The organism is Rubellimicrobium arenae (genome assembly GCF_017916275.1).
Taxonomy (GTDB): domain Bacteria; phylum Pseudomonadota; class Alphaproteobacteria; order Rhodobacterales; family Rhodobacteraceae; genus Rubellimicrobium; species Rubellimicrobium arenae.
Map to the genome: position 1 here is coordinate 168,420 of NZ_JAFMST010000001.1, position 52,515 is coordinate 220,934.

The window sequence follows — 52,515 nt, forward strand, 5'->3', positions numbered from 1 at the left end:
TGCTCGGGCCGTAGGTCGCGCATCAGGCCGTCGCTGCCCTGCTCCTTGATCCTCTCGACGTGCCGCCGAATGACAGGCCGGTAATTCTCGCTGAGATCCTTGAACGACTGGCTGCCAAGGAACGCCTCGCACCCCTCGGCTATGGTGCCGATCGCTGCCTTGGACTTGCTGGCCTTGGGCGGGGTGCGCTGCTCCTGCTTCAGCCAGGCCTCGATGAAGCGGGGATCGCTTTCGGGCAGATCGGGGAGGAGCGCCCGGGTCCGCCTGTGGTAGCTGTAGACCTTGCCCCCGGCCGTGACCCGATGGACGCGCGGCAGCTTCACCGCCGTGCCCCGAACTTCCCGTCGCATGTGTTGCCCCCCATCGACTCCCCCTCGACCGACAGAGCGTCGGCGTAGGCGTCCAGGTCAAGGCGGTCGTAGAGCCGCTTGCCGTCCAGAACCTTGCGGGGGATCGCCATGGTGCGCAGCTTGCTTTCGCTCACCCCAAGGTAGGCTGCCACCTGCGGGCTCGGCAGCAGGCGCGGCGCGAAGCTGATGGACGCCCGTCCGGTCACGCGTTCCCTCCCTCATGGCGGTGGGAGGGAGCGCACACCTCTACATGATGAACGCCGACAGGATCGCCCGAATGAGGAACACCCAGGCCACAAGGCAGCCCGTGAGCACGGACCCGAGCAGCAGGGCCGGCATCAGGCTCATCGTGCATCCAGCCAAGAAGGCTTGGTCCGCGTCGGCCGTCGGTGTCGTCGTCGTTGCAGAGGCCGTCTCGATCGTCTGCGGGCCTTCGGCCAAGAAGTACCGGAGGTCGAAGGCGACGTTGTCTTTCAGGAGAATGGCTGAGTGGCCCATGGCTGCCTTCGTGATCGGGGGTCCCCGACTGCCGATCTCGGAAGAGCATAGCAATCGCGCTAAACCGGTAGGCGATCAGCATGTTGGTTTTATGACGCCCGGGTGTCCTTTCTGGCTCGGGGCAAGCGACCAGAGCGAGAGTCATTCCATGTCCTCCGGGCCAAGGGGCCGATAGCTGGGGGGTTGTGAGGCGTCCTCCTCCAGCGCCTGCATCACCCGGCGCAGCTGCTGGACCTCGCGCTCGAGCGTCACCTGGCGCTGGATCAGCTCGGCCGGGTGCGCCTGACCGCGCCGGACCTGCCAGCGCCAGAACCACCCCATCCAAGGCCAGCGCTGGGCCAAGCGCTCATCGTAAGACACCTCGCGGAACGCCTTGGCGATCTCGTCCTGGGTGATCCGCAGCGCTGCCTCAGTCCGGCGTAGATCCACCTTGAGCTGCTGGGTGATCATGAGAGCCCCGCGTGGTTCAGCAGAAGGGCCGACCGGTTTACATTTCCCAGATCAGAGCAATCAGGCCGACCAGCATGAGAAGGCCGACCACGAACATGATCCCGAATGTTCGAGCCAGCTGACGGTCGTCCTCGAGCCTGGGCCTGCGACGCCAAGGGGAGCGTCCGGGCGTTGGCTCGTCGGAAGGAGGGGCGTCGTCGTCCGTGTCGCGGCTCATCAGCACACCACCCTTCTGTGCCGTAGCGGACTGTCTGCAAGGTTACCTCAGAACGCCGCGACGAACAATCGTGGGCTGGCTCCGCGGCTCGTGACCGCTCGCCCGCAAGGTCGGTCGTCCTGATCAGGCCACCCCCAACCCCTGTATCCGACGGAAGCCGCGTCATCCCGTCACCGTCATTACTGGCGCACGATTGTCCTCGCCCTTCGGGATCAGGACGCAGGTCGTGGTGGCGGTCAGCGCGATGAGGGCCAGGACGAGCAGGATGCGGTGGGCCGCGCGCCGGTCCTCGGCATCCTCATCGGGCGTGATATCGTGCTCGATCGTGTCTGGGCAATCGCGGGGGTCCATGTCAGGCCTCGGACGGGTGAGGGCGGCGGGACGTGGTGAACAGGTCCGGCTCGCGTTGCTCGGGGTAGTCCTCGAGGATCGCCTCCAGGACGGCGATCTCGTGATGCATCTCGCTGGACTTCATGCGGCCGGCCTCGACCCAGCGCGGGTAGACCCGGCGGCGCATACCCAGCTCGCGCACGAGGGCGGCGCGCTTCTGCGCGGGGGTGAAGCGGTCAGCCATGGGCAGCCTCCCCGTCGATGTTCCGGTGTTCGACAGTGAAGGTCAGGGCAACAATCCAGGGGTTCGCATCCCAGGCCGACGCGCCGTGCAGGCTGGTCCAGAGGTCGCGGAAGCCGGTCACGGCTGTGAGGGTCTTCCCGCCGCGCTCGTCCTCGCCAAGCTCATCCGCTAGCCATTGCGGGGGCACGCCCTCGGCCCGGGCGTCTTCCTCGCTGATCTCCTGCAGGCGCTGAACCCGGACCGCCGAGACAGTGAGCGTCAGGCGCGAGGCCCAGCGGGGCATGTGGATGGACGGGTGCCAGCGGTCTACGCGGATGGCTTGATCGCCGGAGGCAAGGTCCCAAGCATAAACGCCAGCACTCTGTCCGTGATCGGCTCGATACTCATTGCCGCGGGTCGTGCCAAGGTTGGGGGCCCAGGACTCCCGGACCCAGAGCCGATCGCCAGCCAGGTAGCGGACGTGCGGCGTCGCAGCTTCCGCGAAGTCCGCATCATTTGACCAGCACGAGAGCGGACCCCAGTCCCAGCCGGCTGAAAACCCGCTCCCGCCCTCGAGCCATTGAGGCTGCGGCCTGAGCATCCGGCGCGTCTGGGTCTTCGTCCCGGCCAGCAGAGCGCGGACCATCGGGCCGGAGAAGATGATCGGGCGATCGGTCATGCCTGTCTCCTGGCCTGCTCCGAGGCTGCCAGGCGGCGCGTGGCGTCGCCCAAAGCGGCTTCGTCCATCCGCGGCATCGCCGGAGGTGCTTCGCGCTCCGCCTTCTTCCGGGCCCACTCCTCGCGCCAGCGGGCCATGCGCTCCGCATCTTCGGCCTGCTTGGCGCGCCGCGCCTTTGTTGCGAGCCGGGGGGCATCGGGCACCCGGAGGAGGGCGCGGTAGACATTGTTCCGGCAGATGCCGACCTCCGCCGCGATCTCCGCGGCGGTGTGTCCGGCCTTGGCCAGCTCGGCGATCCGATCGAGTCGGCGGGTGGCCTCCAGGACGAAGCGGAAGCGGTTGCGCGAGGCGGCCATGCGGGCGGTGCTGGCCGAGCAACCCGCGATCGCGGCAGCCTCGGCCGCGGTGTGGCCAGATGCGGCGAGCTGGCTCAGCTGCCGAGTGAGGTCCGACCTCATCACGCCACCCCCGCCGCTTGGCGATCGCGCGCGATCTGCTCAATGGCCTCGCGTTCCGCCCGCTCGCGCTCTTCGGCCGACGGGCCGATGTCCTCGTCCTGTGTGGCCGCCCCGAACACGGCGAACGGGTCGCTATCATCCGAGCGGGCCTGGGCATCGGCGCGCGCCGCCAGCTCCTGACAGTCGGCCAAGATCGCCCGCACCACCTCACGCGAGGCGGCCGGCAGGCCCTTCCAGTAGGCGGTGAACGCGTCCTTACCGCGCCGCGCTTCCTCCCGCGCCCGATCGAGCAGGATCTTCTGCGCCGCCGTGTCGCTCTCGCCCCGCGCCCATTCGACCATCTTGCGCCCGAGGTCCACGCCCATGGGGCGGCGGGGATCGAACATGGCCTTGAACTGGTCGGCCACCTTGATCTGGTGGACAGGGCAGCCCGGGGCCTTGGGGTCCAGGATGACCATGGCCGTCATCTCGAACATGAGGTCGCCATCGGCTGCGGGATCCCAGGGGACGTCCGCGCGCCGCGTCTTCGTGGGCCGGGCGTTCCCGCCCTTCTTGATATCCTGCATTACCGGCTTGGCCCGGGTGCAGATGATGATGTTCGTGGTCGCCCGCACGATCCGGTCGACCAGCCGGCGGTACCGCGGCTTCACCTCCGCCCAGGCGAGCTGGGAGCGGGCATCCTTCTTGCTGTCGTCGCCCCGCGTGAGCCGGTCGAGAGTCTGGGCGTGCAGGTCGAGAACGCCGCCCACGCCCTCCCAGGCATGGCTGAAGCTGTCGATCACCAGGACGGGCAGCTTCGCCGCCTCGGCCGCGTCGATCACCTCGATCCAGCGCTCGGGTCCGAACCCAATCATCTGGCCCTTGTCGTCCACGGCGCGCATGTCGAAGTGCGCCATCTCGGGGAAGGCCTGCTTGTAGTGCAGGGCCCGGCGGTTCTCGGTGTCGACGTAGCCGATTGGCGCGCCGGCCTTGCCGGTGACGGCCTCGGCCATGCCGCGGGCCATCAGCAGAGCCGAGTAGGTCTTGCCGGTACCGCTGGCGCCGGAAAGGCCAAGGGTCACGGTCAAGGGGTCGGTGATCTGTCCGACCGGGACAAAGCGGATCATGGGGTCACTCCCTGAGGGGCTTGCCACCGGATCGACGCCGCAAGGACGTCCTGGCTGGTGCGCTGCTTGAAGTCCTGCTCGCGGCTTTCGCGCTCGAGCCATTTGCTTTCGTGCCAGGCGGGCGGGTCGACGACCGCGATCTCGGCCGACCAGGCGGGCCAGCTGTTCGTGGCCAGGCAGTGCCGCCAGATCTCGCGGGCCCGCTCGATCTTCTTCTGTGCCATGAAGAGCGCGCCCTCGCTCAACTCGAGGACGCTGAGGCAGTGCGGCGCTTCCTTCTCGATGGGGACGAAGCGGTAGCGCCAGTGCCCACCCAGGACGCGCGAAAGCCCGTCCAGGTAGTGGGCCGCCCGAACGTCGACGCTGTGGCTCATGGCCGTTCGAACCCAGCCTTCCGGCTCCGCGTAGCCCGCGCAGGTCTTCAGGTCGTAGGCCACGCGGTTCTCCCGATCGAGGCAGTCGATCATGAGCCGGTTCATCACGCCGTCCTGCTCCCAGATCAGCGTGACCTCGTTCTCGCCACCCTCGAACGGATCGCCGATCCCGTGCTGCCGCATCTGCCAGCGGGCGGCCGTAACCATGCGCCGGACCTCGACGTCCTGCTTGGTCAAGAGAGGGACCTTGCCGATCGCCCGCGCCTCGTCCCGGCGTTCCTGGGCGGCCTTGGACTTGTAGTCCTTGAACGGGATTACCTCGATGCCGCGGCCCTTGCCGGTCATCAGCTCGTGGAAGGCCGAGCCGACGTCGAAGTGCGCCTTCTCCTCGGGTTCATAGTCCGGGTTCAGGCGGCCCGAGGCCCACCAGGCATGGCGGGGCGTGGCGGAGAGCAGCAGATGCGCCAGCGAGGCCGACAGCGAGGGGCGCTCACAGGGATCCCCGTGGTACCGCTCGGCCGAGATGTCGTGCAGGCCCGGGCCCAGGTATTTGGTCATCACGGCCCCCAGAAGAACAGGGCGCCGTGCAGGAGGGAGGCCCCGGCCAGCCAGCCGAAGCTGATCGCGGCCGCAAGGACACCCAGCTCGAACCAGGACAGGCGATCATCCGGCCCAGGGCGGGCCGCGGGCTCATCCACGATCACCACGACCTGGCCGTCGAGCAGCTGGGCGATGGTGGCCTGGTCGACGTCGGACGGATGGATGCGCTGGTTCATGGTCAGACCTCCCGCAGGTAAGCGATGGACTGGAGCAGCTCGGCCGCGACGGCGCGCCCGTGGCACTCCATCTCCGCTGCGGCTTCCTCGGCCTCGGCGATCCGGCTCTCGGTCAGCGCACGGAAGCCGCTGAGGTCGGCCCGGTCGTAGCAGGCCAGGAACTCGCGAAGGGGGCTGCTCGCGGTGACGCGCATCAGGACGGCGCGAGCGTCGGCCTCAGTGTGGGGGGTGTAGCCGCCATCAGCCATGGGCCACCTCCCGGCCGATCGCCGCGATGCGGGTCAGGGCCGCGATGTGCGCCTGGCGGTTGCCGTCGGTCGCGACCTCAAGGCCGGGGAAGTGCTCGGCGAAGAGATTGTCGGACTTGTCGAAGGGGTTGTCGGCTCCGTACGGCATGCCCGCCCGGAAGCCGGCGCGGATCATGCGGGCGAGGTCCTCGGTCGTGAGGGTGTGGGTGACCATCAGCGGGGCTTCCGATCGGCAGGCACCGCGGGCGCGCCACTCGCCCCAGGCTCGCTGGTCCAGGGCGGTGCAACCACCCAGGTCTTCAGGATGACCCGGGCCTCGGCGGCGCGGTTGAAGCTGTGCCAGATCACGGCCCGGCGCAGGCGAGGGTCAGTCGGGGCAGATGGCGAGTTCATGGGGGCTCCTGTGGGGGGATGACGCATGGTGCTGGCCCACACGGGGCCAGGGCGATGCGTCAGCGCCTGGTCGTGCCGATCCAGGCAGGCGCCGGGTTGGCCACCTTGGTGGTCAATGGCACCAGGGCCAGCGTGGCCAGGTCGATCATGAAGTCGGGCAGGGCGAAGCGCAGGAGGTAGAGGATGAGGGCCACCGCCGTCATCCACGCCAGCGCCCGCTCGCGGAGCGCGGCCACCATCAGGCCGCCAGCGCCGCTTGCAGCGACGTGCCCCAGGACCGCGCGATCCGGTCGAGCACCGGACGCTCCTTGTCCTCGATCTGGCCGTCGGAACGGGCCACGTCGACCACGATCGCGAGCGCCAGCTCGAGGTCCTCGCCCGACGACTTGGCCTTCGCCTCCTCGACCTCGTTCCAGAGCTTCGTGCGGCCGAAGGAGCCGCCGCTGGCGCGCTTGAACATGGTCTCCGCGACCTGCTCGATCTTCGATGGCGGGAAGGCCTTGCCCAGCACATCATGGGACGCCAGCGCGTCAGCCGTGGCCGCCAGCTCGGCCTTCTCGACCTCGCCGTCCGCAGCAGCGACCAGGGCGCAGGCTGCGCAGATCGCCTCGAGCAGATCACTCTTGCCCGACAGCTTGCCGGCGGCGCCGGTGAGCTTCTCAGTCAGCTTTCCGAAAAGTCCCATCTTGGGTTCCTTGTTGAGGATGCGCCGTGCCCCGGCGCGGGGATGGCAGGTCACACGCGGACGCTGCGGATGCCGCGCGTGGCGTGGTGGCTGACCTCGCGGGTCCCACACTTCTCGACACGCAGGATGCGGCCGCCCGTCTGGCCTTTTCTGATCCGCCGAGGGCGGGTGCCGCCCTTGGTGGCGCGGTGCTTTTTCTCAACGTGCAGGCGGTAAGCCATCAGGCGGCCTCGCTCGCCTCAGCGCCCGGGGCGCGCTCCTGGAACGCGCCGCTCACCTGAGCCCAGACCGTGAAGGTCTCACCCGAAAACTGGCTGGCCAGCTTGGCGGCCTCGACCTCGGCGTCGGGCAGGTTGTCGAACTCGTATGGAAAGGCGGAGGCGCGGACTCGGCCGGTGCTGTCACCGCGGCGAGCGACGATGTAGCCGCCGCCGATGACCTCACCCACGCGGGGCTTCTTCCAGTCATGGCGCAGGCCGGTCGGCTTGGGTCTGCGGCCCTGACCTTGCGTCGGGTTGGGGGATTGCATCAGGTGCTCCTCTGAGGGGTCGCTGATATGCGGCCGTCGAGGAAATCGTCGCACATTGCGAACAAGCTGGCAAGAACTTTGTTCGCTATGTGCGTCTATCGTCGCAGCGGCGCGAAACCGCTACCTAGGTCAGGCATTCATGTTAGAAGAACAGACAGAGAACAAAGGAAGGTCATGCCGGAGCCCGACGAATCAGACGAAGCGCAGCTGGTGGCCGCGCTCCTTCGCCTAGACGATGCTAAATTGAGGTCCTGGTTAGCTTTTAGCCGCCAGCTTCATGAGACGGCTCGTCCGGCCCATCATCCAAAGCTATCGCATGGCGGATCACTGCCCGACGATCAGCTTCACTGAGTCTTCTCAAGCGACGGATGTGGTCCAAGATATCCGAACTGACGCTCTCATCGTCGATCAGGTCGATTGGTGAGACACCGAAGGCCTTGGCGAACGCACCCAACCTTACGTTGTTTACATTCTTCTTTCCGTTTTCGATCTCGCTCACGTAGCTGCGAGACATGTTCACCTTCGCGGCCAGGACCTCGACGGTCCAGCCCCGCTCCTCACGCATCTGCTTGATCCGGTGCTTCATACGGCACTGATACACCAAGCCAAGCTGCGACACTTGACGCAAGACGCGAACGTCACAGTTGCCAAGTCGTTCGCTATGTGCGACAGATGGCATCATGAGCACCCTTGAACAGTATCTCGCCGAGAACGGCATCAAGCAGGCTGCTTTCGCGGCCAGTATCTCCATCTCGCGCGGCGCTCTGGCGGACCTGCTGACGGGCCGTCGCACGCCAAGCTTGGCTCTCGCCAAGCGGATCAGTGATGCGACGTCTGGTGGGGTACCGATGGAGATTTGGCTGAGGGATCAACATACCTCGGCACATGCGAATGCCGCATGCTGCGAACAAGATCACCTGCCCGAAAAGACAGTGGGTGCAGCGTGAACGGTCTTCGGTGGTTCCGCCGCGCTGTTAGCGTGAGGCGCTTAGCTCGGCTGAGTGTCCGGACCTTCCACCACCCTCAGCCCGCTCATGAGAACATCCTGGATGTCCACACGGACGTCGGAGGTGGCGCAGAGCTGAAAGCCACCTCCAGGCGGGACCGTGAACTGAACCCAACCGCAGCCCGGAAAGCTCACCCGGTACACAAGGGTGTGCTGGCTGTGGCTCACAACCTCGAAGGGCTCGCCGTCCCGCACGGTGATCTGTTCGCCGTCCTGCATCGCTCCTCCTCCCACAGCCACCCTCACCAGGGCGCTCTTGCGCAGAGGCGTGCGGCAGCGCTGTGGCCGCTCCGAGGTTCTCGTGCGGCAACGCACGGCGGGGCGCGGGAGCCCGATGGGCTCGGGGGTACCAGGGTGGTGGTGTCAGCTCGAAAGAAGCTTGTCGGCCCGCCGCGTCAGCTCCCGGCTCATCTCCAGCTTGCGCCGGACGACCTGAGCGATCTCGACATCCGTGGGGGTTCTGTCCTCGAGCAGGTTGATGATCTCGATCAGGTTCCGCTGAGAGCGAAGCAGGAACCACACGGCCTCGTGGAGCGCCGCTTCACGCGGTCCGGCAACCACATCATCACTCATCCGAACAAGCCTCCTCGTAGCCCAAGCGAGGGCAAGGCGTACACAGGGCCGCTGTGGTCGAACGCGCGGCAGGCTCTTCAGCTTAGTGTGCGCTTGGGTCGGCTCAATGGCCCGGCTTTGCGGCCTCGCCTCCCCGTCGCGCCGCGCCGCCGCCCCGAGCGCAGGCGCTCCGGACCAGCAAGGAGCGAAAGCTCCATCGGGCCCGGCTTCGAGTGCCATGGCCTCGCACCCCCGACCCTCCGGGCCTGGCTCCGCCGAACGCCAGCCTGCGGCCCGCACGACAGGGCGCGGCTGCCAGATGGACTAATCGAGGCCTATGGCGTGTTCGGTCGCCCCGGGGCTCTGCAAGCTGCGGCGCGCGAGGCCTATCACGGCCTCTATCCCACTCAGCGGGCTCAGACTGCATTGAGCCATCAGGCTGTAGGTCCAGAGAAGAGCTTCCTCGTCTTCGCTCAAGGGCTCTTCGTCGTCGATCATACTTGTCTGCCTCTTGTTGGCCCCTGCTCGGGCAAGGAAGTCGCCAGCCGTACGGATCGAGGGCACGGCCGGAAAATCAGCCTAACACGCCGTACTGACGCCTCAACCCCAAGGTGTCGCTCTCATCCTAAAATCGCGCCGTCCCGACCGCCCCGGCGCGGGCTCCCTGGGCTGGCGGGGAGCGCATGCCTCGCCAGCCACTTTTCCGAACGTCGCGGCAAAGGGTCCTCAACCCTCCGAGACCGCCAAGGGCCAGCGGCGGCGCCGCGGTGGGCTGGCCACACTCCTCCCTGTTGAACCTGGCCCGGCGCTTCGGCGTCGGGCCCCCTTTCCCAGGTGACCCATGATCAGCTCGGACTTTTCCGGCGTCCTCGCGACTGAGATCGAACTCCGCGAGGCCGAACAAGACATGCTCACGGCCGAGATCGCTCGCCTCCAGGCGGAGCAGCAAGGCATCGCCCGGGTCCTGGCCGGCCTTTACGTCACCCGGGCCGCGTATGGCGAAGCGCAGACCCATGAGGCCCCACTCTCGATCGAGGACGACGCCGACGGCGCGTCGGCCTCCGTTGAGACCCAGAGCTTCCCCGAGGCTGTCCAGGAGCTCGTGGACGTGGCGATCGAGCACGGGCCCATCGCGGAGCTGATTGCCGCGCCAAGCCTGCCGCCGCTCGATCTGCCGGCGTCACCGGTGCGCGCCGCCCATGTCGCGGCTGTGGCCCAGATGGAGGCGAAGCGCGCAGCGGACCTTCCTTCCCATGCTTCTCGCAGCATGCTGGGTGCGTCCTGGACGGCCGAGGACGATGGTCGACTGATCGCCCTGAAGCGCCAAGGCGAGGGACTGGACCAGATCGCTCATGCCCTTGGGCGGACAGTAGGCTCGGTGAGGCAACGCGTCAGCAAGCTGCGCGGCCGCATGAACGCGCTCGCGGCCACCCCGGAGGCCGTACCCGACCTGGTCGAAGAGCCGGTCGCACTTCCTGCCGAACCCGAGAGGTCGTCCGTTCAGGAACCCCAGCCTGTGGTCAACCTCCCGGCGCGCCGGTCCGTCGAGCCAGCGGCCGAGCCCGCTCGGGCCGTGGCCCTGTTCAAGGCGGCTCTGGCCGAGGAGCGCGTGAAGGACCGCCCGGTCCTGAGCGAGCCCCAGCATCGTGAGGGCGCGAGCCGGCAAGGTTCAGCGGCTGGTTCAGCCTTCACCCAGCGCAGCATCGCGGCTCACCTAGACGGACTGCCCTACAACAACACCTGGACCGCGGCCGAGGATCTTCAGCTCGTCGAAGGGCTCTTCTCGATCGGACTCAGCGCGACGGCCGAGGCCATGGGCCTCGACGAGCGCCATGCCCTGGCCCGCTGGGAGCAGCTCCGCGCGCCCATCTGGCACCCGAAGACCAAGTGCGACGTCGACGGCCAGCAGCTGCTCGTGGCCGAGCTGCGCCGCCGCGCCGGCGCCTTGCTGCAGGCCGCCAGCTGATGGCCCGCAATTCCCCCATGGCCGCCGAAGCTGCCCTCTCGGCCGAGCCTGCGCCCGTCCTGGTCCTGCGGCCGGGTGGGCGCCCCGACACCCACGCCCTGAGCTACCGCGACGAGGAGATCGTCCTCCGGTGCCGCCAGGGCGAGCGGGCCCATGAGACCGGCCGCGCCCTTGGGCACCCCTTGCCACTCGTCCTGGGAGCGCTCTGCCGCGCCCGGACCCTCGGCATCCCCACCGACCCCGCACCGATCCAGCCAGGAGCCCCTGATGCCGCTTGACGTGAACGACCTGCGCGAACCCGACGACCTCCCGGAACTCGAGATCGACGTCGATCCGACACCCTCGCCGGCGACGTCCGCGATGCCATGCTGAAGCGCATCAAGGACATGCGCCGGGTCTGGAAGGACATGAACCAGACCGAGCAGAACATGCTGGCCGAAGGGCTGGCCTATGACGCCCGCCGCTTGGTCGAGGAGGCCATCGCCGCGATCACCGCCTTCGGCTTCCCACGTGCGGTCGGGCTCATGGCCAAGATGGTCGTGATCCCCGGCGACAAGGCTCGGATCGAGACGCCCATCCACTTCGCCAACATTCCCGAGAACCTCGCCGTCCTGGGCGGCAGCGTCGGCAAGGAAGTGGCCATCGTCATGGTCGACTCCTCCGTCTTCAAGGGGGAGCGGGAGCCGGTGAAGACGGATCCCGACCAGCCGCCGCTGCCGATGGGCGAGGGTGGGGCGACGGACACGGGCGACAACCTGGACGCTAAGGCCCCGGCCGAAGGGGACACAGGCGACGACGATCCGGATCCGGATCCGACGCCCGAGCTGCTGGCTCTGCCGGCACCTGACCGGGAGGAGCAGGATTCGGAGGACGGAACCAACCGCAAGGCCGAGATCGACCAGGACGCGGCCGAGTTCGAGGCCTCGGCTGAGGAGCTCGAGCAGCAGGCGCCACGCCAGCGCCGCCGCAAGCTGGGCAGCGAGGCTGCCTGAGCCATGCCCAACGTCATGGCATGGGATCTGGCGGGCCGGTGCGGCATCGCCTTCGGACGCGCGGGGGAGATCCCGCGCGCCACCACGGTTGACCTGGGCCGAGCGCTCTCCGAGGCGGAGCGCTTCGCCAAGATCATCCGGGCCACGCAGCACATGCTGGATCGCTTCCGGCCAGACGTCCTGGTCTATGAGGCGCCTGTGGGTGGACCACGCACCTCCCACTTCCTTGTGGGCGTGGCCAGCTGCTTCGTGGGGCAGGCGACCATCCTGGGGTACCAGCCTCGGTCCGTCGCCATCGCCACGGTGCGCAAGCACTTTCTGGGCCAGCATCTCACCGCCACGTCGCTGGGCACCACCAAGGCCAAGGCGCGCGAGCAGATCAAGGCGCGTCTGATCGCCCGCTGCGGAGCCCTCAACTGGCCCGTCCGGAACGACGACGAGGCCGACGCCTTCGCGATCTGGGATTACGCCTGTGTCACCTACGCCGGCGCTCAGTCCGCCCCTCTGGGCGGCCTCTTCGATCGGGGGGCCGCATGAACGCCCTGGTGCCATACGCCCCGCAGGTCGAGGACGATGACGACCCCTCCGTCCGGTACGCCGGCGCGGACGACGAGCGGCTGGACCTGATGCGCCGCCTCTACGCCCAGGAGGCGCAGGCCTCGGCCGAGCGGGCCCGAGCTGCTCGCCGGCGTGAGCACAACCTGCGGCTTCTGATGCTGACGTCTCTCCCCGGGCCGGAACACGACCTAGTGGCCTCGCTGGCGAAGCTGAGGGCCGGATCATGACCGAGCTCGAGGCCGCAACTGCCGCGCTGGAGCAGACCGCTCGTCGGCTCTCTGCGGCCACCACCGGCAACCAGGAGCGGGGCGACCTGCCCAAGGACGTGCGCGAGCTGCTGGCCCGTCTGGACGGCTCCCTGGCGCGCCTGGACAGCGCGCGACGTCGGGAGGGGACCGCATGAAGCGCCCGCCCGTCACCGTCTCCCCGCGCTGCGATTACTGCGGCAGCCTGGTCGCGCCTCACGTGCGGTCGGAGCCGGGGCCGTACTCCCAGCGCAAGCACAAGGGCAATCGCCGCGCCTGTGACGAGCATGAGGCCGACCTTCAGGCCGAGTTCGAGGCGGCGTTTGGCTCGCGCTTGGCCGCGGTCGCGCGCGTCGTGCCCGTCCCCGTCGATGTGCCGACCCCGGCGCCCGCTTCGATGCCGAAGAAGGCCAAGGCCAGCGCCCCCGATCCGTCGCAGGGGAGCCTCTTCTGATGACCGTCGGGCACGATCTCCTGTCCCTCCGCCCGGCCGGCGGCTTCGGCATGGTCATGGCGGATCCGCCCTGGGCGTTCCTGACGCGCGCCCCGGCCCAGGACACGCGCGGCCCGGATCGCCATTACGAGTGCCTGACCCTCGACGCCATCAAGGCCATGCCGATTCCGCACGTCGTGGCGCGCTCGTGCTGGCTCTGGCTCTGGGCCACCAACCCGATGCTCCCCGAGGCGCTGGCCGTCATGGCGGCCTGGGGCTTCACCTTCAAGACGGCCGGTCACTGGGCCAAGCTCGGGCCCAGCGGCAAGCTGGCCTTCGGGACCGGGTATGTCCTTCGCAACTCGGGCGAGCCTTACCTGATCGGCTCGCGCGGCAAGCCCCGCGTCTGCTCCCGCGCCGTCCGGTCGGTCATCCTCGCCCCCCGCCGCGAGCACTCCCGCAAGCCCGACGAGGCCTACCGCGACGCCGAGTTGCTCGGCGGCGAGGTGCCGCGCCTCGACCTCTTCTCCCGCCAGGCCCGGCCCGGATGGACCGCCTGGGGCAACGAAACCCACAAGTTCACCCCCGCGCCGGAGACCCCGGCCGCCGCGGCATAGGAGCCCCGCCATGGGCAGGATCAGGACCATCAAGCCCGAGTTCTTCAAGCACGAGGAGCTGTTCGACGCGGAGGAGGAAACCGGCCTCCCGCTGCGGCTGGCCTTCGCCGGATTGTGGACCGTCGCCGATCGCGAGGGCCGGTTCGAGTGGAAGGTCCGGTCGCTGAAATCGGACGTCCTGCCCTACGACAAGGTCGACTTTTCACGCGTGCTCGACGCGTTGGCCACGCGTGGCTTTCTCGTCAGGTATCGCGTGGACGGGCGCGAATACGGGGCGATTCCGGGCTTCAAGAAGCACCAAGTGGTCAATAATCGGGAGTCGGCGAGCCAAATCCCGCCCCCGCCAGAAAACTCTGATCCGCCAAAGGGTTCGACGCGTACCTCACGCGTGGACGACGCGTGCCCCACGCGACACGATCTTGCACAGGGGGAAGGGAAGGGAAGGGAAGGGAAAGGAAGGGAAGAGGAAAGTAGTAGTCCCCCCCTTGCGCGTGCGCGCGGCGGGGCCGAGGGGGAGGGCGCTTCGCTCGGGTTTGATCCCGATGAGATCCTGGACGAGGTTCGGGAGGCCCTCGGGATCCGAGCGCCGTTCCCGACCTACTGGCAGGCCGTCCATGCCATCCCCCACCTGATCCGCTGGGTGCAGGACTTCGGCCTGCGACCCGAGCAGATCGTTCCGGCCGTCCGCCGCAGCCAGGAAAACTACGACAGCCCACCCGACGGCCCCAAGGCGCTGGACGGCGTCATGCAGCGGCTCGGGCGTGACCTGGCCCAGCCCAGCCGCGAGGAGCGTCCGCCCCGCCGTCTGGCCCTGGTGAAGCCGCCTCGGGACGACGCCCCGACCTTCGACCTGGCGGCCGAGATGGACGCCGCCTTCGCCAAGGTGATGGGAGAGGGCCAGTGACCAACGATCTCGAAACCCGGGAGTCGTTCCTGAAGCGCAACCTGCTCGACTTCCTCGCCCGTCGCACCCCGCCCGAGCGGTTCAAGGCCGACGACGGGCTGCGGGCCAAGGAGCTGGCCGCCCTCCTCGGGACCGTGCTGCGCCACGCGCCAGCCCACGAGTGGGCGGACTGGTGGGTCGACGTCGAGGCCCGGGTCGCCGAATCCGGCAAGGGTCATCTGTGGCCCACGCAGGGCCAGATCGCCGACGCGGCCAAGTCCCACCAGGAGGCGAAGATGGGCCGCAGCCGTCCGGCGACCGCGCGCGATGGCAGCCGCTTGCCCGCCGGCCAGATGAAGACCTCGGCCCAGATCGACGCCGAGCGGATCCAGCGCGGCGATGCGGTGAGCGAATACCGGCTGTGGGGCCGCGGGGCCGACGAGCTGCTGGCCACGGGCCTGGTCACGCTCGAGGACCTGGAGCCCTACCGCAAGTACATGCGCCATGCCTGGCGGAGCACCTATGGTGAGGAGGAGGCCCAGCGGCTCGACGCCGAGCGCGTCACCGGCCGGTACCAGTCGCCGGGGGTGTCGGGGACCAAGCCCCACGCGGGAGGCTTCCAGCGCATGCCGGGCATGGACCCGAGCCCGACCTATCGGCCGAGCCGGGAGGATGTCGTCGGGGATGAGAACGCCCCGCACTTCCAGGAGCCCGACCCGGCCAGCGAGGAGGGCCGGCAGCTGCGGGCCAGCCGGAACGCCACCCGGGCCAGCATGGGCCTGCCGCCGCTGCCTGAGCCCGCGCCCCCGGACTACGACCTGGTGCCTGACGACACGCCGGACCTGCGTGAGGGGATGGCGTGACCGACACGAGCGTCGCCATCCTCCTCAGGCCTGACGAGGTCTGCGCCGCGCTGCTCACTGCTCGAGGCCAGAGCTTACACGTTCGAAACGACGCGCGACTGCCCCCAACCTGGCGGCCATCGACCGTCCGATCAAGAGACCAGACAGCAGGACCAAACATCATCGAGCAGTGCTTCCTTCGCGGGCTTGAGCACAACGGCCAGATGCTCGCGGTCCTGTCCTCGATAACACGGAACTACGATGCCGATGGAGATGGGCTCATCGTTGAGGGGCAGGAGACGGCATGAACCAGAAGCACCAGTTCCCGCCGGCGACCATCCGGCTCCCGGCCTCCAACAGCCGGACCAGGCTCGGCGAAATGTCCGTCCTGCAGGCCTTGGACTGGGCCTTCCGGCGCGAGCATGCGCAGCTCGAGCTGCCCGAGCGTCGTGAGGTCTGGGAGCGCGGGCGGGGCTTCGGGATGGAGTACGTCCTGATCCAGCGCGCCCGGCTCGGGGTGTCGGTGGACGAGTTCGGCCCGGGCAATTGGGGCGGATCCACGCCGCACGAGGATGCCGAGGTCATCGCGGCTATCGTCTCGAAGATGCCGGATGACCTGGGTGGGCGGCACATGGCGGTGCGCGTGGCCGAGCACGCCCGGGCCGGGCTGGTGCCGGATGCCATGGTGGGTGCCCTGCCTCGGTTCGAGCCGGTCGAGTGGTGCATCCCAAACCGGCACGGCCGCAAGGCCAAGTCGGAAGTCATCGGCACGGGCGCCTTCGTCCACCGTGGGCGTCAGGTGAACTACGAGTCGCGCTGGTGCCAAGTGACCCTGCGCCCCGATCCCCAGCAGATCGCCTCGGCGCGGGCAGGCTACACCGAGTGGTGGTTCGCGGTCAGCCATGTGCGCCGGACCCTGCGGGACTGCGGCATGCTGCGGGAGATCGGCATCACGGACGAGATGCCGGCACTCGTTCCATGGGAGAAAGGCAGTTGACAATCTAGACCCCTTGACTATCGTAAGGAGGACCGAACTGCGCCCGGAGGGAATCACCCTGCCGGGCGCTTCGCATTTCTGGGGTGAGCGGATGACTGCCGCTGGACCAAGGCAGCAGGAACCTCGCCGTAGTGTGGTTGTTTGGCTTGGTCCATCCGCCACCTTCGTAACCGGTCCAGCCCCGCACCGGTTAGAGCCGCTCCAGCGTTTACGTCAACAGCGCGGCGGGTGGGTAAGTCAACTAGCGCTGATGGACGGCGCGGGGCACCTGATCGCAGTCAATTAGAAAGCACCATGGCTAGGCTGACGAACCTCAAGCCACGTCTGGGGCAGGCAGGTCAGCGGCTGCGGCCCGCCGATCAGAGCCGGGACGCCCGGCGCTCGGCCGAGATCCCTTGGCGGGCCTGGTACAAGACCAAGCGCTGGCAGCGCCTACGATGGGAGTGCCTGGTCCGGGACGGCTTCACCTGCCGCCTGTGCGGACACCTGGAGAGCAACACTTCGCAGCTGGTTGCCGACCATAAGGTGCCGCATCGGGGCGATCCGGACCTGTTCTGGAGCTTCAGCAACCTGCAGTGCCTATGCAGGGCGTGCCACGACAGCTCCAAGCAACGTGAGGAGCGCAAGCCAGTCGGGATTCGGACCGGCTAACCTAAGGCTTGCGCTCTTACGTGTGTCTCAGTGCAGCAGCACGGGCCAGAAGCTGAGGACAGCTAAAGCAACCCACGGCGCCGCCCCAATGCTCAAGGCCAAGACAACCCAGGTTCCTGTCGTAAACTGCGGCAAGCGAACTAGACGGCGAGGCCGTATAGAATTGTTGGACATGGCTGTGTCCTGCGCTTTGCTGGCGGGAGCACGGTCGTGTCTCTCAGTCGTCGACCGCCAAAAACGTCACGACGATGAGCTTAGGTTAACAGCCCAAGGCTCAAGGGTCCAACGAGGTCGTGTGCCAAGCCGGTGAGTCGGTCATTTCGTGCCGTACCAGACTAGCAGGGCACAAAGACATGCGATGCTCAGGATGAGCAGGAGTGGCCGTCCAGACAGCTGGGCCAGCAGATCAGAGACCAGCATCGGGATCTCGTCGGCAGCAGTGCGGTAAAGGGATAACACGTCGGGCTTGACGTCAGTTTCTGGCGCCTCGGTCCCGGGGGGGAGGGTCAAAGCCCAAGACCACTGGGGGCGGGAGACCCGCGGGGGCATCATTCGGAGATTTTTTTCGTGTCGGACGAGATTTCGGGCCCCAAGGCCAAGCGGGGCCGTGGCCAGCCGCCGTTCGAGCCGACCGAGGCCGATTTTGACAAGGTGCACATGCTCTTGGCCCTGGACTGGACCAACGAGCAGATTGCCAACGCGCTGGGCATCTCGCAGCCCACGCTGCGCAAATACTTTTCAGCCCAGATCCGGGAGCGCGACCGCATGCGGGACCGGGTCGAGGGCGAGCGCTTGGCCAGCCTTTACGCCTCGGCCAAGGCCGGCCGCATCACCGCGATCCGCGAGCTGGGCCGCGTGCTGGGCTCGGACGAGGCGGCCCATGAGGCGGCGCTGAACCGCGCGGCCTCGAGGCCAGCGGCCGACAAAGCCGCGAAGCTCGGCAAGAAGGAAGCCAACCGGGTGGCTGCGCTCGATGCGGAGGAAGAGCTGGCGCGCCTGTACAGCGGCACGATGAACTGATGCCCTTCGACTTCTCGGTCCCGGACTGGGAGGACAAGCTCCGGTCGGGACAAACGCCGATCCCGCAGCTGCCGATCAACGCCGAACGCGCGGCCAAGGCGGTCCGGATCTTCAACGAGCTGCGCTTGCCCGACGTGCCCGGGCAGCCGAAGCTTGAGGACGCGGCGGGCGAGTGGTTCCGCGACCTGGTCCGAATGGCCTTCGCGGCCGAGGATCCGGAGACGCTGGAGCCGCTAATCAACGAGGTGTTCTGCCTCGTGCCCAAGAAGAACTCGAAGACCACCTACAGCGCGGCGCTGGGGCTGACCGCCCTGCAGCTCTGGGATCTGCCCAACGCCCAGATGCTGATCCTAGGCCCGACCCAGAACGTCGCGAACCGGTGCTTCGATCAGGCCGCCGGGATGATCAAGGCCAACCCCAAGCTGGCGGCGATCTTCCATGTGGCCGAGCACCTGAAGACGATCACCCGGATCAAGACCGGGGCCACGCTGCAGGTGAAGACTTTCGACCTGAACGTGGTGACCGGCGAGATCCCGGCGCTGACGATCATCGACGAGCTGCACGTCGTGGCGGCCAAGGCTTACGCCGAGCGGGTCATCGCGCAGATCACCGGGGGCATGATCACCAACCCGGCGGCCCTCCTGGTCTACATCACGACCCAGAGCGACACCGAACCGCAGGGGGCCTTCAAGACCAAGCTCGATTACGCCCGCAAGGTCAGGGATGGCGAGGTGAGGGAGGGCGTCCGGCTCCTCCCGATCCTTTATGAGTTCCCGCCCGACCTTCAGGCGGACGAAAGCAAGCCGTGGCACAACCCGGACCTCTGGCCGATGGTCCTGCCGAACCTCGGCCTCTCGGTCCGGCCAAAGCTGCTCTACGACCTTTTTCTCAAGGCCAAGGAGGAGGGACCCGACGCCGAGATCGTCTGGGCGTCTCAGCACCTGAACATCCAGATCGGGCAGGGGATCAAGGGCGAGTCCTGGCCGGGTGTGGTGCACTGGGCCAAGAACGCGCTGGACGGGCTCGACCTCCAGACGCTGCTGGATCGCTCCGAGGTGTGCACGATCGGTGTGGACTGGGGCGGGGCGGACGACCTGGCCAGCCTGGTCGTGCTGGGCCGGGCGCGGGGCACGAAGGAATGGCTGGCTTGGTCCCGCTCCTGGGCCCGGCCGACCGTTTTCGAGCAGCGCAAGAAGATCGCCGCGCGGTTGCGGGACTTCGAGGCTGACGGGGATCTCCGGATCGTCGAGACGCCCGACCAGCAGGCCCGCGAGGCCGCCGAGATCTGCCGCCTCGTCGCCGATGCCGGGCTCCTGCCTGCCGAGAGCGGCATCGGTCTCGACAGCGCCGGTGTGGCGCTCCTGGTCGACGAGCTCGAGGCGCAGGGCCTGGTTCAGCCGCAGGTCGTGGCCGTGGCTCAGGGCTGGAAGCTGCAGACGGCGGTGTCGACGCTGCCGCTCAAGCTCGAGGCCGGACGGCTGCGCCACGCCGGCCAGCGGATCATGGGCTGGGCCGTGGGCAACGCCAAGCAGGAGCTGCGGGGCAGCAACTACGTGGTGACCAAGCAGGCCGCCGGCGCGGCCAAGATCGACCCGGTCATGGCCCTCTTCGACGCGGCCATGCTGATGTTCCAGAACCCGCAGGCGGCGCCTGTGGCCGACGTGATGGGCATGATCGCCTGAAAGGATCCTCCGATGACCATCGTCCGCAAGACCGAGACCGCGGAGGTCTCGGACGACCTGACCTTTGTGTTGAGCGACGGCACCGTGGACCGCTACGGCGATGTGATCGAGCCCGAAGGCTGGGACCTGCGCTGGTTCAAGCGCAACCCCATCGCCCTTTTCGGCCACGACAACGCCTTCCCGATCGGGAACTGGGCCAATGTCCGGATCGAAAGCGGGAAGCTCCTGGGCCAACTGAAGCTGGCCGACGAAGGTACGTCCGACCGTATCGACGAGCTGATCCGCCTGGTTCGCCAGAAGATCCTCAAGGCCGTGTCGGTGGGCTTCAAACCCATCGAGTACGAGCCCTTGGCCAACGGCAAGGGCGGCCTCCGGTATTTGAAGCAGGAGCTCCTGGAGACCTCGCTTGTGACCATCCCCGCGAACCCGGCGGCCTTGGCTGTCGCCCGGGCGCTGCACATCTCCGACGACACCATGCGTCTAGCCTTCGGCGAGCAAGCCATTCGGGGCGTGGGGCAGGGTCGCGGCACCAACGGCGTGAATGCCGCCACCTCTCCCTCTCAAGGAACCCAGACCATGACTTTGGCTGAACGCATCAAGGCGCTTCAGGACGGCATCGTGCAGAAGCGCGACCAGCTCCTGCAGCTGAACCAGGCGCAGGACCTCGACCTCGACGCCATCGACGAACTTAACGACCAGATCGAGACCGACGAGAAGGCCCTGGCTGGTCTGAAGCGATCCGAGCAGAACCTGGCCGCCCGAGCCGCCGCTGTGCCCAACTCCGGCACCGGGGCCGTGGCGCCGTCCGTTCCGGCCCAGGCGCGCCGCCCACTGGGCCTGCACATCGGCGAGCGCAAGCCGGTCGATCTGTTCTTCCGCGCGGCCGCCTGCCAGATCCATGCCGCCATGACGGGCAAGGACGCCGACGAGGTCCGCCGACTCCGCTACGGCGACGACGAAGGGACCGCCATGCTGGTCCGTGCCGCGGTCGCCGGAGCGACCACTGGAGCGGCCGGCTGGGCGGCCGAACTGGTCAACACCGTCATGACCGACTTCCTGGAAACCCTGCGGCCTGCGTCGATCTACCCCGAACTCGCGGCGGCGGGAGGCGGGCGGCTGAACTTCGGCCCGAACCAGGGCGCGGTAAAGGTCCCGGCACGCACCGCGACCCCGTCGATCGGCGGATCCTTCGTGGGCGAAGGCTCGCCCATCCCGGTCCGTCGTCTGGGGCTGACCTCGCAGACCCTGGGGCCTAAGAAGATGGGCGTCATCTCGGTGTTCTCGCGGGAGATCGCCAAGTACAGCAACCCCGCCATTGAGGCGCTGCTGCGCCGCGAGATCACGGCCGACACCGCCATCACGCTCGACAGCGTGCTGCTCGACGCCAACCCGGCTACGGCGGTGCGGCCGGCGGGGCTCCTGAATGGTGTGACCCCTCTGACGGCCACTGCGGGCGGTGGGGCGGCGGCGGTGCTGGGCGACATCCGCAAGCTGCGGGCGCCGTTCGACGCCGTGGGCGCGGGGCAGGGGCTGCGCCTCCTGATGTCGGAAGGCCAGCTCGAGTCCCTGCAACTGACCCCTGGGCCCGACGGCACGCTGGGCTGGGCGCAGGGCATCATCGACCGCTACGATCCGATCACCTCCTCGGCGATCGCGTCGGGAACGCTGGTCATGGTGCGCGCCGCCGATTTCGTGACCGTCACGGGGGATGCGCCGGAGTTCGACCTGTCCGAGGAGACGGTGCTCCACATGGAAGACACGAGCCCGGCGCAGATCGGCGCGACTGGGACGCCCAACGTCGTGGCGGCCCCGGTGCAGTCGATGTTCCAGACGGCGCAAACGGCCATCCGCATGCTGATGGACGTGAACTGGGCCATGGTCCGGACCGGCATGGTCCAGACGATCACCGGCGCGACCTGGTAAGGGCCGCGGCCCTTCGATGGCGGCGGCTTCGGCCGCCGCATCTCCCTTCAACTCGTGAGGAGGCATCATGGCGACCAAGCAGACTGACACCGCTGCCGCGGACACGAACGCTCCCAAGGATCAGACCGTCGACCAAGCGGTCGACCAGGCGATCACGGACGGCGCGGCGGCCACCGAGGAGGCCCGCAAGCGCGACGAGGAAACCCTCCGCCAGCAGGAGGACTCCCAGCCGTATCCGTCGCAGGAGCAGGCAGACGCCCTCAAGTCGGCCGTGGCCGGCGGGGGCCTTCCCTACGCCACGCGCGATGCCAAGGCCAAGTAAGCTGTGGGCTGGCTCTCTGCCCTCTTCCGTCCCTCGGCCGCGAAAGCCGCCGAGGGCGAGTTCCGTGAAGGACCTTACGTCTTGTCGAGCGGCTGGCTGCCCCGCGGAACGCCGTGGAACTTCTGGCAGATGGGCCAAAACCCTAGGGCGCTGACCACAACGGGAGCAATGGTCGAGGCCTGCGTGTCGGCTTATGCCGAAACGGCGGCCATGTGCCAGGGCGACCACTGGCGCAAGCTCGAGAACGGCGGGCGCGAGCGAGTCACCACCTCGGCACTCGCGCGGATCCTGCTTCAGCCAAACGACTATCAAAGCTGGTCTGATCTGGTCCTGAACCTGGTCTGGCAGCTGTATGGCGAGGGCGAGGCGTTCGCGTTGGCGCTCCGCAACAACCGCGCGGAGATCTCCGAGCTCCACCTGATGCGGACGGCCGAGTGCCGCGCTCTGGTCGCAGAGGACGGATCGATCTTCTACGACCTCTGCGGCAACGAGATCATCGAGCGGCGCCTGATGGCTGCGGGGCTCGACGGGGCCCTCGTCGTGCCGGCCCGAGACGTCCTGCACGTTCGACTGAAGACGCCGCGTCACCCGCTCAAGGGCGAGTCGCCCATCATGGCGGCGGCGCTGGACGTCGCAGCGCACAACGTCGCGCTGCAGCAGCAGATCGCCTTCTTCACCAACCGGTCCCGGCCGTCGTTCGTCCTGACCACCGACGAGAAGCTGAATCCCGAGCAGACCCGCGACCTGCGCGCCCGCTGGGAGGAGCAGTCCCAAGGGCTGAACGAGGGCGGCACGCCGGTCCTGGCCTGGGGTGTGAAGCCGCATCCGATTGGCAGCAGCGCGGCCGACGCACAGTTGTCCGAGACCATGAAGATGAGCGAGGAGAACATCGCGCTGGCCTTCCGTGTGCCGCTCCAGCTCTTCGGCAAGGGGGCAGGGCAGGTCGGCTCGACCGAGACGCTCATGAATATGTGGCTGTCCAGCGGGCTCGGCTTCTGCCTCAATCACATCGAGCAGGCGTTCGACCGGCTGTTCGGTCTCAAAGGTGCCCCCTACGAGTATCTGGAGCTCAACACCTCCATCCTGCTTCGATCCAACTTCCGCGAGCGCATCGAAGGGCTTTCCCGCGGCGTCATCTCCGGGATCTATGCCCCGGACGAGGCGCGCGACTCCGAGGACCTGCCGGCGGTGAAGGGCGGCCACGGCGTCATGCCGCGCGTGCAGCAGCAGGTCGTGCCGCTGGACTGGCACGACAAGCAACCCGCGCCGACGCCGACCCCTACGCCACAACTTCCGGCCCCCGGGGCCGAGCCCGACGAGGAGCCGGACGAGGATGCCGAGCGCAACAGCCCCGATGCCATTTTCCGGCGCCTCCATGACCCTGACACGCTCGTACACTGAGGCGCTCGAACGTGCGCTGGCCCGCATCGTCGCGGATGGGCAGCGGCAGATTGAAACCCAGCGGCTCCAGTCCGACGCGGTGCTGGCCCAGCTGCAGGCGCGGGTGGCCGAGGCAGAGGCGCGCAGCTCGGCGCTCGAAGCCGAGCTGACCCGTCGCACGGACGAGCGGCTAGGGCAGGCGCTGGCCGGCTTTGGCCAGAACATTGACGCGCGGATCGAGGCGGCTGGGGAACGGGTGAGTGAGGCGCTGGCCGACCTTCCGTCCACGCCGGACCTGTCGGGCTTCGTTCGAGAGGAGGAGCTCGCTGCGCTGGCTGAGCAGGTCGACGCCGTCGCACGGTCGGTCGACCAGATGCCGCCCCCCGATCTCGCTGGGCTGGCTCGTGTCGAGGACCTCGAGGCGGTTCGCGCGGCGATCCCGGCGATGCCCCCCGCGCCGGATCTGTCGGGCTTCGTGGAAGGAAGCGCCCTTGCAGCGCTGGAGGAGCGCCTGTCCCGCCTCGAGGGCACGCCGCAGCCCAAGGACTGGTCCGAGGACCTCCTCGCTCTCAGGGCCGATCTGGCGGCCCGAACAGAGGCGATTTGGGCTGCCATCCCGGAGGTGGCGTCGGCACCCGATCTGTCAGGTTATGTGCAAGAGTCCGCCCTTCAAACCCTCAAGGATCGCGTGGTCCATCTCGAGGAAGCTCCAGAGCCCCGGGACTGGACAAAGGACCTTCACGCTCTCCGCGACGGTCTGACGGCCGAGGTTGATGCTATTCGAGCAGCAATCCCGTCGACGCCGGATCTGTCCGGCTTCGTGCGAGAGGTTGAACTGATGGCCTATGCCAGCGTCGAGCATGTGCAGGGCGCGATCCGGACGGCTGCCGAGGCCTTCGGTGCGGCCATTGAGCGGACCAATGACCGCATCGACGCCTTGCAGGGTGTCGTCCGCGACATGGGGGACAGTTCGGCCGAGATCACCCGCGACCTGGTCGAGGGGATCCGATCTGAGGTGAGGGAGCGTCTGTCCCGCCATCCGGGCCGGCTGCCTGTCTGTCGCGACTGGGAGGACCGGGTCCACTACGCGGGCGAGCTCGTGCGGCACGAAGGCTCGACTTGGCAAGCGGAGCGGGACACCGGACGGGCGCCGCCGCACGCGGACTGGATCTGCATTGCCTCGGCGGGCGCCCCAGGCGAGCGCGGCGCTAGCTTCACCGTTCGGGGCACCTATGATCCGGGCACCACTTACGCCGCTCTCGACGTGGTGGCGCTGGACGGCTCCAGCTTCGTCGCACGTAAGGACGAGCCCGGACCTTGCCCGGGCGCCGGGTGGCAGCTGCTCGCCAGCCGAGGCAGCAAGGGCCGCGCCGCAGACGGGCTCAAGGGTGATCCTGGCGCCGGCGTGGTGGGCGTCAGCGTCAGCGCAGAGGGCCTCCTGATCCTGGCCCTCAGCGACGGCACCACCGTCGAGGCCGACCTCTATCCCCTGCTGTCAAAGGTGTCGCGATGACTGTCCGCAGTTGGCGCGTGACTGAGCCCGAACCTGCCATCACGCTCGAGAACGCAAAGCGGGCGATCCGGGCGACCGACGACGAGGATCCGCTGATCCTGAGCCTGATCGCCGCGGCATCCGAGCGGGTCGAGATCCTGACCGGCCGCGCCTTCGGGCCGCAAACCTGGGAGGTGATCTCGGCGGGCTTCCCCTCGGGCGGCATTGAATATGAATGGGGCCCGCTGGTGAGCGTGACGTCGATCGAGTACCTGCGCGCGGACGGCACAACTGGCTCGGTGCCGCTCGATGACCTCGATGTCGTGGAAGCCTCTGACTGCGGCTTCGTCCGGACACTGTCGACCTGGCCCGCCGCCCGGACGTCGGCGAATGCGGTCCGTATGCGCTATGTCGCCGGCCGAGGCTGGACGGACACGACCAGGCAAGCGGTCCGCCTTCTCGTGGGCCACTGGTTCAAGAACCGCGAAGCGGTCGGAGACGCGCAGGCGGAACTGCCGCTGGGCGCCTCGGCCCTCATCGCGAGCGTTCGGAGGATCGCCGTATGAATGCGGGCGATCTCGACCGCCGCGTCCAGTTTCGGCGCGCGACCCTCACCGACAACGGCCTGAACCAGACCGAAGGCTTTGCCGACCACGGCAGCCCGGTCTGGGCGGCCAAGCGGGACGTCTCGGACGGGGAGAAGTGGGGGGCAGGGCAGGTGAACGCCTCAATCCTGTCCCGCTTCCAGGTCCGCGCCTCCTCCTTCACGCGCGGGCTCACGGCCAAGGACCGGCTGGTCTGCGACGGTCGGGAGTACGGCATCATCGGCCTCAAGGAGCTCGGCCGGGACGGCATCGAGATCACGGCACAGGCGGAGGCTGACTGATGGCCCGGGGCGGCTTCCGAGTCGACGGCGCCTCCGACCTCAAGGCGCAGTTGGACCGGCTGCGGCGAGGGGCGGGACGCGCGGCGCTAGAACGGGCGGGCACCTCGGCCATGGAGCCCATGGCGCGACTTGCGCGGCAACTCGCGCCGAAGGACACGCACGAGCTGGCCGAGAGCATCGACGTGGGCACCGAGGTGCGCGACGAGGAGATCGGACGCTTCGCCTACCGGCTTGTCATGGGCGGGGGTGGCAGCCGGGAGCAGGCGCTTGCCGCCATGCGGGACGCCCGCCGGGCAGCTGGAGGGGCCGCGCGCAATGTCTATGTCGACGTCTTCATGGGACCGGTCGCCGGCCGGGATGTGCAGGACGTCATCAAAGGAGTCGTGCAGGAGTTCGGCAGCGAAACGCGCGAGCCTCAGCCCTACATGCGGCCCGCGTTCGACCAGGACAGCGAGGCCCTCCTGGAGCGTCTTCGCAAAGACCTGTGGTTCGAGATCCTGTCCGCCATCGAGAACGCCGCCCGGCGCGGCACGCTGAAGGGCTGACATGGAAGAACAGCTTCGGGCGCTGCTGACCGGGTCGGCGGCGATCACCGCCCTGGTCCCCGCGGGCCGGATCAACTGGATCGCCCACCCGCAGGGGCAGCCCTGGCCCGGGATCGTCCTGCATCTGATCAACCGGAACGGCGACCACACCTTGGACGGGCCGAGCGGCATCGGCCCGGCCCGGGTTCAGGTGGATTGCTGGGCTAGGAATTACCTGCAGGCCAAGCAGATCGGTCGCGCTGTGGAGTCGGTTCTCGACGGCTACCACGGCGGACCGTTCATGGGCGTCTTTCTCGCCGGAGTGCGAGACGGGCGCGAGGGCGCAGATACAGCGGACCGGCCCTTCCGCTCTTCCTTGGACTTCATCGTCCGTCACCGCAGCAACTAGGAGGCCCAAGATGGCCAGCAATGCAATCCTGGCCCTGGGGGCCACCGTGGAGTTCTCCCGGACCGGCACCACGGGCTGGGTCAAGGTGCCCGAGGCAATCGGCATCGCGATCCCGTCGGTCGAGAAGTCCTGGATCGACGTCACCAACTTGGACAGCCAAGGCTACCATGAGTACGTCCCTGGCCTGAAGGACGCCGGCGAGCGCGCCGTTCCCTGCAACTACACCTCGGACGGCTATGAGGACCTGATCGCCGAGGAGGTCTGGTCCGAGACGAACGGGCCCCTCTACTTCCGCACGACGCTCCGGCCGGCCCCCGGCCAGTCCACGGGCGACGTGTTCGAGTTCCGGGCCTATCCCTCGGTTTCCGTCGACGACGCCACTGATCCCGAGGCCAAGCTCACCATGACCCTGAGCCTGCGGGCCACCGGCGCGCCCGAGTGGACCCGCGGCGCGGCGGTCGCACCCTGAGGAGGGCTGGCATGAACAGCATGCGAGGTGCCGTTCCCTTCGAGGTGGACGGCGAGAGCTACTATCTGCGCGTGACCACGAACGCGCAGGTGGCCTATGAGGACGTCGCCAAGGAGACGGTCGACGACGCGGTGGTCGCGCTGATGGAATGCGCCCGGGATGCGGCCCAAGGCATGAAGGTCCCGCCCCAGACCCGGCGTGTCCGCTCGCTCTTCTGGGCCAGCCTGAGCCATCACAAGCTCAGCGAAGAGCGGGTCGGGGACATCATCGACGCCATCGGCATGCCCCAGGCCATGTCGCTACTCGGGCAGGCCGTCACGGCGGCCATGCCTGAGGCGTCCAAAGGGGACATCCCCTCGGGAAACGCGCTCGAGGGGACGCCGAGCCCGCAGGCGCAAGACGCCGCCTGATCGACGTCCTGCTCGACCAGTGGCTCGCCGCTGGTCGGGAGTACCTGCTGTTCTGGGATCTGACGGTGCGGGAGATCGTCCGCATTCTGGAGGGAGACCGGGCTCGGCTCACTCGGGAATGGGACGAGGCGCGGTCACTGAACTATGAGCTGACGGCGCTGCACTACTACGCCGTGAACGACCCCAAGAACATGCCGAAGTTCGTGCCCTCGACCGAGAAGGCCAAGTCAGACCCGGCCCGCGTGGCCGAGGTTGCGAACATCCGGGCGCGGGGCAACCTGATCCGGGAGGCGCTTCGGGCGAAGGCACGGAAGAAGTAGGACGGCTCCGAGCGGGGCCGTCGTTCATTCCTGCTCAGCGAAAGACTCTGGCGGAATGGCGATAGAGTAGCGGCAATTCTCAACGATCTGATCTGCCGATGTTCCGAATTCTCGGATCAGAGGGGCGCGGAGACCTTCATCCCAAGCAGCGACCCTCGCTCGGCACTCCACCAAGTGCTGTTGCACGCGCTCGTTGGCTTCTAACCGGCTCAGTCGTGCTTCTCGCTCCATAACTGCCGCTTGCTCTTGAGCGGCCGCCCACTCCGTCCAGCCCCACCAGCCGGTTGCGGCCAGCACGGCCACGCAGGTCGCGGCCACCAGCGTCTTCAACCACGTATCCACGTCTTCCTCCGGCCCGATCCGAAGGGAGATGTGATCCTTCGCCCCCACGAGGACAAGCGCCATGACCGCAACTGTCATCGGTAGCCTGCGGGCTCACCTTGGCTTGGACTCGTCCGAGTACCACGCAGGTGTCAGCGAGGCTGAGAAGGCGACCGATCGGCTTCTGGGTGGCTTCACCCGCATCGAGCGCGGGTATGACAAGCTCCTGGCGTCCTCGGTTTCGGCGGACCGGGCCATTGGCGACCTGGGCGCGGCCATGCAGCGCAACGTGGCTGCCTTCGCCGGGATCAGGAGTGCCGCCAGCAGCGCCGCTGACTCGGCCAGTGCCTTCCTGGAGGCCTTCGACCAGGCTGACAAGGTCGACCGGCTACGGGCTACCCTGGACCCACTCTATGCGGCCAGCTCGCGCTATGAAGTGGTCGTCGGGGATGTCACCCGCGCCGTGGCCCTGGGGTCGATCTCGCAGAGCGAGGCCAACCGCCTGATGGCTCTGGCCGAGGAGCGCTATCTCGGGGCTGCCCGCGCGGCTCAGGAGACCGCGACGGCCACCCAGCAGAGCATCGCCGCGGTGACGGGCGTCGGGCGGGAGTTCGGCTCGGCTGCCGAGAGCGCGAGAGCCTTTGCCCAGGCGATGGACGCCGGCGACGAGGTGTCCCGGCTCCGCGCCTCGCTCGATCCGCTCTATGCGGCGACCAAGCGGTACGAGGCCGAAGTCGAAGCCGTGCGCCGCGCGGTCAATCTCGGGGCCGTCTCGCAGAAGGATGCCAACGCCGTCCTCGGTTTGGCCAAGCAGCGGTTCGATACCGCCGCCTCGGCCGCCCGGGCCTTCGATGCCGCCCAGGACGCGACCGTCAACAACACGGGCAAGATCGGCAGCCAGGTCCAAAACATCAGCTACCAGCTGCAGGACTTTGCCGTTCAGGTGTCCGCAGGCACCTCAGCCACTCAGGCGTTGGGTCAGCAGCTGCCGCAGCTCCTGGGCGGATTCGGCGCGCTTGGTGCGGCCATCGGCCTTGCCGCCGCGGTCGTGGTGCCCCTGGCGGGTTCCTTCCTCACCGTGAGCGAAGAGGCGGAAACGGCGGAGGATGCCCTCGACGAGTTCAAGGGCTCACTCTCCGAATTCGATCGCTACTCGACTATCGCACAAAGCTCGCTTGTCGACCTGCGTGAGGAGTACGGCCGGTTCGCCTACCAGGTCCGCGAGAACGCAAGAGACATGGCTCGGACCTCGTTCGAGCAGGGTATTCAGGGCCTGACTGCGGCATTCGAGCCGATCCGAGCGGGCGCTCGAGAGGCGATCGAGGCTTACCAAGCCCTCCAGGAAGCCAGAGCCAACTTCGAAGCCAACACGACCGACGCCTTCCCCGAAACTTCGGAGCAGCTCCTGCAGATGCAGGAGACCTTGGCCATCTTCGAGGATCAGGCCAATAGCGCTGCCGCCGCGATCGGGCTGATGCCTGATCAGGTCGAGCAGCTCGCCACCGCCTTCAACCAGGTCAAGGTTGCGGAAGACCTCGAGGAAGGCGGGCGTCGAGCTCAAGAGCTGCTGGATCTAATCGACCAGATGTACCCGGTGGGAGTCCGCCTTCCCAACGTCCTGGCCGAGATGAAAGCCCACCTCACGGAGATGGTCGGCGTCACCTCTCGAGCACAGACAGAGGCCGAGAAGCTCAGCCTGACCCTTGAGGGCGGAATCCTCGCGGCGGGCGGCCTGGCGGATGCTGTTGGCGTCATCGGCGGAGCCTTCGCTCCCGCCATCTCGGCCGCGAGCACCTTGGCGGCCATGCTCGACGCCATCATGGGGCGGATCAGCGCCGCCGCATCGGCCTTGTCCCGTCTGGGGACCATGGGCGCGGTGGCGGGGCAGGCCATCAGTGCCGTCCAGTCGGTCGGTGGCTTCCTCAGCAATTTGGCCGGCGGGGCCGGCGATGCCGCAGCCCGGGGCCTCGACACCGCAACCGACAACCTCCGCGATCTCTGGGACGAGGCCAAGACAGGCACGACCACGATCGACGAGCTGCGCGCCTCCCTGGCCGACACCTTCGACACCGGACGGAGCGGGGGTGGCGGTGGGGCAGGGAGCGTCGTCAGCGGCGCTCAGGCCATCAAGGCGTCTCTCCAAGGCATCCTCGAAGGGCTCACGCCAGCCCAGCGCGGGGCTCTGGCCTTCCAGGACGTCCTGGTCGAGGCGGGCTACACCGCCGAAGATCTGGGCAAGGCCAAGGCGCAGACGCTCGTTCGGGGGATCGACGGCATCAGCAACGCCTTCGGGGAGTTCATCTCGGGCGGGCTGCGCGACTTCAAGGGCTTCGTCTCGTCCACCCTCGACAGCTTCAAGGGCATGCTCGCCCAGATGATCGCCACGGCGGCGAAGAACCGGATCATGCTCAGCATGGGCTTCGGGACGGCGGGCACCGGGGCCATGGCCGGCGGGATCGGTCAGGCCATCCCGGGAGCGGCAGCAGGCGGCCCCATGGCGGGCATTGGCGCGGCTCTCGGCACCATCGAGGGCGGGCTCTGGTCCGGAGCCTCGTCAGTGGTCGGAGGGCTGTTTTCGGGCGGTCTGGCCGGCGCTGGGTCGGCCCTCTCGTCGGCCATCGGGGGCGCCACCGCTGGCCTGGGCGGGCTCGCCACGGCGATCGGCGCCGTCGCGGTGCCTGTGGCCGCAGCGGTCGCGGTGTTCTCGGCCTTCCGCAAGAAGACCGAGGTCGTGGACAAGGGCCTTTACGCGTTCATGAAGAACATGGACGCGCTGGTCTGGACCTTCGAGGAGACCAAGACCAGCCGCCTGTTCGGCCTGATCAAGGGCGGTGGCACGGACTATGACCGCGCGGACGACGAGACGGCCCGGCCCATCCAGAAAGCCTACAGCCAGGTCTATCAGTCGATCGCCGCGATGGCGGATCAGCTGGGCGTCGGCGCCAAGGCGTTCCGGGGCTTCACGACCGACTTCCAGGTGTCGCTCAAGGGGCTCACCGAGGAGCAGGCCCAGGAGGCGATCGCCAAGGAGTTCGCACGGATCTCGGACCAGCTCGCGAAGACGGCGGGCGTGTCCCGGCGCTTCGTCCGCGAGGGCGAGACGGCGACCCAGGCGCTGTCGCGGATGACCACGAACCTGGCCGCCGCCAATGGGGCGTTCAAGGCGTTCGGCTTTGCGGCCTTCGACGCCTCCATCAAGGGCGCAGATGCGGCCTCGCGCTTCGTGGAGTCGTTCGGCAGCGTCGAGGCCTTCGCCCAAGCGACCGATGCGTACTTCCAGAACTTCTACAGCTTGCCCGAGCGGGTGAAGGCGGCCAGCCGCCAGTTCGCGGACGCGATCCGCGACACGGGCCTGACGACCATCCCGCAGACCATCGGCCAATTCCGCCGGATGGTGGATGCGGCGATGTCCAAGGGGCAGACGGGGCGGGCAGCGGACCTCATCGCCCTGGCGGACGACTTCAAGGCTCTATTGGATCTCCGCCAGGAGCTGGCGGACGCCGGCAAGGGTGGCGGAACCCCGGCCGAGCCCGTCGACCGCAGCCGCCTGGATGGCCTTTATCGCCAGCTCTTCGAACTGCAGGGCCGGACCCAGCGCCTGCGCGAGATGGACCTCAAGGGCATGAGCAAGGCCGAGCGCGCCATCCAGAAGCGGATCTGGGCGCTGCAGGACGAGCAGGCGGCGACCGAAAAGGCGGCCGCTGCGGCCAAGGCTCGGGCCGACGAGCGCAAGGGTCTGCAGGCGGAGTTGTGGAACCTGACTGGCAACACCGCAGCACTGCGCAAGGCTGAGCTTGCTGCGCTGGATCCAGCCAACCGCGCTCTGCAGAAGCGGATCTGGGCCCTGGAGGACGCGAAGACAGCCGAGGAGAAGGCCGCGGCCGCAGCGGATCGGGCGAAAGCCAAGGCCAAGGAGATCGCCGACGAGCGCGAAGGGCTCATGGAGCGGTACTACCAGGCCACCGGCAACACGGCGGCGCTGCAGGCCATGGAGCTCAAGGGCTACAACAAAAAGAACCGCGCGCTGGCTCGGTACGTCATGGGCCTGGAGGCCGCCCGCGAGGCGCTGGAGGCGCTCGATCCGCAGGACTTCGCCAACCGGCTGGCCTTCGACCGTGCGGCAAGCCGGGCTGCCAACACAACGGGAGCCCCGACCGGTGCAACGGGCGCTCCGCTGGCCGCGGTACCAACGGCTCCAACCATCAAGGATGACGCGGAGGTGCGCGAGCTGCGCCGGGCCGTGCAGCGCCTGGAAGAGCGTCTCATCGGGGTCATGGTGAAGGTCGAAGATCACACGGCTCGGGCGTACCAGACCCTGCGGAAGCTCGACCGTGAGGGCATCTCGGAGCGGGTGGCCTGATGTACGTTCTTCAGCCCATCACCGTCACAGAAGCTGTGCTGACCGCCAGCAACATCCCCGAGACCGACTATGCGACCTGGGCGTCGGGCACGACCTATGCGGCAGGCGCTCGGGTGGTGGCGCCCTCGCCGGCCGGGGTGAGCTACCCGCGGTCGATTTACGAGTCTGTGGCCGGGGGCAACCAGGGCACCAGCCCGGCCTCTTCGATCTTCCACAAGGAGAACAACCCTGCGGGCAAGTGGATCTGGGTGGGAGCCACGAACCGCTGGCGGGCCTTCGACGGCAACATCTCGGACCGGGTGATCGCAGCCGGGGACATCACCTTCACCCTGACGCTGCCCTCGCTCTGCACCGGGATCGCCTTCTTCAATCTGCGGGCCTCGTCGGTGACGGTGCAGATCCGCGACACGGCCGACGCGGTCATCTGGACCCGCACGCGGACCCTGACGAACACGGACGCGATCACCGACTGGTTCGAGTTCTTCACCTGGGAGCCGGATCTCGAGCCCGAGGCCATCTTCACCGGCCTGCCGGGCTACACCGGTTACAAGCTCGACATCACCCTGTCGGGGCTGAACAGCCGCGTGGGTGCCATCGCGCTGGGCAAGGTGACGCAGCTCGGAAAGCCTATGCCCGGGACCGAGATCGGCTTCGAGAGCTACAGCCGGAAGGAGCGGGACGACTTCGGCAACCCGATCCTGATCAAGCGTCCTTATGCGGACACGGTGACGTTCCAGTTTACCGTGCCGCTCACGGACCTGCGCCGGGTCAAGCGGGTGATCTCATCGCTCGAGTCGACGCCGGCGGTCTGGTTCGCCGGAGCCCATCTCACCTACCTCGGCGCCACGGTGTTCGGCTTCCCCACGGGGGGCCTTCGCGTGCCGATCTCGATCGAGGGGGTCCACTTCGCCAGCCTTGAACTCGAGGGCCTCACCTGATGCCGATCACCGCTCTACCCACGCCACCCAACACCGGGGATCCGGCGAACTTTGCACCGCAGGCCTCCGCTCTGCTGGGCGCGCTGCCGACCTTCGTGTCGGAAGCCAACGCCATGGCGGCCGCCTTCGGACCAGGCGCGCCCGTCTGCACCGTGGGTGGGACGGCCAACGCGGTCACGCTCACCAGCGGCATGAACATCAGCGCCCTTGTTGCGGGCCAGCGGGTGCTGTTCCGCCCGGCCGCGGCGAACACCGGCGGGGCGACGCTGAACCTCGACGGGCGAGGGGCCCGCACCGCCCGAACGATCACCGGGGCCGCTCTCCCGGCCGGCTACCTGCGATCGGGCGTGTTCACCGAGGCCATCTACGACGGCACCGACTGGATCGTGAACCGCCTGCCCGAGCGGGGCAGCAACGCGAATGGCGACTTCGTGCGTCATGCTGATGGCATCCTGCGCTGCCGCTTCAACATGAACACCTCAGACACCGGCGAGGTCACCTGGTCGTTTCCGGCGCTGTTCTCGACGACGGCCGGCCTGATCATTCAAGGGACCATCATTACCGCACTCGGGCCGGCTACCGTGGTCCTCGCGAACCTGACGACGTCCGGCGTCGGCGTGAACGGCTATGATGTGGGCGGCACCCGTCGGACCCGTGGCGTCAATCTTGCGGCAGAGGGGCCTTGGTACTGACATGCAGATCACCTTCACTCCGCAGGCCCGCCTGAGCCCCCTCCACTATGCCTGGTCCGGCGATGTGCTGACCGTGAACGGGTCGGCCTTCGACTTCAGCCAGCTGGCCGATGGCGACCGGCTGCCCCTGGTTGCGGTGTCCGGCGACTGGCTCCAGTCCGACATCGTGCGCGAGGACGGCGAGATCCGTTTCCGGGCGGCTGAGGCGAACACGGAGGAGGAGCCCGAACCTGCCGAGCCGGGCGTGATCGACTGGTCGATGCTCGAGACGGAAAGCAGCCGGACAGCGGCGGCGCTCGCAGCTTGGCGGTCCGGCGCATCCCTCACGGTCCTCGACTTCGCCGTGAACGCCATGAAGGCCGGCCATCTCAGCGAGGCCGACGCCGAGGCCTGGGTCACGCGGCAGGCGGTGCCGGGCGTGGTGCAGGCGGCGCTTGCCCAACTGCCGGAGGAGCAGCGCCCTGAGGCGCGCCTCCGGATCATGGGCACCCCCAGCGTCCACCGGATGAACCCGCTTGTGGCGCTGATAGCCGCGCATATGGGGCTCTCGGCCGAGCAGGTCGACGCGCTCTTCACGGAGGTGCCCGCATGATCATCCTGCGCACCTGGCGCGGCATCGCCGATCACTTTCCCGCCCGGGTCACCGAGTGGCTCATGATCTGGCCCGCGTTCGGCATGGGTCTCGCTCTGACCGGCCAGCCCGAAATGTTCCAAACCTCCCCGTCTTTTGCCGTCCTGGCGAGCTGGGCGGATGAGAGGACCTGGGCCACGCTGGTCCTGACCTGTGCCGCCGCCCGAGCCGTCGCCCTGGTGGTGAACGGCACCTTCGACGCCTTTCGGCACAGCCCCATCCTGCGCGGCATCTCCGCCCTCGTCGCCATCGTGTTCTGGTCGCAGTTCTGCCTCGGCCTGCTCATGGCGGCCGTCTATGCCGGCGGGTCCTGGTCGGGCCCCGTGATCTACAGCACGGCCGTGCTGGCCGAGATCATCAACGTGTTCCGCTCGTGGTCCGACGTCGGCCGCACCCGGCCGAGGTAAGGACCCGCGATGCTGGAATGGTTCAAGGACAGCACGACCTTCCAGAACACCATGAACGGGGTTCTGGCCGCCGCCACCGCGCTCGGCGTCATCTTCGGCCTGACGCGGAAGGGCGCACCGAAGGAAGCGGACGCCCCTCGGTCCCTTGAGGTCGTGGGCGAGATCATCAACCACAAGGAAGCCTCCGCCGTCATCGCGGCCTTGGACATGAACACCATGGCTCTGATGGACAAGAAGCGGGCGCTGGAGCGCAACGCCGACGCGCTGAACGAGCTTTCGGACCAGATGCTCAAGCTCGGCCGAGACGTCCGCGACCTGCGCGAGTCCATCAGGGACAACGACCAGGGCTGACCCCCTCACATCGGAGTACGTCCATGCTCACGCTGGCTCAGCTCGCGGCGGTCGCCGACCGCGAGCCGAACGACAACATGCGCGCGGTGCTTGCAGGTCTCGAGGCCGGAGGCGAACGCGCCGGGCTGAACGCCTGGCACCGGCTCGCGCAGTACGTGGCCCAGATCGCCCATGAGAGCGGCCGCTTCCAGTACGATCGGGAGATCTGGGGTCGCGACGGGGGCACCGCGGCCCAGAAGCGCTACGATACCCGGACCGACCTTGGGAACACGCCCGAGCAGGACGGCGACGGCTACCTGTTCCGGGGGCGAGGCCCCATCCAGATCACCGGCCGGACCAACTACCGGGCCTACCGGAACTGGTGTCGGCTCACGAACCCTCTGGCGCCCGACTTCGAGGCCTTCCCCGACTTCGTCCTAGCCGATCCATGGGAAGGGCTGGCGCCGATCTGGTACTGGTCGACGCGCGGGCTCAACGCCTACGCCGACCGCAATCACATCGAGACGATCACCAAGCGCATCAACGGCGGCCTGAACGGCTACGCCGACCGGCTCGCACTCTACACCCGGGCGGGGCTGGTGTTCCTGGGCTACGGCCCCGAGGATGTCCGCCGCTTCCAGGCCGACAAGGGCCTGAAGGCAGACGGCGATGCGGGGCCGCTCACCCGCGATGCGCTCCACCGCGACCTTACCGGCTTGGCCTTCGCCCCACCCGAGATCCCGCCCACCCCCGTCCTCCCTGCCCAATCCCCGGCCGAGCAGAAGCTCGCCCGGATCCGGGCCGTGCTGGATGAGCCGGCAGAGTGAGGGCTCAAGCATGAAGCTCCCTGAGTGGATCTTTGAGGTTCTGCCGCTCTATGTGCGCCGCCTGCCGGATCAGGACGGCATCAAGATGTGGCGCTTCACCTGCCGACCGATCGAGCTAGCGGTCCTGATCATCTGGGCTTGGAATGCGTGGACCTGATGGCCCGTCTGCCGCCCCTCCCGCCCGACGTCGAACCCCTCCCTTCAGCAAAGGATGCTGCCATGCTGCATGACGAACCCACCGCCGGCCCGAACCGCCTCCTGCCGCCCCTGAACCCGCTCAAGGCGCGCTCCACCATCGCCGCCATCCTCGTGGCCCTTACCGCGCTCGCGCCGCTCCTGGGCGAGACTGGCGTGGCCAGCCTGGTCAAGGACGTCGTCGACAACGGCGACGGCATCCAGACCGGCGTCGAGAACGGCATCCGTGCCGTCGACTCGCTGATCGGCCTGGGCTCGGCCCTCTGGTTTTGGCTCGAGCGCCGCGCCCCGAACTTCCGGCTGAGCTTCCGCAGCCGCTGACCTCCCCCACATCGCCGCCCCGCAACGACGCCCTTCGGGGCGATCGGTCCCGCTTGCCTTCAGAGGAGGCCCGCCTGTGCCTGTTCCGCCTTTCGAGAACTATCCCGCCACCGTCGACGGTCCGGCCTGGGGCTTCCAAGCCATCACGCCCAGCGACACGGTTGACCTCAACCCCATGCTCCGGAGCCTGCGGGTCGGGACCGACGGCACGGTTCGCGTCGCTGGGCGGGACGGTAGCCCGCCGGTCACCTTTACCTGCGTGGCCGGCGAGGTCCTCCCGGGCTGGATCCGCCGGGTCTACGCCACTGGCACCACGGCCACCGGCCTCGTGGGGTACGTCTGATGCTGGGGCTTGGATCTCGCATTGGCCGGCTCGGTGGCGGCGGCGTCGGTGGGGGCAACCCCGGCGATATCGGCGTGCCCACCCTGGCCGAAGATGGAACGATCAGCGGCGTCGGGGCGAACCGCCTGATTGTCGTCGTGAACGAAACGCAGAACACCCGGCGTACCTTTGTCGTCTCGGACGGCGACAACCTCTTTGCCATCGTCGTCGAGGCGGGCTTCGCGATCGCCACCGATCTGATCGACGCGCGCCTTGTGGGCTCGCCCACGCCCGACCGGCCGGCGAACCCACCATCGACGCCGGCCTGGCTGTTCGGCTCCAACGGCCTGGTGACCGGGATGCCGGCGGAGCCCGCGGCGCCCACCCTGTCGGCCGCTGGCATCATCGACGGCATTGGCCAGAACGCCGACTGCGTGATCCACAACGAAACGACGAACTCCTACACGCCGGTCACGCTCTCGGACGATCAGGACGTGTTCGCGGTCGGCCGGACGCTCGGGGTCCTGAGCGCCGGGCAGGCGGTGTCGGTGCAGCGCTTGGGCGTCCCCTCGACGGCGCGCGTGGTGCGGACCCGGCCCGGCGTCTGGGTGCCCGACGCGCACTTCGAGGTCGCCGCGCTCTCGACGCCAGCCGGCAACCGGCTGCTGCTGACGATCCTCGAGGACCGGCCTTCGAACGGGGGCTCGCCCCTCACCGCCATCTGGTACACGGTGAACGGCGGTGCGCCGATCAACCTCCCGTCTCTGAACCCGGGGCAGTACCAGATCCCGGTGCCGGTCGGGGCCGCGGCCCAGATCCGGGTCGGCGCAACCAACAGCCTGGGCGACTCCAATCCATCGGCGGCTGTGACTCGGACCCCGGTGAAGGCGTTCGTGGCCCTGACCTTCCCGCGCATCGGCTTGATCGGTCCGAGCACCATCGCCCAGAACAACTTCGGTGCCGTCTACACGGCAGCCGGCACGCCGGGCCGGGTTCACAGCCTGTCCAGCGGCCCTCTGATCTGGGCCTTGATGCAGGAGCGGATCGCCGACTTCCGGGTCCGCCCGCAGGTGCCGGCCGGCTCGTTCGACCCGTTCATGGACGGCGACAACCAGGCGCGCTCGGGCGCCCGAGCCACCGAGTACCCGGCGCAGATCCAGCGCCTGATCGCCGAGATGTCTAGCGCAAATGGCAACTGGGGCGCGTGGTACGAGGTGGGGCGCAACGACTCCGAGAGCGGCACGGGCTCGTTCGCGGAACTGCGCTCCTACACCGAGCGCGACGTGGCCGCGCTGCGCGCGGGCGGGGCCAAGTTCATCCTGATCTCGCAGCTGTGGGACAAGGACACGAGCTACAGCGCGCTCTGGGCGGCTGGCGGCACGGCCCGCGTGGCGATGCAGCAGTACCGCGCCTGGCTCGAGACGTACGAGGCCGAGAACCCGGACATCATCCTGGTGCGCTACTCGGACGTCCTGAGGGATCCCGCCAGCGCGGACGGCAACCCCTATTCTTGGGTCACCCGGACGGACGGCACCCACTACTCGGCCATCGGCGCGAGGCGGGCCGCCAAGCTGGCCGTCCTGCCGGCACTCCGCAAGGTGGCTCGGCCGCGGGCCTACCCGGCTCGGCCCGCCGAAAGCCTCCTGCCCGCGCTCACCGGCACGGCCGGCACCAGGGGCACCGGCGTCACCGGGGTCGTGTCCGATGGTTGGAACCTCGCCGGCAACAATCTCCTCGTGGTGGCCGGAAGCGTCGAGACCATCAACGGCGAGCAGTACCAGGTGGTGACCGTCAGTGGTGGCGATGACTTGTCGGCCACCGGTGGGGCGCTGATTGACCTGAGCCGGCCAGCCGGGATCGTGGTCCCCGCGGGGCAGCGGGTGAAGCTGCGCGGTCGCGTGATCATCCCGGCCACGACGTTCCCCTACGCCTTGTCCTTCGGGCTGGGCGGCACCGGGGGGCAGGGGGTCGACAACGCCGCGCGCTCCTACGCGGTTATCCCGCAGACGCAATCCTCAGGACCGGCCGTGGTCACGGCGGCGAACGCCACCTGGGCTGCCGCGCCCAAGTACGACGGCAGCGAGGACCAGGAGCTCTGGTTCGAGACGCCCTCCTACGTCGAGGGCAACGCCTCGGGCGGAGCCATCGCCCTGACGCTGGGCGTCTACCTCGCCACCGCCCCGAACGCGGCCGCCGCCTTCGTCATGAAGGTCGGCCAGCTCCAAACCTTCAATGCGTAGGTCTCTCCCCCCCACCGACGCCCTGCAGAAAGCGATCTGACCCATGGCCCTCCTGTATCTGATCAACGATCGCACGAACGGGCACCGACCGGCGCAGGGCGAGGTGGGCCTCGACCCCCTCGCGCTCGCGGCCAGCGTCGGCGCCGCCATCGAGCCCGGCGACGGCCTAGTGCTGCGGCGCGCCTCGCCCAAGTCCCCGACCCGCACCGTGCCGGCTCTCCCAGTGACGGTCGCCCCGACCTGGACCTTCGACGGCCCGATCGTCCTCACCATTCCCGGCGGCGCCTGGGCCTTCAGTGGCACCGTCGTCACCGCCATTCCCGGAGCCTGACCCATGCCGCAGATCAGACTTTTCCCTGCTTCGTCCTTTGCCTCGCTGCTCGGGTCCTCCTCGACCGTGACGCTCGATCCTGGCGAGGACTACCGCGAGGTCTTCCCCGAGGGGACCTGGCGCGCGGTGCCCGAGGACTCGATCTCGCCGGAACTTACCGTCGATGCGATTGTCGTCCCGCCGCAGAACACCGTGCCGGCGGCCTTTGCCGAGGACCAATGGCGTATCGAGGACAAGCCCTCGCCCGGCGGCAACACGGCCACGATCTACGTCGACGCTCTCCCGGCCAACGGCGGCGCGGCGATCACGGCGCTCGAGTATCAGCTGTCTTATGACCGCGGCGTGTCCTGGTCGGCCTGGATCGCCTTGGCGGGGGGTGCGACCTTGGGCGGCCGGGACGTGGCGGTCATCCCCAGCGCCATCCCCGTCCGGGCGCGTCTCCGGGCCCGCAACGTCGTCGGCCCCAGCGTTCTGATCAGCTACAAAACGGTCACGCCCACCAGCACGTCGACCCAGACGCTCGCGAACCAGAGCTTGGCCTTCGGGGCCCTGACGCTGGCCGGGGCCGACGGCGCCAAGGTGGTCAACAGCCTCGGCGCCGAGGTCGACATCACCGGCTATGTCAGCCTCGTCTCTGGCTCGCTGGGCGCCTATACGCCCGTCGTCGAGAACGGGCGGCTCAAGTTCACCGGAGCGGCCGGCGCGCCCAACGGGGCGGTCCTGCGGGTGTCCTATGCCGGCGGCAACGTCGACGTCACGATCACCACGGTTGCCAACACCTATGGCGCGGCCTCGCTGGCCGAGTGCATCGCGGTCAACCAGCTGGGCTCGGCCACGCTTTCGGGCAAGCAACTGCTGCTTCGGATGACGGCGACGCCCTATGTGTTCGGCGGCTCGACGGCGCTGGCGAACCGCGCCTTTACGTCGACCTTCACGCTCGGGTCCTGGTCGCTGGTGAACCGGGCCACGATCCTGGCCCACCACAACGCCGGCAACGACCTGCAAGTGTCCGGCTCGACGAACCTGCGGTTCTATGGCCTGCGGATCCTGGGTGAGTTCGTCCGGGGCGGCGGCGACGCCAACGACTTCGCCAACACGGATGGCGAATATGCCTACATCGTAGCATGCGACGGCGAAGCGCAGAACCTCACGTTCGAAGGCTGCATCATCCGGGGCAACCTCACCGACCTCGGGCCCGGAACGCACTTCCGGGGCGTGTTCGGCGGCAATGGCTCGGGGCGGATCAAAGGGGCGCAGGGCTTCACGTTCATCAACAACGACGTCTCGGGCTCCCGCCGCGGCCTCAACACCCTGCCGGGCAAGAAAACGATCCGGGGCAACATCTTCCGGGAGATCGGCAACGACTGCATCGTGGTCCGGAACAGCGCTGACAACGGCGTGACCGATCATTCGCTGGTCATTGCCGACAACATCATGTGCGACCCCTACACCGACGCGACCGATATCAACATGGTTGTGTCGAACGGCGTGGGCGCGCGGCTGCAGCGGGCCTCGGACCTCACGACGATCACGGACAGCCAGCGGGCACTGCTCTATCTGCGCTTCAGCCCGGATATCAAAGGCAAGGGCCGCGACACGCTGCGGACGCTCTTCGCACTGGGCTCGGCCTTCCAGGTCACGCTCACGACCGCGAACCGCCTGCGCGTGGTGGCGCGCGCCCCGAACGGCACCGTCGTTCTCGACATGACCACGGCCAATCAGTTCTATGGGCCCTTCCAGAACAACGTGCTGATCAGCCTGAACACGGCCGGCACCTCGAGGATCTGGTCTTGGACCGAGTTCGACCGGGCCGACCGCAACGAGGGCTCGTGGACGGCAGCCGGCCAGACGCTCGACCTGACCGGCGGCACCGTGTCGATCGGCTCCATGATCGACGGGACCGTGCCCTATCGCGGCTCGATCTCGGTTGTGGCCCTGTGGTCCGGCGTGGCGCCCGATATCAGCCAGGTCGCGGTCCGGGATGACTTCTATGAGAAGATCAAGACAGGCCTTCCGAAGTCGCGGGATATCGTCATCGGGACCTATGGCGAGCCGCCGCTCGATATCCGGTCCTTCCTGGTGGACTGGCGCGCGGGCCGGGCGCAGAAGGGCACCGGCGGCGCCATGACGATCCTGCCGGGCACCGGCTCGATCGACATTCCGCACTACGACTTCTTGCAGTTCGTGACCAACACGAGCGGAGATCCGGCGTTCTTCGTCAGCCCCGGCCCCGGCTTGATCGCCGGCAACGTGATGCTCTCGTTCCGGCTCGACGGGGGCCCGGCCTTCAATGCGGCTCAGGCCATGTTCATGGAGGATATCCAGGCCGCCTACACGTACAACGGCTTCGATATCTTCGATAACCTGATCGTCACGGCGTCGCAGAACGGGGTGACCATCTATAACCCGGTGAACTGCCGTATCGTGAACAATACCATGGTCCTTGCCTCCGACCTCCTGCCGCCCGAGGACTATTGGAGCAAGGCCCCACGCATCGCGCTCCGGCATCACAACGTCGGCGTCGGGCCCGAGACGATCGACAACGTCCTGATTGCCGACAACGTCACGCGCGCTGTAAACGTCGACGCCGGGGCAACGAACATCGTCCAGAGCAACAACCGGATCGTCGATATCGCCGCAACCTCGGGGCCGACCGCCTATGCGACGGTGTTCGATGGCATCAACAACGGGTTCAGCCTGGCGGACCTCGGCAGCATCGCGGCCGTGCGGGCCATGTATAAGATCCGCGACAGCCTGCGGGCCCCCTACCAGGTCCGGGAAGGCGTCGAGGGCTACGCCACGTTCGACCCCTACACGCCTCCCGCATCGCGGCCCCGGTTCGGCACGGCGACGTCGCCGGCCATCCCAGCCGTGACCAACGCGCAGCTGAACACGGCGATCGAGACGGCGCCGATCACTCCGACCGGCGTCCCGGCCACCGGGGTCATCGTCACCTCGACGTCCGATATCCGCCTGCTCGACAGCGCCAACGCTGTCCTCCGGGACTATGGGGCGGGCCACATCATCCTGCTGCCGGGCCAGCGGTATCAGCTGCGGACGAACTCGTCCGTCAATGCCAACACCGAGGTTCTGCATACCGTCCGGATCGGCCTGCAAGAGTTGACCTGGTCGGTCACGACCCGGACCATCCCGCGGGTTGCGACGGAAACGTTCGCGGCCGACACGACCGGCACCTGGACCACGATCGGCGGCACGAAGGTCTGGAACAGCGCCGGGCAGGCAATGCAGCTCCGCAACGGGGTGTCGGGCGTGTTCTCGTCCGTCTCCAAGGCCTACACCGGGGCGCAGATCGTGGTGGGCGGCAGCTACCGGGTCCGGATCTATGTGCAGCCGAACGGGTCCTCGCCGGGGCTCATTCAGGCGGCGGTCGGGCGGGAAGGGGCCTCGCAGGCCTACCTCGCCAACACGACCAAGGCAGCGAGCGCGGCGGGCACGCCGATCGAGGTGACGATCCCGGAGACGACGACGGCCGAGATCCTGGTCACGCTGACGCACCGCAACCTGGCCGGCGACAACGCCCAGGCGTGGGACATCACCGAGATCCAGATCGACCGGATGGATTGAGGAGAGGGGCGCTCGCGCGCCCCTTCCAGTTCAGCGCTTGCGGCGACGGGCCAAGCCCAGACCTGCGAGCGCCAGGGCCAACAGTCCGCCCGCCGCTGGCACCGGCACCAGGGCGGGCTGCACGTCCCATGAGCCCGTGATGGCGATCGACTCGCTCGTGCGGCTGATCATGTTCTGCAGCACGTCCGCGGACGGGCAGGGCGTGGTATGGTCCGGCCCCCAAGTGCCGAAGCATTGCGGCTCGACCCAGCGCTCGATCACGATGGCCGACGGCCCGCCCCAGAGGGCCAGGTCATAGTGGCTGTAAGTGCGGCGGAACTCACCCCAGCCGAAGGGGCCGCCTACCTCTTTCACCTCGACTCCGTCGTAGCCTGTGGCGCGAAGCTGGCTGCCGTGGCGGCTGAAGCTGTAAAAGTCACCGGCAAGCAACGGTGCGTGGATCGACTTGACATAGCCGCCCGTGATGATGCCGTCGGTCACGGTCATTTCAAGGCGGACATCCACCGTCCCGTCGTCGCTGGTCCACGTGTACGTCGCGGCCTGGCCCGCGCCAGCCGCCATCGTCAGCGCTGCCACCAGCGCCGCCGCCCAAGTCCGCATGATGCCCTCCGAGCTGAGTTGCCGGGGACAGTGCATCACGGGTGAGTGTTCGCCTAGAGGGATTGTGGCGAACCATGGGCGGGATTGTGGCGTTGATCTTGGACCCCCGCTGATGCGGGCCTCATGCAGACGGGGGCGGGAGGGAGGCAGCCCCCGGGTATGTGGCCAATCCGGGGGCTGCTGTTTGGCCCCAGCCGACAGAGGAAGACAGCAGCCCTTGGCATCAGACAAAGAACGGCCCCCGAGAGGAGGAGCTCCGGGGGCCGAGTTTGCTCACCGCGGGAGGAGTGGTGCGGTGATCGAAGGGTTTACGGCGGAGGGAGCCACATCGTTCCTGGCCAGCCGGTCCGCTCAGCTTGTGTCCTAGCGGCAAGCTTCGAGATGAGCAGGGATGCCACCAGATCGGGCAGCTGGTACACAAGCGGAAAGAAAAAGGCCCCGCACGAGCGAGGCCTCTGAGGTGCGGATCCGACAATGATAAGATCCGTGGTTGAAGGGTTGGCCAGCCACTGGTCGACCAACCCCCGCCGCCCCATACACCTTCAGGCAGAGCGGAATCAACTCTGACGAGAAGCGGTCTATTCGCCAGCATAAGGCAGTCGCAGATGCTCCGGCGTCTGGCTCTTGCGCCAGCCCCGGGCCCAGGCCTCAGGAAGTTTGGTCTCGAGCGGGTAATGGTGCTCCGTTTGTAGAAGGTCGCCCACGTGGCTGCGCGGCGATCGAGGGGGCGTCTGCGACTACATTGCGGGTTCCTAAGTGACCGCCAGCGCACCAATGGCCTTTCTGCCCCCGGGGCACTCAATTGTACCGGTGGCCATCAAGGCTCGCGAGGCCCCGGAGGTTACTTTGACGGCTCTGACCTCCGATCATTCAAAGCGTCGATCTTTGTCACAAGATCCCGTTTGTCACCTTCAAGCCTCCTGATCCGTCGAAGAAGATGAAGCGTCAGCCCTCCAAAGACCTGGATCGTCTGCGTCGTTGACAGATCCTGGTGTTCGGCCTGCTGCAGCGGGTTCATGTCCGTAAAAAGTGCGTCGCGCGTCAGGTACTTTTCCGCGACGGCTTGGTTGCTGGCCGCATAGCGCGCAAGAAGATCCTGGGCCTGGTGGTGCGATAGATACTTCAGGCCCGGGCGGTTCGGGAAATGATCCGACATTCCCTCGAAGATGCGACGCAGTTCGCGCTGCTCGCCGTAGATGTTGAGCGCCTTGAGGACCATGGTCAGTTCAAAGGACAGGCTGTCGTTGGCGCTCTCGATCTCTGGGGTGACCGTTGCGCCGTCCGGCCGGCCGACGGCCGTGAAGAAGTCCGACCATAGGGCGGTCCCTTGCAGACCTTCATACGGGCGGACGATGATGTTGCTGGCGCCGAAGGTCGCCGCCCAAGGCTCCAAAAGCTGGTCGTAATCCAAGCGCCAGGCTTCGTCCGCGATCACCTGATCGGCGGTGGTCTCACGGCCCACCTTGAGGATCTGTCCATACAGGGAGTCGATCCAGGCATCCTGCCGTCGCAGGTAGACAACGATCTTTGTGTCTGGGTCAAAAAGCTCCCGCAATCGTTCGATGCCCTGGAGCCGGAGCCCGGACAGGTCCTCGGAACTGATGATGCCCGTGCCGCCGCCGTTCGAGATCTCCGTCTTGATGAAGTCCACATACGGGGCGAGCAGCGAGAAATCGGCGGAGGGCGTATGGCGCTTGCGTCGGCCCAAGATGGCGTGAGCCAGAAAGTGGTGGGCTGTTTCCGTGCGGGAGCCGACCACCGCGTTGGGGTCGGGATAGGTGATCCCCACCCGTTTTAGGTCCTGCGCTGTTCCAGTCAGGGCCTTTTGCAGGAACGTCGTCCCGGTTTTTTGCATCCCGATGTGAATATACGTGACCATTAGGACCTTTCGTTCATCCGCGTCATCGCGCCACTCGCCTCGTTTCTGGCCCGTTCAGGATCGGAAGTCTGTGCCCGGGACAGGGCCGCACCTCAGCCATGGGCGGCGGGGCCAAGGTCGTGACGAACGGCTGGGCTCTCGGCCCGGAGCTTCGTCGGCGTGGGCTCGCACCACCGCCTCCGGGCGGGGCGAGGGCAGGGTGGCGCGTTGACACAGCCCGATCCTTTCATGGCCGAGGAACCAAGCCCATCGAACAAGGAGAGAGGCGCGATGTTCCCCGCGGTTGGCTGACAATGGAGAGAGGCTGTCCCTGCAACGTCTCGCCCTGAGCCGTCCATCTGTGTGCACTCCGCTCCGAAATCCTGGGTCGGCTCGTGTAGGAGGCCGCCCATCGCGGCGGACGTGAGCTTTTCTTCCACGTGATTGTTTATCCTAGGCTATCGCTCTGATACCTCTGTCGGCGTACCAAACCGGCATCAAAGGGCCGTCCGCTTCAGTTCGCGTGCTCCCGAGTGGTCGGTTTGGGTCGAGGGCTGTTCCGATCCGGGTCATGTACCGTTGGATCGCGCCGGATGCGGCTGAGGCTGAGGAAGGGGACTGACCTATGACAGACTATGTACCCAACCCAGGCAGCCCCGAGGCTGTTGCCCACGGCTGCACCTGCTCTGTTGAAGACAATCGAGGTGGCGCCGGAGCGGTAGATCCGAAGGTGGATTTCTGGGTGGACCCTGACTGCCCGTTGCATAGCTATGGGTGGCTGGAGCCAGTCGACGAAGACGCGTAGCCGGCCCCCGAGCCGACGTACCCAGGAACCGAACGGGCCAGCCTTGGTTCTGACCTAACTCCAAGTCAACCGCCGCGCAGTCTCAGGCTGCATGCCAGAGCTACTTGGTTATGCAAGCTGAAGCCGATGCCCGCATTGTGCGACTTGGAGAGATCCTGACGTTACCGTTCGAGCCCCGGCCGGCGAGGTTCGAAGTACGGCAGCCGCAGATGCTCGGGAGTCTGGCTTTTGCGCCAGCCTCGCGTCCAGGCTTTGGCGAGCTTGGTCTCAAGCAGGTAGGGGTTCTCCAGGGCCAGGTGGCCTGCCCGGCCCGCCGCGTACCCATTGCACCAGGCGTCGAGGGCGGTGTCCTGGGTCATCGCGGTCTCACGGGCTGCACCGCAGAACCAACCGGCTTGCCTCGTTCCGTTTCCTGAGCCGGACTGTTCTTGGATCAGATCATAGACGGACCAGTGCTGTTCTAGTAGTTGTGCCCTACGTGGCTGCACAATCCTGGGTTGTTGTTCCGAGCGCTCAGGGGCGGCCGTGCGGATACCGAGGGGGCGTCCGCGACAGCATCACGTGCCCCCAAGTGGCCGGTCCGGGTCGAAAGCTGTTCTGATCCGTGACATGCGCCGTTGGGGGCGCGGTGGCCGCGACGCCCCCACTTGCCCGATCAGCCGAACTGATGGTGAGGCCACGCCCCCAGTGCCAGCGTCAGCTTTCGTCGTTGCAGGACCCCCCTACGGCCGCGCCATGCAGCTCGGTCGCGCTCGTTCTCTGGACTTCAGCTTGGCGCAGGCACTGGCGCAGCGTCTCGCTGGCTGTGGCTACGATCCCCGCTTCCTGCAGGTGCGCGCCCACATCCAGATAAAAGTTTAAAAAGCCCGGACGGGCGATGCACAGCCGGGGCTTGGCTGCTTGCAGCCCTTCGGGATGCGCCAGGCTGGCCGAGACCGTGGTCTCGGGGTACTCGCGGCGGAGGTTCGCAGCCACTGCCGCGGCGAGGTCGTCCAAGGTCAAGGTTGTTCACTCCGGAAGAGACGGTGCCGCAAAGGACAACACCGGGAGGGCGTCACGCCAGCAGCCCGACTGCAAGACGCGGCTGGCGCGCCGCCCGCTACCACCTCCTCACGCCAGCCTCCAGCCCTTCGCTTCGCTATCGACCTCCACCTGCAGCCCGAAGAGCACCGATCCGGAGATGTCCCAGAGGCCGATCCCGGACCGGCTCAGCGCGGTGTAGCTGAAGCGGTCCAGCACGACAGACCGCGGGCGCTCCCCCCGGGCCTGCGCCGCGTTGCGGGCCCTCAGAATGTCATGGGCGAGTTCAATGGCGGAGGTCATAGGGCAATTGGGGTCCTGGCTGCGTCACGAAGAAGGCCCGCCGCCTGCGGGACGGCGGGCCATGTCGGTCGCTCCCCAGTCAAGGGAGTCCGACCTGCCGGGGTTTTCGGAGAGGGCGGCACTGTCCGGCTGATCCGCCGCAGCCGAGGGGTGACTGCGCGGCGACAGTGATGGGCGTTCTGGGCCTTTGTTGGGCAAGAACGAGATAATCAGGGGCAGGGTAGGGGTAAGTCTGTGTCGGCCTCACCCTGAGGGTCGGGCCTAGGCCGACGACAAAGCCAGGGTAGGGCTCTGACGTCGCTTCCTCGGCAGCTAGGATTACAAGATCAGAGCGAGGAGCCAGAGCCGCAGGACCGCCACGACACCGTACCAGATCCCCAGATGGACGATCAGAACGCCCTTGGGAGCCCATACCTCGGCAGCCGCTATGACAAAGCCGCAGACGATAAGGTACGTGATCACGACCGGATCCGGTCCTAGCTGCCCGAGGTGGAGCAGTAGCTAGCGTGGGCGTAGCTCTGGACTAGGACCGGACGGCGCGTGGAAGTTCCTACGAGGACTGAGATCAAGGGCCTTCTGTAGGCAATGGACGGCCTCGGGGTCCGAGCTTTGCCTCGTTAAGAAGCCCTCGGGGCCATTGTTGTCCGAGGGCCGATCGGCTGCCGCCCATGCCCGTGGGCGGGCGCCTCATGGTTCATCCGCCCTCAGCTGGATGTGAGGCCCCCATCACGGCGGCATGGAAGCGGCTTGGGGGACCGGACGAGGGGGGCTGGCATGAGGTTGAGCAGAAAGGTCCGCCAAGCCGAGGGCGGAAGCAGCTCAGAGTGGGGCGGCGTCGCCGCTTCGGGATCGAACGCGTGCACCATGGCCCGCTGACCCAGAAAAACGCGACGTTCCATGCTGCGATAGTCGCAGGCCCAGTAGACCCCGAAGGCGCTGCGGAACTCTCCCAGGTAGCGATGCTCCAGCCGCACGAAGCCCTTCGTGACTAGGGTCGTCTTCGCCGAAGGTCTTCTTGCAAGGGTCACGCGTGCCAATCTGTCCTCCCTGATTCATGCATGAACACGGCCGGTTATCCTCCCCGCCGGCCGGCGCGACGGTGCGTCCAATAAGTTCTGATGCTTTGGCCGGCCTGAACAAGCCTGGCGCTGGCAACAATCCGTCACGTCTGGATTGCGGAACCAACTCGGGGCACGTGCATTCATAGTGCTTTCGTCCGCCCCTCGGTGGGTGGGCTGGGACCATCGCGGCGCGGCGGCTGCGAAGCCCTCACTCGCTAGGTCAATCCCCAAGTTCCCCCGCTGACCGCCTTGCGCTCAGCTTGCCCAGCGCTCGCGACAGGTCATCTCTGTACTCGCGCAGTCCTGCAGATCCGCCTGAAACTGCTCCAGGCGCTGGCGGGCCTGGCGCAGGTCCCCGCCCTCCCGGCGCAGCTTCCGCACCAGCTGGTCCTGGCGGGCGTAGTAGGATCTGACCTCGTGAACACGCGAGGTGGCCCGGGCAAGGTGGGCTGTCAGCGTGCGTTCATTGTCCATGGTGCCCTGAACCGGGCAGGTCGGGAGTTGTTCCCGGGTTGCGTAGATCTCTGCCCCTAAGGCCGGGCCATCGAGCCTCGGATGCTGACCGTGCAGAGGGTCGCGCCCAGCTCGTCGGTGACATGCACCTGCCATTCGGGTGTGGTCCAGAACGCGCCATCCGCCTCTTTCAGCACCTCTCCCGCGAGCCTGGCGGCTTCGGCGCGGGCCTCGATCGGACCGGAGAGCTCGATGCCGACCTCGTCGGGAGCGGATCCATCGCCCCGGACGTCGAAGTAGTAATGCGGCATAAGGCTTCCCTTCCCGCCCCGAACACGCCGGCGAGCAAGATGTTCCCAGGTGCTAGCCCCAACGGAACCAAGCTGTCCCAGTGGAAAGTGGAGGCAGGGAACCAAATCCCGGCCGAAAGTGCCTATCCAGACTGCGACGAGCCCGCCTGAGACTGAGCCAGCAGATCCAAGAGGAGCTGGAAGCGCAGGTCCCCTCCGTGATGCTCGGGGAGCGGGTAGGCCTGGCGCAGGCAGGGCAAGATGCTCTCCGTCGCGGATCCCCTGCCTTCGCTAAAACCATTAGGCACGAAGGCGTGGGGGTAGTTGGTCAAACTCATGATGTCCCAATCGGAAGCCGGCACCATCTTACCCAACCTCCGATGAGAGAAGATCGTTCTACTTACCTCAGGGAAATGATCGGCGCCGATGGGCCCCAGCAATCCCAGAAACACAGAACCCCGCCAGACTAGGATGTGCCTGGAGCGATTATAGCGAGGAAGGCTGCCCAGGAGGCGGAAGCCCAGGCAGCCTTTCGGGATCCCGTGTATCGGCACTGAGGCTCCGATGTAGTGTTAGGTTACCTTCCCGCCGGAGTGCGAGCCCATCGATAGGTTAGGTGCCACGCCCCCGACGCCCAATGGCGGCGAAGATCACAGAGGCGATGATCTCGGCCTCCGCATGAGCGTCCATGCCGTCCAGTGTGCGAAAGTCGTCAGCGGGACCCGCCCCGTCGTCAGGCCAAACAGGATTTAGCACTTCGCCGACGAGGACCGCAGCTCCTTCGTTACGCCAACCCTGGAGGCTTCAGTCGTCCATTCTGGCATGGATCGAGGCATTGAGAGCGCCCAGGGTGCAGGCTCCGGAAACTGCCATCGTCCGCCTCCATGTTGGGCTGGCCCCTTAGAGATGGGTGCTCCCGAGGGGACGGCGGCAAGCCTCGCTCAGGATCGTAGCTCGCCACCTTCACGCAACCCCCGCGCACGGCCGAAGTTCCAGGTGGGTAGAACGACTTGCCCAAGCCGGCCTAGTGCGCAGACTCTGACCACAGGCGACGCTATTGCCCGTACCAGGGGAGAGGCTTGCCTTCGCCTTAACCCGCCTGAGCAGACAGGTGATGCTCCTTAGAGGGCCCGGGGTCGCCTGGGTCATTCGCCGCGACCCCTGTATTCCCCGTGCGGGCCGTCACAGCCAGTCCAAGCGCCCGCACGAGCCGGAGCAGGACCGGGAGGGGCATGGCAGCAATGTCCGCTGGCCGCAGCTGATCGGTCAGATGCTCCTTGGCTGTTACTCGACCGATGCACCGCAGGGCATGCGCGATGAAGGCTGGGTCGCCCGTCTCGAGGGCGTCGGCCAGAAGGTCGGCCTGCGTCTCGGCCGTGGGAGCAAGCTTGCTCGCATCATAAGGATAGCCGCGGAGGGGCATGGCCTAAAACCCAGATACTCAGCAGGTTCGGGATGTTGGGACCGAACCGAATTGGTCGACCCCGCTGATCTCCTAACCTGCGGCCGAATTTGCTGCAATCTAAGATTGCGCGTCTAAGCAACTTAGTTGTGCAGGCCGAAGCCGGTGCTCGCCTTTTGTGCGACGTGGAAAGTTCTTGGCGTCACTGATCGATGCCCGGCCGGCGAGGTTCGAAGTACGGCAGCCGTAGATGCTCCGGCGTCTGGCTCTTGCGCCCCCCCCGCGCCCAGACTTCGGCGAGCTTGCTCTCGAGCGGGTAGGGGTTCTCCAGGGCCCGGTGGCCGGCCCGGCCGGCGGCGTATCCCTTGCACCAGGCATCGAGGGCATTGTCCTGCGGCATCGCGGTCTCGTGTGCTGCGCCGCAGAACCAACCGGCTCGCCTCGTCCGGGTTCCTAAGCGGTCCGTAGACCTGAGACCGATTTTCTGTTAGGTTAGCTCCACGTGGCTGCCGGATCCTGGGTCGTTGCTGCAGCGCTCGGGGGAGCACTAGCGGATACCGAGGGGGCGTCCGTGGCGGCTCACGTGCCCCCGAGTGGCTAAGCCGGGCACCCAGCCATCTGCCCGGGTCGCAAGCCGTCCGGGGGCGCGGTGGCCGCGACGCCCCCACCCATGCGCCCGGCCCGAACTCCCTTGCAAAATGGTCAGCCTGGACTGCGGAGCCTCCGAGGTTAGGTCCTCAACCACGTGGCTGCCCATCACAGGCTATCGCCTCGACGGCCTGGCCGGTGTGGTACACGGACACCGAGGGGGCGTCCACGGCAGCTCATGTGCCCCCGAGTGGCTGATCCAGGCGTCATGCTGTCTGCCTGGGTGGCAAGCCGTCCGGGGGCGCGGTGGCCGCGATGCCCCCACTTACCCTAACAGCCGGGCGGCCAGGATCGCAGTGTCAGCGTTCGTCGCTGCAGGACGCCCCGACAGCCGCGCCATGCAACTCGATCTCGCTCGTCCTCTTGGCGCCTGCCTGCCGCAGGCACCGCAGGAGCGTCTCGGTCACCGTGGCCACGATCCCCGCCTCGTGCAGATGCGCGCCCACCTCCAGATGGAAGTCCAGAAAGCCCGGACGGGCAATGCACAGCCGGGGCTCGGCTGGCCGGGGCCATCCAGAGGGCGCGGCGCCGGCTGAGACTACGACGTCGGCAAACTCGCGGCCGAGCGTTGCGGCCACTGCCGAGGCGAGGTCGTCAGGGGTCAACGGAGCCATCTCTTTGGAAGGAGGGCCTGTTTACTCACATCCTGCTGAAGTGTCACGCCCGTCCGAATTGCCGCT

72 protein-coding genes (1 of these 72 cut by a window edge) are annotated in these 52,515 nt (G+C 67.6%); 39 read left to right on the top strand and 33 right to left on the bottom strand.

What is annotated here, in order from left to right:
* From J3P31_RS00780 to J3P31_RS00870, 19 genes are all read right to left on the bottom strand, one after another.
* On the bottom strand, positions 1-350 hold the beginning of the coding sequence (locus J3P31_RS00780) for a tyrosine-type recombinase/integrase (RefSeq protein ID WP_246849206.1). 736 nt of this gene lie to the left of the window's left edge; the window shows 350 of its 1,086 coding nt (coding positions 1-350); it begins with the start codon at positions 348-350; its stop codon lies beyond the left edge, outside the window.
* Entirely contained in the window at positions 320-556 is a 237-nt protein-coding gene (locus tag J3P31_RS00785; protein WP_210526304.1) for a helix-turn-helix domain-containing protein, read from the bottom strand. Before J3P31_RS00785 ends, J3P31_RS00780 begins: the two co-directional genes overlap by 31 nt.
* Positions 557-596: 40 nt before the next feature.
* Positions 597-848 carry a hypothetical protein gene (locus J3P31_RS00790; protein ID WP_210526306.1) on the bottom strand — a complete coding sequence of 84 codons (252 nt, stop codon included), beginning with the start codon at positions 846-848 and terminating at the stop codon, positions 597-599.
* A 141-nt stretch (positions 849-989) separates the two neighbouring features.
* On the bottom strand, positions 990-1,298 hold the full coding sequence (locus J3P31_RS00795; RefSeq protein ID WP_210526308.1) for a hypothetical protein: 309 nt from the start codon (positions 1,296-1,298) through the stop codon (positions 990-992).
* A gap of 379 nt (positions 1,299-1,677) precedes the next feature.
* Positions 1,678-1,866, bottom strand: coding sequence for a hypothetical protein (locus J3P31_RS00800; RefSeq protein ID WP_210526310.1), 189 nt, complete (start codon positions 1,864-1,866; stop codon positions 1,678-1,680).
* 1 nt (position 1,867) lies between these two features.
* On the bottom strand, positions 1,868-2,089 hold the full coding sequence (locus J3P31_RS00805; RefSeq protein WP_210526312.1) for a hypothetical protein: 222 nt from the start codon (positions 2,087-2,089) through the stop codon (positions 1,868-1,870).
* A complete protein-coding gene (locus J3P31_RS00810) occupies positions 2,082-2,747 on the bottom strand; it encodes a hypothetical protein (RefSeq protein ID WP_210526314.1) in 666 nt (221 codons plus the stop codon). The genes J3P31_RS00805 and J3P31_RS00810 overlap by 8 nt, the downstream gene beginning before the upstream one ends.
* Positions 2,744-3,103, bottom strand: a complete 360-nt coding sequence (locus tag J3P31_RS00815) for a hypothetical protein (RefSeq protein WP_210526316.1) — start codon at positions 3,101-3,103, stop codon at positions 2,744-2,746. The genes J3P31_RS00810 and J3P31_RS00815 overlap by 4 nt, the downstream gene beginning before the upstream one ends.
* A 101-nt stretch (positions 3,104-3,204) precedes the next feature.
* Positions 3,205-4,311, bottom strand: a complete 1,107-nt coding sequence (locus tag J3P31_RS00820; RefSeq protein ID WP_210526318.1) for an AAA family ATPase — start codon at positions 4,309-4,311, stop codon at positions 3,205-3,207.
* The gene (locus tag J3P31_RS00825; protein WP_210526320.1) at positions 4,308-5,243 is read right to left on the bottom strand and encodes a PD-(D/E)XK nuclease-like domain-containing protein; all 936 of its coding nucleotides are present in this window, start codon (positions 5,241-5,243) and stop codon (positions 4,308-4,310) included. The genes J3P31_RS00820 and J3P31_RS00825 overlap by 4 nt, the downstream gene beginning before the upstream one ends.
* Complete coding sequence (locus J3P31_RS00830) at positions 5,243-5,461, bottom strand: hypothetical protein (RefSeq protein ID WP_210526322.1); 219 nt, start codon at positions 5,459-5,461, stop codon at positions 5,243-5,245. Before J3P31_RS00830 ends, J3P31_RS00825 begins: the two co-directional genes overlap by 1 nt.
* A gap of 2 nt (positions 5,462-5,463) precedes the next feature.
* On the bottom strand, positions 5,464-5,709 hold the full coding sequence (locus tag J3P31_RS00835; protein WP_210526324.1) for a hypothetical protein: 246 nt from the start codon (positions 5,707-5,709) through the stop codon (positions 5,464-5,466).
* Positions 5,702-5,923 (bottom strand): hypothetical protein, encoded by a 222-nt coding sequence (locus J3P31_RS00840; protein WP_210526326.1) that lies wholly within the window; start codon positions 5,921-5,923, stop codon positions 5,702-5,704. The genes J3P31_RS00835 and J3P31_RS00840 overlap by 8 nt, the downstream gene beginning before the upstream one ends.
* The gene (locus J3P31_RS00845) at positions 5,923-6,102 is read right to left on the bottom strand and encodes a hypothetical protein (protein ID WP_210526328.1); all 180 of its coding nucleotides are present in this window, start codon (positions 6,100-6,102) and stop codon (positions 5,923-5,925) included. The genes J3P31_RS00840 and J3P31_RS00845 overlap by 1 nt, the downstream gene beginning before the upstream one ends.
* Before the next feature lie 59 nt (positions 6,103-6,161).
* Positions 6,162-6,341, bottom strand: coding sequence for a hypothetical protein (locus tag J3P31_RS00850; protein ID WP_210526330.1), 180 nt, complete (start codon positions 6,339-6,341; stop codon positions 6,162-6,164).
* Positions 6,341-6,787: a TerB family tellurite resistance protein gene (locus J3P31_RS00855; protein ID WP_210526332.1), complete on the bottom strand. Its 447-nt coding sequence runs from the start codon at positions 6,785-6,787 to the stop codon at positions 6,341-6,343. Before J3P31_RS00855 ends, J3P31_RS00850 begins: the two co-directional genes overlap by 1 nt.
* Positions 6,788-6,837: 50 nt before the next feature.
* Positions 6,838-7,008, bottom strand: coding sequence for a hypothetical protein (locus J3P31_RS00860; protein WP_210526334.1), 171 nt, complete (start codon positions 7,006-7,008; stop codon positions 6,838-6,840).
* Positions 7,008-7,316, bottom strand: coding sequence for a hypothetical protein (locus tag J3P31_RS00865; RefSeq protein ID WP_210526336.1), 309 nt, complete (start codon positions 7,314-7,316; stop codon positions 7,008-7,010). Before J3P31_RS00865 ends, J3P31_RS00860 begins: the two co-directional genes overlap by 1 nt.
* A 262-nt stretch (positions 7,317-7,578) precedes the next feature.
* Positions 7,579-7,902, bottom strand: a complete 324-nt coding sequence (locus J3P31_RS00870; RefSeq protein ID WP_210526338.1) for a helix-turn-helix domain-containing protein — start codon at positions 7,900-7,902, stop codon at positions 7,579-7,581.
* Between the two features lie 94 nt (positions 7,903-7,996).
* Between J3P31_RS00870 and J3P31_RS00875 the strand changes: the two genes are divergently transcribed.
* A complete protein-coding gene (locus J3P31_RS00875) occupies positions 7,997-8,263 on the top strand; it encodes a helix-turn-helix transcriptional regulator (RefSeq protein ID WP_210526340.1) in 267 nt (88 codons plus the stop codon).
* A gap of 41 nt (positions 8,264-8,304) precedes the next feature.
* On the opposite strand, the gene J3P31_RS00880 is transcribed toward J3P31_RS00875, so the two are convergent.
* The 3 genes from J3P31_RS00880 to J3P31_RS00890 form a co-directional block, all read right to left on the bottom strand.
* Entirely contained in the window at positions 8,305-8,541 is a 237-nt protein-coding gene (locus tag J3P31_RS00880; RefSeq protein ID WP_210526342.1) for a hypothetical protein, read from the bottom strand.
* Positions 8,542-8,685: 144 nt separating this feature from the next.
* Positions 8,686-8,895 (bottom strand): hypothetical protein, encoded by a 210-nt coding sequence (locus J3P31_RS00885; protein WP_210526344.1) that lies wholly within the window; start codon positions 8,893-8,895, stop codon positions 8,686-8,688.
* Between the two features lie 303 nt (positions 8,896-9,198).
* Positions 9,199-9,372 carry a hypothetical protein gene (locus tag J3P31_RS00890; protein ID WP_210526346.1) on the bottom strand — a complete coding sequence of 58 codons (174 nt, stop codon included), beginning with the start codon at positions 9,370-9,372 and terminating at the stop codon, positions 9,199-9,201.
* 343 nt (positions 9,373-9,715) lie between these two features.
* Here J3P31_RS00890 and J3P31_RS00895 point away from each other — a divergent pair, with 343 nt between their 5' ends.
* The 25 genes from J3P31_RS00895 to J3P31_RS01015 all read left to right on the top strand — a co-directional run bounded on the left by J3P31_RS00895 (position 9,716) and on the right by J3P31_RS01015 (position 27,895).
* Entirely contained in the window at positions 9,716-10,840 is a 1,125-nt protein-coding gene (locus J3P31_RS00895) for a hypothetical protein (protein ID WP_210526348.1), read from the top strand.
* The gene (locus J3P31_RS00900) at positions 10,840-11,118 is read left to right on the top strand and encodes a hypothetical protein (RefSeq protein ID WP_210526349.1); all 279 of its coding nucleotides are present in this window, start codon (positions 10,840-10,842) and stop codon (positions 11,116-11,118) included. The genes J3P31_RS00895 and J3P31_RS00900 overlap by 1 nt, the downstream gene beginning before the upstream one ends.
* Positions 11,119-11,205: 87 nt before the next feature.
* On the top strand, positions 11,206-11,832 hold the full coding sequence (locus tag J3P31_RS00905; protein ID WP_210526351.1) for a hypothetical protein: 627 nt from the start codon (positions 11,206-11,208) through the stop codon (positions 11,830-11,832).
* Positions 11,833-11,835: 3 nt separating this feature from the next.
* Positions 11,836-12,369, top strand: a complete 534-nt coding sequence (locus tag J3P31_RS00910; protein ID WP_210526353.1) for a hypothetical protein — start codon at positions 11,836-11,838, stop codon at positions 12,367-12,369.
* On the top strand, positions 12,366-12,617 hold the full coding sequence (locus J3P31_RS00915; protein ID WP_210526355.1) for a hypothetical protein: 252 nt from the start codon (positions 12,366-12,368) through the stop codon (positions 12,615-12,617). Before J3P31_RS00910 ends, J3P31_RS00915 begins: the two co-directional genes overlap by 4 nt.
* Complete coding sequence (locus J3P31_RS00920; protein WP_210526357.1) at positions 12,614-12,793, top strand: hypothetical protein; 180 nt, start codon at positions 12,614-12,616, stop codon at positions 12,791-12,793. The genes J3P31_RS00915 and J3P31_RS00920 overlap by 4 nt, the downstream gene beginning before the upstream one ends.
* Positions 12,790-13,089, top strand: coding sequence for a hypothetical protein (locus tag J3P31_RS00925; protein WP_210526359.1), 300 nt, complete (start codon positions 12,790-12,792; stop codon positions 13,087-13,089). Before J3P31_RS00920 ends, J3P31_RS00925 begins: the two co-directional genes overlap by 4 nt.
* Complete coding sequence (locus tag J3P31_RS00930; protein WP_210526360.1) at positions 13,089-13,685, top strand: MT-A70 family methyltransferase; 597 nt, start codon at positions 13,089-13,091, stop codon at positions 13,683-13,685. Before J3P31_RS00925 ends, J3P31_RS00930 begins: the two co-directional genes overlap by 1 nt.
* Positions 13,686-13,695: 10 nt before the next feature.
* Complete coding sequence (locus J3P31_RS00935; RefSeq protein WP_210526362.1) at positions 13,696-14,589, top strand: hypothetical protein; 894 nt, start codon at positions 13,696-13,698, stop codon at positions 14,587-14,589.
* A complete protein-coding gene (locus J3P31_RS00940) occupies positions 14,586-15,431 on the top strand; it encodes a hypothetical protein (protein ID WP_210526364.1) in 846 nt (281 codons plus the stop codon). The genes J3P31_RS00935 and J3P31_RS00940 overlap by 4 nt, the downstream gene beginning before the upstream one ends.
* A 283-nt stretch (positions 15,432-15,714) precedes the next feature.
* Positions 15,715-16,407, top strand: coding sequence for a hypothetical protein (locus J3P31_RS00945; RefSeq protein ID WP_246849205.1), 693 nt, complete (start codon positions 15,715-15,717; stop codon positions 16,405-16,407).
* Between the two features lie 294 nt (positions 16,408-16,701).
* On the top strand, positions 16,702-17,058 hold the full coding sequence (locus tag J3P31_RS00950; protein ID WP_210526366.1) for an HNH endonuclease: 357 nt from the start codon (positions 16,702-16,704) through the stop codon (positions 17,056-17,058).
* Positions 17,059-17,625: 567 nt separating this feature from the next.
* Positions 17,626-18,078, top strand: coding sequence for a hypothetical protein (locus J3P31_RS00955; RefSeq protein ID WP_210526368.1), 453 nt, complete (start codon positions 17,626-17,628; stop codon positions 18,076-18,078).
* Positions 18,078-19,760, top strand: coding sequence for a terminase large subunit (locus tag J3P31_RS00960; protein WP_210526369.1), 1,683 nt, complete (start codon positions 18,078-18,080; stop codon positions 19,758-19,760). The genes J3P31_RS00955 and J3P31_RS00960 overlap by 1 nt, the downstream gene beginning before the upstream one ends.
* Positions 19,761-19,772: 12 nt before the next feature.
* Positions 19,773-21,683 carry an HK97 family phage prohead protease gene (locus J3P31_RS00965; RefSeq protein ID WP_210526370.1) on the top strand — a complete coding sequence of 637 codons (1,911 nt, stop codon included), beginning with the start codon at positions 19,773-19,775 and terminating at the stop codon, positions 21,681-21,683.
* 67 nt (positions 21,684-21,750) lie between these two features.
* Positions 21,751-22,005 carry a hypothetical protein gene (locus tag J3P31_RS00970; RefSeq protein WP_210526371.1) on the top strand — a complete coding sequence of 85 codons (255 nt, stop codon included), beginning with the start codon at positions 21,751-21,753 and terminating at the stop codon, positions 22,003-22,005.
* A 183-nt stretch (positions 22,006-22,188) separates the two neighbouring features.
* Positions 22,189-23,406 (top strand): phage portal protein, encoded by a 1,218-nt coding sequence (locus J3P31_RS00975; protein WP_210526372.1) that lies wholly within the window; start codon positions 22,189-22,191, stop codon positions 23,404-23,406.
* Positions 23,381-24,898, top strand: a complete 1,518-nt coding sequence (locus J3P31_RS00980) for an ATP synthase subunit B family protein (RefSeq protein ID WP_210526373.1) — start codon at positions 23,381-23,383, stop codon at positions 24,896-24,898. The genes J3P31_RS00975 and J3P31_RS00980 overlap by 26 nt, the downstream gene beginning before the upstream one ends.
* Positions 24,895-25,443, top strand: coding sequence for a head-tail connector protein (locus J3P31_RS00985; RefSeq protein WP_210526374.1), 549 nt, complete (start codon positions 24,895-24,897; stop codon positions 25,441-25,443). Before J3P31_RS00980 ends, J3P31_RS00985 begins: the two co-directional genes overlap by 4 nt.
* Positions 25,440-25,763: a head-tail adaptor protein gene (locus tag J3P31_RS00990; RefSeq protein ID WP_210526376.1), complete on the top strand. Its 324-nt coding sequence runs from the start codon at positions 25,440-25,442 to the stop codon at positions 25,761-25,763. The genes J3P31_RS00985 and J3P31_RS00990 overlap by 4 nt, the downstream gene beginning before the upstream one ends.
* Complete coding sequence (locus J3P31_RS00995; RefSeq protein WP_210526378.1) at positions 25,763-26,308, top strand: HK97 gp10 family phage protein; 546 nt, start codon at positions 25,763-25,765, stop codon at positions 26,306-26,308. The genes J3P31_RS00990 and J3P31_RS00995 overlap by 1 nt, the downstream gene beginning before the upstream one ends.
* 1 nt (position 26,309) lies before the next feature.
* A complete protein-coding gene (locus J3P31_RS01000; protein WP_210526380.1) occupies positions 26,310-26,696 on the top strand; it encodes a DUF3168 domain-containing protein in 387 nt (128 codons plus the stop codon).
* Between the two features lie 10 nt (positions 26,697-26,706).
* Positions 26,707-27,165, top strand: a complete 459-nt coding sequence (locus J3P31_RS01005; RefSeq protein WP_210526382.1) for a phage tail protein — start codon at positions 26,707-26,709, stop codon at positions 27,163-27,165.
* An 11-nt stretch (positions 27,166-27,176) separates the two neighbouring features.
* Positions 27,177-27,575 carry a hypothetical protein gene (locus J3P31_RS01010; protein WP_210526384.1) on the top strand — a complete coding sequence of 133 codons (399 nt, stop codon included), beginning with the start codon at positions 27,177-27,179 and terminating at the stop codon, positions 27,573-27,575.
* Positions 27,576-27,640: 65 nt separating this feature from the next.
* Positions 27,641-27,895 (top strand): hypothetical protein, encoded by a 255-nt coding sequence (locus tag J3P31_RS01015; protein WP_368372993.1) that lies wholly within the window; start codon positions 27,641-27,643, stop codon positions 27,893-27,895.
* A 24-nt stretch (positions 27,896-27,919) separates the two neighbouring features.
* Here the strand turns inward: J3P31_RS01015 and J3P31_RS01020 are convergent, their stop codons facing one another.
* Positions 27,920-28,300 carry a hypothetical protein gene (locus J3P31_RS01020; RefSeq protein ID WP_210526386.1) on the bottom strand — a complete coding sequence of 127 codons (381 nt, stop codon included), beginning with the start codon at positions 28,298-28,300 and terminating at the stop codon, positions 27,920-27,922.
* On the opposite strand from J3P31_RS01020, the gene J3P31_RS01025 reads away from it, so the two are divergent.
* From J3P31_RS01025 to J3P31_RS01085, 13 genes are all read left to right on the top strand, one after another.
* A complete protein-coding gene (locus tag J3P31_RS01025; protein WP_210526388.1) occupies positions 28,299-32,576 on the top strand; it encodes a hypothetical protein in 4,278 nt (1,425 codons plus the stop codon). The two genes, J3P31_RS01020 and J3P31_RS01025, sit on opposite strands and share 2 nt — an antisense overlap.
* The gene (locus tag J3P31_RS01030; RefSeq protein WP_210526390.1) at positions 32,576-33,514 is read left to right on the top strand and encodes a hypothetical protein; all 939 of its coding nucleotides are present in this window, start codon (positions 32,576-32,578) and stop codon (positions 33,512-33,514) included. The genes J3P31_RS01025 and J3P31_RS01030 overlap by 1 nt, the downstream gene beginning before the upstream one ends.
* The gene (locus J3P31_RS01035) at positions 33,514-34,206 is read left to right on the top strand and encodes a hypothetical protein (protein ID WP_210526392.1); all 693 of its coding nucleotides are present in this window, start codon (positions 33,514-33,516) and stop codon (positions 34,204-34,206) included. The genes J3P31_RS01030 and J3P31_RS01035 overlap by 1 nt, the downstream gene beginning before the upstream one ends.
* A 1-nt stretch (position 34,207) precedes the next feature.
* Positions 34,208-34,798, top strand: coding sequence for a hypothetical protein (locus J3P31_RS01040; RefSeq protein WP_210526401.1), 591 nt, complete (start codon positions 34,208-34,210; stop codon positions 34,796-34,798).
* Complete coding sequence (locus J3P31_RS01045) at positions 34,795-35,244, top strand: hypothetical protein (protein WP_210526410.1); 450 nt, start codon at positions 34,795-34,797, stop codon at positions 35,242-35,244. The genes J3P31_RS01040 and J3P31_RS01045 overlap by 4 nt, the downstream gene beginning before the upstream one ends.
* A gap of 9 nt (positions 35,245-35,253) precedes the next feature.
* Positions 35,254-35,595: a hypothetical protein gene (locus J3P31_RS01050; protein ID WP_210526412.1), complete on the top strand. Its 342-nt coding sequence runs from the start codon at positions 35,254-35,256 to the stop codon at positions 35,593-35,595.
* 23 nt (positions 35,596-35,618) lie between these two features.
* Complete coding sequence (locus J3P31_RS01055) at positions 35,619-36,401, top strand: peptidoglycan-binding protein (RefSeq protein WP_210526414.1); 783 nt, start codon at positions 35,619-35,621, stop codon at positions 36,399-36,401.
* 10 nt (positions 36,402-36,411) lie between these two features.
* Positions 36,412-36,558 carry a hypothetical protein gene (locus J3P31_RS01060; RefSeq protein WP_210526416.1) on the top strand — a complete coding sequence of 49 codons (147 nt, stop codon included), beginning with the start codon at positions 36,412-36,414 and terminating at the stop codon, positions 36,556-36,558.
* 62 nt (positions 36,559-36,620) lie between these two features.
* Positions 36,621-36,917 carry a hypothetical protein gene (locus tag J3P31_RS01065; RefSeq protein ID WP_210526419.1) on the top strand — a complete coding sequence of 99 codons (297 nt, stop codon included), beginning with the start codon at positions 36,621-36,623 and terminating at the stop codon, positions 36,915-36,917.
* Between the two features lie 76 nt (positions 36,918-36,993).
* Entirely contained in the window at positions 36,994-37,260 is a 267-nt protein-coding gene (locus J3P31_RS01070) for a spike base protein, RCAP_Rcc01079 family (RefSeq protein ID WP_246849204.1), read from the top strand.
* A complete protein-coding gene (locus J3P31_RS01075; RefSeq protein ID WP_210526421.1) occupies positions 37,260-39,479 on the top strand; it encodes an SGNH/GDSL hydrolase family protein in 2,220 nt (739 codons plus the stop codon). The genes J3P31_RS01070 and J3P31_RS01075 overlap by 1 nt, the downstream gene beginning before the upstream one ends.
* Before the next feature lie 43 nt (positions 39,480-39,522).
* On the top strand, positions 39,523-39,810 hold the full coding sequence (locus J3P31_RS01080) for a hypothetical protein (RefSeq protein WP_210526423.1): 288 nt from the start codon (positions 39,523-39,525) through the stop codon (positions 39,808-39,810).
* Between the two features lie 3 nt (positions 39,811-39,813).
* On the top strand, positions 39,814-43,395 hold the full coding sequence (locus tag J3P31_RS01085; RefSeq protein WP_210526425.1) for a hypothetical protein: 3,582 nt from the start codon (positions 39,814-39,816) through the stop codon (positions 43,393-43,395).
* A 30-nt stretch (positions 43,396-43,425) separates the two neighbouring features.
* Here the strand turns inward: J3P31_RS01085 and J3P31_RS01090 are convergent, their stop codons facing one another.
* The 10 genes from J3P31_RS01090 to J3P31_RS01135 form a co-directional block, all read right to left on the bottom strand.
* Complete coding sequence (locus J3P31_RS01090) at positions 43,426-43,995, bottom strand: VPLPA-CTERM sorting domain-containing protein (protein WP_210526427.1); 570 nt, start codon at positions 43,993-43,995, stop codon at positions 43,426-43,428.
* An 841-nt stretch (positions 43,996-44,836) separates the two neighbouring features.
* Complete coding sequence (locus J3P31_RS01095; RefSeq protein ID WP_210526429.1) at positions 44,837-45,874, bottom strand: hypothetical protein; 1,038 nt, start codon at positions 45,872-45,874, stop codon at positions 44,837-44,839.
* 945 nt (positions 45,875-46,819) lie between these two features.
* Positions 46,820-47,017, bottom strand: a complete 198-nt coding sequence (locus J3P31_RS01100) for a ribosome modulation factor (RefSeq protein ID WP_210526431.1) — start codon at positions 47,015-47,017, stop codon at positions 46,820-46,822.
* 337 nt (positions 47,018-47,354) lie between these two features.
* The gene (locus J3P31_RS01105) at positions 47,355-47,660 is read right to left on the bottom strand and encodes a hypothetical protein (RefSeq protein ID WP_210526433.1); all 306 of its coding nucleotides are present in this window, start codon (positions 47,658-47,660) and stop codon (positions 47,355-47,357) included.
* Positions 47,661-47,768: 108 nt separating this feature from the next.
* Positions 47,769-47,981, bottom strand: coding sequence for a hypothetical protein (locus J3P31_RS01110; protein WP_210526435.1), 213 nt, complete (start codon positions 47,979-47,981; stop codon positions 47,769-47,771).
* A gap of 318 nt (positions 47,982-48,299) precedes the next feature.
* Entirely contained in the window at positions 48,300-48,443 is a 144-nt protein-coding gene (locus J3P31_RS01115; protein ID WP_210526437.1) for a hypothetical protein, read from the bottom strand.
* A gap of 854 nt (positions 48,444-49,297) precedes the next feature.
* Positions 49,298-49,516, bottom strand: coding sequence for a hypothetical protein (locus J3P31_RS01120; protein ID WP_210526442.1), 219 nt, complete (start codon positions 49,514-49,516; stop codon positions 49,298-49,300).
* Positions 49,517-49,572: 56 nt separating this feature from the next.
* Positions 49,573-49,806, bottom strand: coding sequence for a DUF6894 family protein (locus tag J3P31_RS01125; protein WP_210526444.1), 234 nt, complete (start codon positions 49,804-49,806; stop codon positions 49,573-49,575).
* A 1,583-nt stretch (positions 49,807-51,389) separates the two neighbouring features.
* The gene (locus J3P31_RS01130) at positions 51,390-51,587 is read right to left on the bottom strand and encodes a ribosome modulation factor (RefSeq protein WP_210526446.1); all 198 of its coding nucleotides are present in this window, start codon (positions 51,585-51,587) and stop codon (positions 51,390-51,392) included.
* A 547-nt stretch (positions 51,588-52,134) separates the two neighbouring features.
* Entirely contained in the window at positions 52,135-52,440 is a 306-nt protein-coding gene (locus J3P31_RS01135) for a hypothetical protein (protein WP_210526448.1), read from the bottom strand.
* Between the last annotated feature and the right edge of the window lie 75 nt (positions 52,441-52,515).

Coding starts and splice junctions, on each gene's coding strand:
- J3P31_RS00790 (WP_210526306.1), bottom strand. CDS start 848: ATGGGCCACTCAGCCATTCTCCTGAAAGACAACGTCGCCTTCGACCTC.
- J3P31_RS00795 (WP_210526308.1), bottom strand. CDS start 1,298: ATGATCACCCAGCAGCTCAAGGTGGATCTACGCCGGACTGAGGCAGCG.
- J3P31_RS00800 (WP_210526310.1), bottom strand. CDS start 1,866: ATGGACCCCCGCGATTGCCCAGACACGATCGAGCACGATATCACGCCC.
- J3P31_RS00805 (WP_210526312.1), bottom strand. CDS start 2,089: ATGGCTGACCGCTTCACCCCCGCGCAGAAGCGCGCCGCCCTCGTGCGC.
- J3P31_RS00810 (WP_210526314.1), bottom strand. CDS start 2,747: ATGACCGATCGCCCGATCATCTTCTCCGGCCCGATGGTCCGCGCTCTG.
- J3P31_RS00815 (WP_210526316.1), bottom strand. CDS start 3,103: ATGGCCGCCTCGCGCAACCGCTTCCGCTTCGTCCTGGAGGCCACCCGC.
- J3P31_RS00820 (WP_210526318.1), bottom strand. CDS start 4,311: ATGATCCGCTTTGTCCCGGTCGGACAGATCACCGACCCCTTGACCGTG.
- J3P31_RS00825 (WP_210526320.1), bottom strand. CDS start 5,243: ATGACCAAATACCTGGGCCCGGGCCTGCACGACATCTCGGCCGAGCGG.
- J3P31_RS00830 (WP_210526322.1), bottom strand. CDS start 5,461: ATGAACCAGCGCATCCATCCGTCCGACGTCGACCAGGCCACCATCGCC.
- J3P31_RS00835 (WP_210526324.1), bottom strand. CDS start 5,709: ATGGCTGATGGCGGCTACACCCCCCACACTGAGGCCGACGCTCGCGCC.
- J3P31_RS00840 (WP_210526326.1), bottom strand. CDS start 5,923: ATGGTCACCCACACCCTCACGACCGAGGACCTCGCCCGCATGATCCGC.
- J3P31_RS00845 (WP_210526328.1), bottom strand. CDS start 6,102: ATGAACTCGCCATCTGCCCCGACTGACCCTCGCCTGCGCCGGGCCGTG.
- J3P31_RS00850 (WP_210526330.1), bottom strand. CDS start 6,341: ATGGTGGCCGCGCTCCGCGAGCGGGCGCTGGCGTGGATGACGGCGGTG.
- J3P31_RS00855 (WP_210526332.1), bottom strand. CDS start 6,787: ATGGGACTTTTCGGAAAGCTGACTGAGAAGCTCACCGGCGCCGCCGGC.
- J3P31_RS00860 (WP_210526334.1), bottom strand. CDS start 7,008: ATGGCTTACCGCCTGCACGTTGAGAAAAAGCACCGCGCCACCAAGGGC.
- J3P31_RS00865 (WP_210526336.1), bottom strand. CDS start 7,316: ATGCAATCCCCCAACCCGACGCAAGGTCAGGGCCGCAGACCCAAGCCG.
- J3P31_RS00870 (WP_210526338.1), bottom strand. CDS start 7,902: ATGAAGCACCGGATCAAGCAGATGCGTGAGGAGCGGGGCTGGACCGTC.
- J3P31_RS00875 (WP_210526340.1), top strand. CDS start 7,997: ATGAGCACCCTTGAACAGTATCTCGCCGAGAACGGCATCAAGCAGGCT.
- J3P31_RS00880 (WP_210526342.1), bottom strand. CDS start 8,541: ATGCAGGACGGCGAACAGATCACCGTGCGGGACGGCGAGCCCTTCGAG.
- J3P31_RS00885 (WP_210526344.1), bottom strand. CDS start 8,895: ATGAGTGATGATGTGGTTGCCGGACCGCGTGAAGCGGCGCTCCACGAG.
- J3P31_RS00890 (WP_210526346.1), bottom strand. CDS start 9,372: ATGATCGACGACGAAGAGCCCTTGAGCGAAGACGAGGAAGCTCTTCTC.
- J3P31_RS00895 (WP_210526348.1), top strand. CDS start 9,716: ATGATCAGCTCGGACTTTTCCGGCGTCCTCGCGACTGAGATCGAACTC.
- J3P31_RS00900 (WP_210526349.1), top strand. CDS start 10,840: ATGGCCCGCAATTCCCCCATGGCCGCCGAAGCTGCCCTCTCGGCCGAG.
- J3P31_RS00905 (WP_210526351.1), top strand. CDS start 11,206: ATGCTGAAGCGCATCAAGGACATGCGCCGGGTCTGGAAGGACATGAAC.
- J3P31_RS00910 (WP_210526353.1), top strand. CDS start 11,836: ATGCCCAACGTCATGGCATGGGATCTGGCGGGCCGGTGCGGCATCGCC.
- J3P31_RS00915 (WP_210526355.1), top strand. CDS start 12,366: ATGAACGCCCTGGTGCCATACGCCCCGCAGGTCGAGGACGATGACGAC.
- J3P31_RS00920 (WP_210526357.1), top strand. CDS start 12,614: ATGACCGAGCTCGAGGCCGCAACTGCCGCGCTGGAGCAGACCGCTCGT.
- J3P31_RS00925 (WP_210526359.1), top strand. CDS start 12,790: ATGAAGCGCCCGCCCGTCACCGTCTCCCCGCGCTGCGATTACTGCGGC.
- J3P31_RS00930 (WP_210526360.1), top strand. CDS start 13,089: ATGACCGTCGGGCACGATCTCCTGTCCCTCCGCCCGGCCGGCGGCTTC.
- J3P31_RS00935 (WP_210526362.1), top strand. CDS start 13,696: ATGGGCAGGATCAGGACCATCAAGCCCGAGTTCTTCAAGCACGAGGAG.
- J3P31_RS00945 (WP_246849205.1), top strand. CDS start 15,715: ATGAACCAGAAGCACCAGTTCCCGCCGGCGACCATCCGGCTCCCGGCC.
- J3P31_RS00950 (WP_210526366.1), top strand. CDS start 16,702: ATGGCTAGGCTGACGAACCTCAAGCCACGTCTGGGGCAGGCAGGTCAG.
- J3P31_RS00960 (WP_210526369.1), top strand. CDS start 18,078: ATGCCCTTCGACTTCTCGGTCCCGGACTGGGAGGACAAGCTCCGGTCG.
- J3P31_RS00965 (WP_210526370.1), top strand. CDS start 19,773: ATGACCATCGTCCGCAAGACCGAGACCGCGGAGGTCTCGGACGACCTG.
- J3P31_RS00970 (WP_210526371.1), top strand. CDS start 21,751: ATGGCGACCAAGCAGACTGACACCGCTGCCGCGGACACGAACGCTCCC.
- J3P31_RS00980 (WP_210526373.1), top strand. CDS start 23,381: ATGACCCTGACACGCTCGTACACTGAGGCGCTCGAACGTGCGCTGGCC.
- J3P31_RS00985 (WP_210526374.1), top strand. CDS start 24,895: ATGACTGTCCGCAGTTGGCGCGTGACTGAGCCCGAACCTGCCATCACG.
- J3P31_RS00990 (WP_210526376.1), top strand. CDS start 25,440: ATGAATGCGGGCGATCTCGACCGCCGCGTCCAGTTTCGGCGCGCGACC.
- J3P31_RS00995 (WP_210526378.1), top strand. CDS start 25,763: ATGGCCCGGGGCGGCTTCCGAGTCGACGGCGCCTCCGACCTCAAGGCG.
- J3P31_RS01000 (WP_210526380.1), top strand. CDS start 26,310: ATGGAAGAACAGCTTCGGGCGCTGCTGACCGGGTCGGCGGCGATCACC.
- J3P31_RS01005 (WP_210526382.1), top strand. CDS start 26,707: ATGGCCAGCAATGCAATCCTGGCCCTGGGGGCCACCGTGGAGTTCTCC.
- J3P31_RS01010 (WP_210526384.1), top strand. CDS start 27,177: ATGAACAGCATGCGAGGTGCCGTTCCCTTCGAGGTGGACGGCGAGAGC.
- J3P31_RS01025 (WP_210526388.1), top strand. CDS start 28,299: ATGACCGCAACTGTCATCGGTAGCCTGCGGGCTCACCTTGGCTTGGAC.
- J3P31_RS01020 (WP_210526386.1), bottom strand. CDS start 28,300: ATGGCGCTTGTCCTCGTGGGGGCGAAGGATCACATCTCCCTTCGGATC.
- J3P31_RS01030 (WP_210526390.1), top strand. CDS start 32,576: ATGTACGTTCTTCAGCCCATCACCGTCACAGAAGCTGTGCTGACCGCC.
- J3P31_RS01035 (WP_210526392.1), top strand. CDS start 33,514: ATGCCGATCACCGCTCTACCCACGCCACCCAACACCGGGGATCCGGCG.
- J3P31_RS01040 (WP_210526401.1), top strand. CDS start 34,208: ATGCAGATCACCTTCACTCCGCAGGCCCGCCTGAGCCCCCTCCACTAT.
- J3P31_RS01045 (WP_210526410.1), top strand. CDS start 34,795: ATGATCATCCTGCGCACCTGGCGCGGCATCGCCGATCACTTTCCCGCC.
- J3P31_RS01050 (WP_210526412.1), top strand. CDS start 35,254: ATGCTGGAATGGTTCAAGGACAGCACGACCTTCCAGAACACCATGAAC.
- J3P31_RS01055 (WP_210526414.1), top strand. CDS start 35,619: ATGCTCACGCTGGCTCAGCTCGCGGCGGTCGCCGACCGCGAGCCGAAC.
- J3P31_RS01060 (WP_210526416.1), top strand. CDS start 36,412: ATGAAGCTCCCTGAGTGGATCTTTGAGGTTCTGCCGCTCTATGTGCGC.
- J3P31_RS01065 (WP_210526419.1), top strand. CDS start 36,621: ATGCTGCATGACGAACCCACCGCCGGCCCGAACCGCCTCCTGCCGCCC.
- J3P31_RS01075 (WP_210526421.1), top strand. CDS start 37,260: ATGCTGGGGCTTGGATCTCGCATTGGCCGGCTCGGTGGCGGCGGCGTC.
- J3P31_RS01080 (WP_210526423.1), top strand. CDS start 39,523: ATGGCCCTCCTGTATCTGATCAACGATCGCACGAACGGGCACCGACCG.
- J3P31_RS01085 (WP_210526425.1), top strand. CDS start 39,814: ATGCCGCAGATCAGACTTTTCCCTGCTTCGTCCTTTGCCTCGCTGCTC.
- J3P31_RS01090 (WP_210526427.1), bottom strand. CDS start 43,995: ATGCGGACTTGGGCGGCGGCGCTGGTGGCAGCGCTGACGATGGCGGCT.
- J3P31_RS01095 (WP_210526429.1), bottom strand. CDS start 45,874: ATGGTCACGTATATTCACATCGGGATGCAAAAAACCGGGACGACGTTC.
- J3P31_RS01100 (WP_210526431.1), bottom strand. CDS start 47,017: ATGACCCAGGACACCGCCCTCGACGCCTGGTGCAATGGGTACGCGGCG.
- J3P31_RS01110 (WP_210526435.1), bottom strand. CDS start 47,981: ATGACCTCCGCCATTGAACTCGCCCATGACATTCTGAGGGCCCGCAAC.
- J3P31_RS01120 (WP_210526442.1), bottom strand. CDS start 49,516: ATGGACAATGAACGCACGCTGACAGCCCACCTTGCCCGGGCCACCTCG.
- J3P31_RS01125 (WP_210526444.1), bottom strand. CDS start 49,806: ATGCCGCATTACTACTTCGACGTCCGGGGCGATGGATCCGCTCCCGAC.
- J3P31_RS01130 (WP_210526446.1), bottom strand. CDS start 51,587: ATGCCGCAGGACAATGCCCTCGATGCCTGGTGCAAGGGATACGCCGCC.